Origin of the sequence: uncultured Draconibacterium sp. (assembly GCF_913060805.1) — a bacterium.
In the GTDB taxonomy this organism is placed as follows: domain Bacteria; phylum Bacteroidota; class Bacteroidia; order Bacteroidales; family Prolixibacteraceae; genus Draconibacterium.
Genome location: NZ_CAJXTC010000034.1, coordinates 1 through 57,621 on the forward strand (window position 1 = coordinate 1; position 57,621 = coordinate 57,621).

The 57,621-nt window shown below is 41.8% G+C and carries 50 protein-coding genes; 18 read left to right on the forward strand and 32 right to left on the reverse strand.

Features of this window, described 5'->3' with window-relative positions; translation table 11 throughout:
• The 5 genes from tig to QZ576_RS17620 all read left to right on the forward strand — a co-directional run.
• A partial coding sequence (gene tig, locus QZ576_RS17600; protein ID WP_297099439.1) for a trigger factor occupies positions 1 to 1,232 on the forward strand: 1,232 nt, incomplete at its 5' end.
• A gap of 119 nt (positions 1,233 to 1,351) precedes the next feature.
• Positions 1,352 to 2,026, forward strand: coding sequence for an ATP-dependent Clp endopeptidase proteolytic subunit ClpP (gene clpP / locus QZ576_RS17605; RefSeq protein WP_297099442.1), 675 nt, complete (start codon positions 1,352 to 1,354; stop codon positions 2,024 to 2,026).
• Positions 2,026 to 3,258: an ATP-dependent Clp protease ATP-binding subunit ClpX gene (gene clpX, locus QZ576_RS17610; protein WP_297099444.1), complete on the forward strand. Its 1,233-nt coding sequence runs from the start codon at positions 2,026 to 2,028 to the stop codon at positions 3,256 to 3,258. The genes clpP and clpX overlap by 1 nt, the downstream gene beginning before the upstream one ends.
• A 564-nt stretch (positions 3,259 to 3,822) precedes the next feature.
• Positions 3,823 to 4,500: a fasciclin domain-containing protein gene (locus QZ576_RS17615; RefSeq protein ID WP_297099445.1), complete on the forward strand. Its 678-nt coding sequence runs from the start codon at positions 3,823 to 3,825 to the stop codon at positions 4,498 to 4,500.
• A 169-nt stretch (positions 4,501 to 4,669) separates the two neighbouring features.
• Entirely contained in the window at positions 4,670 to 6,145 is a 1,476-nt protein-coding gene (locus QZ576_RS17620; protein ID WP_297099448.1) for a Gfo/Idh/MocA family oxidoreductase, read from the forward strand.
• A gap of 157 nt (positions 6,146 to 6,302) precedes the next feature.
• Here the strand turns inward: QZ576_RS17620 and pyrF are convergent, their stop codons facing one another.
• From pyrF to QZ576_RS17640, 4 genes are all read right to left on the reverse strand, one after another.
• Positions 6,303 to 7,136 (reverse strand): orotidine-5'-phosphate decarboxylase, encoded by an 834-nt coding sequence (gene pyrF / locus QZ576_RS17625; protein ID WP_297099450.1) that lies wholly within the window; start codon positions 7,134 to 7,136, stop codon positions 6,303 to 6,305.
• A 56-nt stretch (positions 7,137 to 7,192) separates the two neighbouring features.
• Positions 7,193 to 8,278, reverse strand: coding sequence for a peptide chain release factor 1 (gene prfA / locus QZ576_RS17630; protein ID WP_297099452.1), 1,086 nt, complete (start codon positions 8,276 to 8,278; stop codon positions 7,193 to 7,195).
• 8 nt (positions 8,279 to 8,286) lie between these two features.
• The gene (locus QZ576_RS17635; protein WP_297099453.1) at positions 8,287 to 9,456 is read right to left on the reverse strand and encodes an AIR synthase related protein; all 1,170 of its coding nucleotides are present in this window, start codon (positions 9,454 to 9,456) and stop codon (positions 8,287 to 8,289) included.
• Positions 9,457 to 9,584: 128 nt separating this feature from the next.
• The gene (locus tag QZ576_RS17640) at positions 9,585 to 11,249 is read right to left on the reverse strand and encodes an AMP-binding protein (RefSeq protein ID WP_297099456.1); all 1,665 of its coding nucleotides are present in this window, start codon (positions 11,247 to 11,249) and stop codon (positions 9,585 to 9,587) included.
• Positions 11,250 to 11,461: 212 nt separating this feature from the next.
• On the opposite strand from QZ576_RS17640, the gene QZ576_RS17645 reads away from it, so the two are divergent.
• On the forward strand, positions 11,462 to 12,118 hold the full coding sequence (locus tag QZ576_RS17645; RefSeq protein ID WP_297099458.1) for an HD domain-containing protein: 657 nt from the start codon (positions 11,462 to 11,464) through the stop codon (positions 12,116 to 12,118).
• 63 nt (positions 12,119 to 12,181) lie between these two features.
• Positions 12,182 to 12,571 carry a VOC family protein gene (locus QZ576_RS17650; protein ID WP_297099460.1) on the forward strand — a complete coding sequence of 130 codons (390 nt, stop codon included), beginning with the start codon at positions 12,182 to 12,184 and terminating at the stop codon, positions 12,569 to 12,571.
• 81 nt (positions 12,572 to 12,652) lie between these two features.
• On the opposite strand, the gene QZ576_RS17655 is transcribed toward QZ576_RS17650, so the two are convergent.
• The 9 genes from QZ576_RS17655 to gpmI all read right to left on the reverse strand — a co-directional run bounded on the left by QZ576_RS17655 (position 12,653) and on the right by gpmI (position 21,710).
• Positions 12,653 to 12,988 carry a hypothetical protein gene (locus QZ576_RS17655; RefSeq protein ID WP_297099462.1) on the reverse strand — a complete coding sequence of 112 codons (336 nt, stop codon included), beginning with the start codon at positions 12,986 to 12,988 and terminating at the stop codon, positions 12,653 to 12,655.
• Positions 12,989 to 13,045: 57 nt separating this feature from the next.
• Positions 13,046 to 13,540 (reverse strand): hypothetical protein, encoded by a 495-nt coding sequence (locus tag QZ576_RS17660; RefSeq protein ID WP_297099464.1) that lies wholly within the window; start codon positions 13,538 to 13,540, stop codon positions 13,046 to 13,048.
• A gap of 1 nt (position 13,541) precedes the next feature.
• On the reverse strand, positions 13,542 to 14,105 hold the full coding sequence (locus tag QZ576_RS17665; RefSeq protein WP_297099465.1) for a hypothetical protein: 564 nt from the start codon (positions 14,103 to 14,105) through the stop codon (positions 13,542 to 13,544).
• A gap of 10 nt (positions 14,106 to 14,115) precedes the next feature.
• Positions 14,116 to 17,124, reverse strand: a complete 3,009-nt coding sequence (locus QZ576_RS17670) for a carboxypeptidase-like regulatory domain-containing protein (protein ID WP_297099467.1) — start codon at positions 17,122 to 17,124, stop codon at positions 14,116 to 14,118.
• A gap of 2 nt (positions 17,125 to 17,126) precedes the next feature.
• Positions 17,127 to 17,930, reverse strand: a complete 804-nt coding sequence (locus QZ576_RS17675; RefSeq protein WP_297099469.1) for a hypothetical protein — start codon at positions 17,928 to 17,930, stop codon at positions 17,127 to 17,129.
• A gap of 42 nt (positions 17,931 to 17,972) precedes the next feature.
• Entirely contained in the window at positions 17,973 to 18,536 is a 564-nt protein-coding gene (locus tag QZ576_RS17680; RefSeq protein WP_297099470.1) for a hypothetical protein, read from the reverse strand.
• Positions 18,537 to 18,656: 120 nt separating this feature from the next.
• Positions 18,657 to 19,301: a hypothetical protein gene (locus tag QZ576_RS17685; protein WP_297099472.1), complete on the reverse strand. Its 645-nt coding sequence runs from the start codon at positions 19,299 to 19,301 to the stop codon at positions 18,657 to 18,659.
• 212 nt (positions 19,302 to 19,513) lie between these two features.
• Positions 19,514 to 20,089 carry a DUF3109 family protein gene (locus QZ576_RS17690; protein ID WP_297099474.1) on the reverse strand — a complete coding sequence of 192 codons (576 nt, stop codon included), beginning with the start codon at positions 20,087 to 20,089 and terminating at the stop codon, positions 19,514 to 19,516.
• 88 nt (positions 20,090 to 20,177) lie between these two features.
• Entirely contained in the window at positions 20,178 to 21,710 is a 1,533-nt protein-coding gene (gene gpmI, locus QZ576_RS17695) for a 2,3-bisphosphoglycerate-independent phosphoglycerate mutase (RefSeq protein WP_297099476.1), read from the reverse strand.
• A gap of 233 nt (positions 21,711 to 21,943) precedes the next feature.
• Here gpmI and QZ576_RS17700 point away from each other — a divergent pair, with 233 nt between their 5' ends.
• From QZ576_RS17700 to QZ576_RS17740, 9 genes are all read left to right on the forward strand, one after another.
• A complete protein-coding gene (locus QZ576_RS17700) occupies positions 21,944 to 24,346 on the forward strand; it encodes an ATP-binding protein (RefSeq protein WP_297099478.1) in 2,403 nt (800 codons plus the stop codon).
• Positions 24,347 to 24,420: 74 nt separating this feature from the next.
• Positions 24,421 to 25,698: an MFS transporter gene (locus QZ576_RS17705; RefSeq protein ID WP_297099480.1), complete on the forward strand. Its 1,278-nt coding sequence runs from the start codon at positions 24,421 to 24,423 to the stop codon at positions 25,696 to 25,698.
• A gap of 67 nt (positions 25,699 to 25,765) precedes the next feature.
• A complete protein-coding gene (locus QZ576_RS17710; protein WP_297099482.1) occupies positions 25,766 to 27,109 on the forward strand; it encodes a sigma-54 dependent transcriptional regulator in 1,344 nt (447 codons plus the stop codon).
• 306 nt (positions 27,110 to 27,415) lie between these two features.
• Positions 27,416 to 28,330: a hypothetical protein gene (locus tag QZ576_RS17715; protein WP_297099484.1), complete on the forward strand. Its 915-nt coding sequence runs from the start codon at positions 27,416 to 27,418 to the stop codon at positions 28,328 to 28,330.
• Between the two features lie 131 nt (positions 28,331 to 28,461).
• Positions 28,462 to 29,325 carry a DUF4382 domain-containing protein gene (locus QZ576_RS17720; RefSeq protein ID WP_297099486.1) on the forward strand — a complete coding sequence of 288 codons (864 nt, stop codon included), beginning with the start codon at positions 28,462 to 28,464 and terminating at the stop codon, positions 29,323 to 29,325.
• A 418-nt stretch (positions 29,326 to 29,743) separates the two neighbouring features.
• Positions 29,744 to 31,876: a TonB-dependent receptor gene (locus tag QZ576_RS17725; protein ID WP_297099488.1), complete on the forward strand. Its 2,133-nt coding sequence runs from the start codon at positions 29,744 to 29,746 to the stop codon at positions 31,874 to 31,876.
• A 228-nt stretch (positions 31,877 to 32,104) separates the two neighbouring features.
• Positions 32,105 to 32,743 (forward strand): hypothetical protein, encoded by a 639-nt coding sequence (locus QZ576_RS17730; protein WP_297099490.1) that lies wholly within the window; start codon positions 32,105 to 32,107, stop codon positions 32,741 to 32,743.
• 141 nt (positions 32,744 to 32,884) lie between these two features.
• On the forward strand, positions 32,885 to 33,922 hold the full coding sequence (locus QZ576_RS17735; protein WP_297099492.1) for a sensor histidine kinase: 1,038 nt from the start codon (positions 32,885 to 32,887) through the stop codon (positions 33,920 to 33,922).
• A gap of 417 nt (positions 33,923 to 34,339) precedes the next feature.
• Positions 34,340 to 35,107 (forward strand): LytTR family DNA-binding domain-containing protein, encoded by a 768-nt coding sequence (locus tag QZ576_RS17740; RefSeq protein WP_297099494.1) that lies wholly within the window; start codon positions 34,340 to 34,342, stop codon positions 35,105 to 35,107.
• Between the two features lie 98 nt (positions 35,108 to 35,205).
• Here the strand turns inward: QZ576_RS17740 and QZ576_RS17745 are convergent, their stop codons facing one another.
• From QZ576_RS17745 to QZ576_RS17755, 3 genes are all read right to left on the reverse strand, one after another.
• Complete coding sequence (locus tag QZ576_RS17745) at positions 35,206 to 36,417, reverse strand: outer membrane beta-barrel protein (protein ID WP_297099496.1); 1,212 nt, start codon at positions 36,415 to 36,417, stop codon at positions 35,206 to 35,208.
• 686 nt (positions 36,418 to 37,103) lie between these two features.
• Positions 37,104 to 37,988 carry a carbon-nitrogen hydrolase gene (locus QZ576_RS17750; protein ID WP_297099497.1) on the reverse strand — a complete coding sequence of 295 codons (885 nt, stop codon included), beginning with the start codon at positions 37,986 to 37,988 and terminating at the stop codon, positions 37,104 to 37,106.
• A gap of 5 nt (positions 37,989 to 37,993) precedes the next feature.
• On the reverse strand, positions 37,994 to 39,037 hold the full coding sequence (locus QZ576_RS17755) for an agmatine deiminase family protein (RefSeq protein WP_297099499.1): 1,044 nt from the start codon (positions 39,035 to 39,037) through the stop codon (positions 37,994 to 37,996).
• A gap of 273 nt (positions 39,038 to 39,310) precedes the next feature.
• On the opposite strand from QZ576_RS17755, the gene QZ576_RS17760 reads away from it, so the two are divergent.
• Positions 39,311 to 39,694, forward strand: coding sequence for a VOC family protein (locus tag QZ576_RS17760; protein ID WP_297099501.1), 384 nt, complete (start codon positions 39,311 to 39,313; stop codon positions 39,692 to 39,694).
• A 144-nt stretch (positions 39,695 to 39,838) separates the two neighbouring features.
• On the opposite strand, the gene QZ576_RS17765 is transcribed toward QZ576_RS17760, so the two are convergent.
• The 13 genes from QZ576_RS17765 to QZ576_RS17825 all read right to left on the reverse strand — a co-directional run bounded on the left by QZ576_RS17765 (position 39,839) and on the right by QZ576_RS17825 (position 51,471).
• Positions 39,839 to 40,297 (reverse strand): hypothetical protein, encoded by a 459-nt coding sequence (locus QZ576_RS17765; protein WP_297099503.1) that lies wholly within the window; start codon positions 40,295 to 40,297, stop codon positions 39,839 to 39,841.
• 185 nt (positions 40,298 to 40,482) lie between these two features.
• The gene (locus QZ576_RS17770) at positions 40,483 to 40,638 is read right to left on the reverse strand and encodes a hypothetical protein (protein WP_297099505.1); all 156 of its coding nucleotides are present in this window, start codon (positions 40,636 to 40,638) and stop codon (positions 40,483 to 40,485) included.
• A gap of 74 nt (positions 40,639 to 40,712) precedes the next feature.
• Positions 40,713 to 41,132, reverse strand: coding sequence for a signal peptidase II (lspA, locus tag QZ576_RS17775; RefSeq protein ID WP_297099507.1), 420 nt, complete (start codon positions 41,130 to 41,132; stop codon positions 40,713 to 40,715).
• Positions 41,133 to 41,334: 202 nt separating this feature from the next.
• Entirely contained in the window at positions 41,335 to 41,919 is a 585-nt protein-coding gene (locus tag QZ576_RS17780; RefSeq protein WP_297099509.1) for a hypothetical protein, read from the reverse strand.
• A 142-nt stretch (positions 41,920 to 42,061) separates the two neighbouring features.
• A complete protein-coding gene (locus QZ576_RS17785) occupies positions 42,062 to 43,330 on the reverse strand; it encodes a redoxin family protein (RefSeq protein ID WP_297099511.1) in 1,269 nt (422 codons plus the stop codon).
• A gap of 287 nt (positions 43,331 to 43,617) precedes the next feature.
• Entirely contained in the window at positions 43,618 to 44,001 is a 384-nt protein-coding gene (locus tag QZ576_RS17790; protein ID WP_297099513.1) for a response regulator, read from the reverse strand.
• Positions 43,994 to 45,532 carry an ATP-binding protein gene (locus QZ576_RS17795; RefSeq protein ID WP_297099515.1) on the reverse strand — a complete coding sequence of 513 codons (1,539 nt, stop codon included), beginning with the start codon at positions 45,530 to 45,532 and terminating at the stop codon, positions 43,994 to 43,996. Before QZ576_RS17795 ends, QZ576_RS17790 begins: the two co-directional genes overlap by 8 nt.
• 406 nt (positions 45,533 to 45,938) lie before the next feature.
• Positions 45,939 to 46,352, reverse strand: coding sequence for a GNAT family N-acetyltransferase (locus tag QZ576_RS17800; protein WP_297099517.1), 414 nt, complete (start codon positions 46,350 to 46,352; stop codon positions 45,939 to 45,941).
• Positions 46,353 to 46,374: 22 nt separating this feature from the next.
• The gene (locus tag QZ576_RS17805; RefSeq protein ID WP_297099519.1) at positions 46,375 to 46,950 is read right to left on the reverse strand and encodes a DJ-1/PfpI family protein; all 576 of its coding nucleotides are present in this window, start codon (positions 46,948 to 46,950) and stop codon (positions 46,375 to 46,377) included.
• Between the two features lie 153 nt (positions 46,951 to 47,103).
• Positions 47,104 to 48,339: an MFS transporter gene (locus QZ576_RS17810; RefSeq protein ID WP_297099521.1), complete on the reverse strand. Its 1,236-nt coding sequence runs from the start codon at positions 48,337 to 48,339 to the stop codon at positions 47,104 to 47,106.
• A gap of 53 nt (positions 48,340 to 48,392) precedes the next feature.
• Entirely contained in the window at positions 48,393 to 48,911 is a 519-nt protein-coding gene (locus QZ576_RS17815) for a Crp/Fnr family transcriptional regulator (protein WP_297099522.1), read from the reverse strand.
• Between the two features lie 210 nt (positions 48,912 to 49,121).
• Complete coding sequence (locus QZ576_RS17820; RefSeq protein ID WP_297099524.1) at positions 49,122 to 50,123, reverse strand: glycoside hydrolase family 43 protein; 1,002 nt, start codon at positions 50,121 to 50,123, stop codon at positions 49,122 to 49,124.
• A 1-nt stretch (position 50,124) separates the two neighbouring features.
• Entirely contained in the window at positions 50,125 to 51,471 is a 1,347-nt protein-coding gene (locus QZ576_RS17825) for an MFS transporter (protein WP_297099526.1), read from the reverse strand.
• A gap of 218 nt (positions 51,472 to 51,689) precedes the next feature.
• On the opposite strand from QZ576_RS17825, the gene QZ576_RS17830 reads away from it, so the two are divergent.
• Positions 51,690 to 52,637: a glycoside hydrolase family 43 protein gene (locus QZ576_RS17830; RefSeq protein WP_297099528.1), complete on the forward strand. Its 948-nt coding sequence runs from the start codon at positions 51,690 to 51,692 to the stop codon at positions 52,635 to 52,637.
• Positions 52,638 to 52,640: 3 nt separating this feature from the next.
• Here QZ576_RS17830 and QZ576_RS17835 read toward each other — a convergent pair whose 3' ends face one another.
• From QZ576_RS17835 to QZ576_RS17845, 3 genes are all read right to left on the reverse strand, one after another.
• Positions 52,641 to 54,971, reverse strand: a complete 2,331-nt coding sequence (locus tag QZ576_RS17835) for a GH92 family glycosyl hydrolase (RefSeq protein ID WP_297099532.1) — start codon at positions 54,969 to 54,971, stop codon at positions 52,641 to 52,643.
• 271 nt (positions 54,972 to 55,242) lie between these two features.
• Positions 55,243 to 56,613 carry a DUF4270 domain-containing protein gene (locus QZ576_RS17840; protein WP_297099530.1) on the reverse strand — a complete coding sequence of 457 codons (1,371 nt, stop codon included), beginning with the start codon at positions 56,611 to 56,613 and terminating at the stop codon, positions 55,243 to 55,245.
• A gap of 201 nt (positions 56,614 to 56,814) precedes the next feature.
• Positions 56,815 to 57,621, reverse strand: an 807-nt coding sequence (locus tag QZ576_RS17845) for a glycogen/starch synthase (protein ID WP_297099531.1), incomplete at its 5' end; no start/stop codon positions are given.

Here is a 57,621-nt window from a genome sequence, read left to right on the forward strand (position 1 = left end):
TCCGCCCCGGAAAAGTTCCGGCAGGCCTTATCAAGAAAAGATTTGGAACAGCTGTTTTGGTTGAAGAGGTAAATAAATTGATCTCTCAAAACCTGTCGAAATACATGATTGATGAAAAACTTCCTGTACTTGGCGAACCAATGCCAAACGAGGAAAAACAAAAACCAATCGACTGGGAAAAAGACGAGTCGTTTGAGTTTGCTTTCGACGTTGCTTTAGCTCCTGAAGTGAAAGTTTCGCTCGACAAACGCAACAAATACACTTACTACAACATTGCTGTTTCTGACGAAATGGTTCAGCAACAGGTTGACATGGCAGCTTCTCAACTGGGAGAAAACGTTCCTGCCGAAGAAGCAAAAGAAGACAGCACTGTTCGCGGTAACTTTGTTCAGCTCGATGCTGAAGGTAACGAAGTTGAAGGCGGAATTGCTCCGGAAGGAGTGCTTTTAGCTGTTGACAAAATCAAAGACGAAGAAGTTAAAAATGCATTTGTTGGTTGTAAAAAAGACGACATCATCGTTTTCAACCCGATAAAAGCTTTCGAAAATAACCACGAAGTTTCGCACATGCTGAACATCAAGCATGAAGAAGCCGATACCTTGGAAAGCGACTTCAGATACACAGTTACTGAAATTCTTAATTTCGAAAAAGCTGAATTGAACGAAGAGTTGTTCAAAAAAGTTTACGGCGAAGAAACTGAGGTGAAAACGCTTGAAGATTTCAAAGCAAAAATTAAAGAAGACCTGGGCAAAAACCTGGTATTCTCATCTGATCATAAATTTGCATTAGACACCCGCGACGCGTTGGTTGAAAAAACGGATCTGGAAATGCCGGAGGAGTTTTTGAAGCGTTGGTTGGTGGCTGTAAACAAAGAATTAACACAGGAGCAAATCGATAACGAATTCCCTGCATTTATTCTTGATTTGAAATGGCAATTGATTAAAGATACGATAGCAAAAGAAAACGAACTGACAGTTGAAGCTGAAGAAGCTGAAGCGTTTGCCAAGCAAATGGCGGCGGCACAGTTCCAACAGTACGGAATCAACAATGCACCTGAGGAGCAGCTGGAATCGTTTGCTAAAATGATGCTTGAAAAACCTGAAGAAAAAGAACGCATCTACAAAAAATTGTTGGAAGACAAAGTAGTGGAAGTAGTGAAAGAAAAAGTTACTATTCAGGAAGAAGAAGTATCGCAGGAAAAATTCAACGAAATGATGCAAGCCGCTCAATAAGCGCTGTAATCATCTGAAAATATTTTGCTGAGTGCATCAGCATGAATCTTTTTTATAACTTTGTGAATCGTGATAAACGTATTTGCAAAGTTATTTTTTTACACAAGCACTTATAAAAAATGGACAACAACGAATTTAGAAAATACGCAACTAAGCATGCTGGCATCAGCAGCTTAACAATGGACAGATACACATCGGCATACGGCAATTATATTTCGCCAACAATTATCGAAGAGCGCCAGTTAAACGTAGCATCAATGGATGTGTTTTCGCGTTTGATGATGGACCGTATTATTTTCCTTGGCGTACCAATCGACGATACTGTAGCTAACATTATTCAGGCACAATTGCTGTTCCTCGAGTCAACCGATCCGTCGAAAGACATTCAGATCTATTTTAACTCGCCCGGAGGTTCTGTTTATGCAGGTTTAGGTATTTACGATACCATGCAATACATTTCGGCCGATGTGGCTACAATCTGTACTGGTATGGCAGCCTCAATGGCCGCTGTGTTGATGACAGCCGGACAAAAAGGAAAACGTTCGGCGTTAACACATTCTCGTATAATGATTCACCAACCGATGGGTGGTGCTCAGGGACAGGCTTCTGATATTGAAATTACAGCTCGCGAGATCCTGAAGATCAAAAAAGAATTGTATACTATTATTGCTAACCACTCGGGACAAACATTAGAACAAATTGAAAAAGACTCAGACCGTGACTACTGGATGACCGCACAGGAAGCAGTTGATTATGGTATGATTGATGAAATTTTAGTTAGAAATAACAAATAATGTCAAATAAAGAAAAGATGGACAAGTGTTCGTTTTGCGGACGGGAAAAGAAAGAAGTGAATCTTCTGATTGCAGGGATTGACGGACACATTTGCGACCGTTGTGCCGAGCAGGCTCATTCAATTATCCAGGAAGAGGTGAAAACTTCAAGCTCTTTCGATTTGGATGACATCAAGCTGCTTAAGCCAAAAGAGATCAAGGACTTTCTTGATCAATACGTTATCGGGCAAGATCGCGCCAAACGTGTGCTTTCGGTTTCGGTTTACAATCATTACAAACGACTGACACAAAAAGTCGATGATGATGAGACCGAGATTGAAAAGTCGAACATCATCATGGTTGGCGAAACAGGTACCGGGAAAACGCTTTTGGCACGCACAATTGCAAAAATGTTGCATGTTCCGTTTACTATTGTTGATGCAACCGTGCTTACCGAAGCCGGTTATGTTGGCGAAGACATTGAAAGTTTGTTAACACGCTTATTACAAGCTGCCGACTACAATGTTGAAGCTGCCGAGCGCGGAATTGTATTTGTTGACGAAATTGATAAGATCGCACGTAAAAGTGATAATCCATCGATAACACGCGATGTTTCAGGCGAAGGTGTTCAGCAAGGTTTGTTAAAACTGCTGGAAGGTTCGATTGTAAACGTTCCGCCGCAGGGAGGACGTAAACACCCGGAACAAAAGCTGATTCCTGTTGATACCAGAAATATCTTGTTTGTTTGTGGTGGCGCATTTGATGGTATTGAACGCAAAATTGCCAACCGATTGAATACAAAAGTTATTGGTTACAGCGCTGCTAAAGATGCCGACCGCATCGAGCGCGAAAACCTGCTTCAATATGTTTCGCCACAGGATTTAAAATCATTCGGTTTGATTCCCGAGATCATCGGTCGTTTGCCGGTGCTTACTTACCTCAACCCGTTAGACAAAGAAACACTGCGTAACATTTTAACTGAACCTAAAAACTCGGTTATCAAGCAGTACAAAAAGTTGTTTAAACTGGATGAGATTGAGTTGGAATTTGATGAAGAAGCTTTGGAATACATCGTTGACAAGGCAATTGAGTTTAAACTCGGTGCTCGTGGTTTACGTTCGATTTGTGAAAACATTATGAACGACGCCATGTTTGATGCTCCTTCTGATGAAATTTCAGAATTGCGCATCACCAAAGAATACGCCGAAAGTCAGATTGACAAATCGGGTATCCGACGATTAAAAGCAAGCTAATAGCTTATAAGATATAGTATTAAAAGCCGGACTTTTCAGTTCGGCTTTTTTATGCCTACAACCCAAGTGATGGTCTCACTCTAAGTGAGGCTATCACTAACGAAGTTGATCGGAACGCTGATAACACCGATTCGGCTGATTTACACTGAAAAGAAATTGCTCGCAGATTACGTGGATTAACACAGAATGATTTTCGGGGTCAGCGGTTTGTAACCGCTGTCAATTTATGCCCCAAAAAGAGTCCAGGGCTGTATATACTTAATGTATACAGCCCCGGACTTTTGAGTTTACACCCCAAAAGAACAGCTTTACTTTTTCAGCCTTGTAGGCTGAGGCACGATTTACAAAATCGCGCCAGCTGGGTTGATTCGAACATTACATCAAAATTCTTTTTAACTTTTATTAACACATAGCCATAAACCCTTACAGAAAGCCACATCTAAGACATATATTGATTTAAATATCAAGTTTTTGTTTACCCTTTTAACTTTTTTATTAAACATTATTTAAAGAATTACTGTTTTTCAGATAAATACTTTTTAAAACTCATTAAAATCTACAACAATGAAAACAGTAAATTTGAAAAACATGTTGAACTTAAGAAGTTTGGCTATCGCCGCAGCAATAATTGTAAGTATGGCATTTGTTAGTTGCGAAAAAGAAAACGATGATTACATCTCTAACTCTTCAGAAGAGGTTGAGTTAAAATCATCGAAAGCAGTAAAAAAGAGTGGAAGTACAATAACCGAAACTGCAATAGCCTTGGCTACAGCAAATGAAGGTGCAGAGTTCACTCAACTAGTTGCTGCTCTATCTTACGTTTCGGAATACTACGAAGACGAAAATGGTATGGGCCTTGATTTGGTCGCCTTTTTTAATGGAACCGACCAATACACCGTATTTGCACCAACTGACGCAGCTTTTCAGGCATTGTATGACAACGCCGATTTGGAGAACTTGTTAGGATATCCAGTGACCGGAATTATGGATATTCCTGTAGGAATTGTAAAGGATGTACTTCTATATCATGTTACCGAAGGTCGTCGGGCAGCAAACAGTGTAGTGCCGAAAAATAGTCCTCGAATGATAGAAACTCTTCTTGGAGCAAGTTTTTCAGTAGACAATGAAGGGAAAATTTGGGCCGTTGGAAATGAGGCGATGATTACCGGAGGAAACGCAGTATCAGCATCAAATGGAATTGTGCATGTTATAAACGCGGTAATTCTGCCAATTGAGTTGTGATAGAAAATAATTTGAAACGCCATGAATACTGAAAAGAAGCGACCTGTACAGGTCGCTTCTTTTTTTTTGTTGACGCAAATTAGTGTTAATCTTTCTTCAAAAACCTTAAACAGTAGGTTAAGCCTTATATTTTTTCTATTTTTCCGAGTATTTTTTCGAAAACAAGAAAATGAGCAATTTATCACGCAGAAAATTTATAGGCACAACAGCAACGAGTATTGCTGCAGCCACTATTCTTCCCTCGAATGTTATCGCAGGTTTGGGGCATAAAGCTCCAAGCGACAAACTCAACATTGCCGGAATTGGCGTTGGCGGAAAAGGTTTCACCAACCTGAAATTTATGGAGACCGAAAATATCGTTGCCTTATGCGACGTGGATTGGGAATACGCCGGGCGGAATGCTTTTGAGCGCTGGTACCGGGCCAAGCAATACAAAGATTTCAGGGTGATGCTGGAAGAGCAAAAAGATATTGACGCCGTGATGATTGCGACTCCGGATCATACACACGCCCTGCCGGCATTGATGGCCATGCGCGAAGGCAAACACGTTTTTCTGCAAAAACCATTAACGCATTCGGTTTATGAGTCTCGGATTATGACCGAAACAGCAGCACGATACGGCGTTGCCACACAAATGGGTAACCAGGGAAACTCTGCTGACGGAATCCGCCAGATTTGCGAATGGATTTGGGCCGGAACAATTGGCGAAGTTACTCATGTGGATACCTGGACGAACCGTCCGATTTGGCCGCAAGGATTAACACGTCCCGAAAAAGGGAAACGAGTACCGAAAACTTTAGACTGGGATTTATTTATCGGGCCGGCAAAATTTACCGAATACAACCCGATTTACCACCCGTGGAACTGGCGTGGCTGGTGGGATTTTGGAACCGGAGCACTCGGCGATATGGGATGCCATATTCTTGATCCTGTTTTTAAAGCACTGAATTTACAATATCCGAAAACGGTTGAAGGCAGTTCTACGCCTTTTAACAACGACTCGGCACCTAATGCAGAGTTTGTTCGCTACGAATTCGATCGTCGCGACAACCTGCCAAAAGTTGCCATGCCCGAAGTTACCGTACACTGGTACGACGGTGGTTTTATGCCTCCCCGACCCGATGAATTAAAAGACGGAGAACAAATGGGCGATGATGGCGGCGGTTGTGTTTTCTACGGAACCCGTGGAAAAATCATGTGTGGCACTTACGCGGCAAATCCAACGTTGTTGCCAACTTCGGAGATGGCACATTTCCAGGAACCGGACAAAACCATTCGACGTATTTCGAATGCCATGGAAGGCGGGCACGAACAAGACTGGATACGTGCTTGTAAAGAAAGTAAAGACGCACGTGTTGAAGCCTCTTCGAACTTTTCATACGCCGGACCACTGAACGAAATGGTTGTTATGGGAGTACTGGCCGTTCGATTGCAAAGTCTTCAGCGCAAACTGGAATGGGACGGCCCGAATATGCGTTTTACAAATATCAGCCCGTCGGATACGATTCGCGTATTGAAAAAAGACAATTTTGAGGTGATAAACGGCGATCCTACATTTGACAAAGAATACGAAACTTTACCGGCACAAAAAATGGCCGAAGAATGGATCAGACACACTTACCGAAAAGGTTGGGAACAGATATAACGTCACCCTGAATCTACTTCAGGCTCTGCATAGAAAGATTCTGAAACAAGTTCAGAATGACGACAAAAACAAAAAGGGATGCCGATAAACGACATCCCTTCTTTATGCTTTTATGCGCTAAGCGGCTTTGAACCGCTAAGCGCTTAGCGAATTATCTTTAAATCAATCCTGCTTCTTGCAAAAGCACTTCCATTTCTTGCTGAACTTCTTCAGCTGCAGCACCGGCTTTTTCTGCAAAATCAGCTTCCGACGATGCATAAATGATTCCACGTGATGAATTTACCAACAAACCACATTTGCTGTTCATTCCGTTTTTAGCCACTTCCTGCAAGCTGCCACCCTGCGCACCAACGCCGGGTACCAACAAAAAGTGATCAGGAACGATCTCGCGAATTTCTTTCAGTTTCTCTGCTTTTGTAGCGCCAACCACGTACATCAGGTTTTCTGTAGTTCCCCAGTTTTGAGATGTTTTCAGAACAGTTTCAAACAACTTGTCGCCTGTTTCTTTGTCTTCAATAAACTGAAAATCGTAAGCTCCTTTATTCGATGTCAATGCCAAAAGAATCACCCATTTATCAAGGTACGTCATAAATGGCTTTACTGAATCTTCGCCCATGTATGGAGCAACTGTTACCGCATCAAAATCCTGGTGATCGAAAAATGCACGTGCATATAAATTCGATGTGTTACCTATATCGCCACGTTTGGCATCGGCAATCACAAAAATCTCAGGGTATTTCGATTTTACATACATTACCGTTTTTTCCAGGCTTTCCAGTCCTTTCGATCCCAAACTTTCGTAAAACGCCAGGTTGGGTTTGTACGCCACCGAAAATTCGGCAGTGGCATCAATAATTTCTTTATTGAATGAAAAGATCGGATCTGAAGTATCTTTCAGGTGTTGCGGGATTTTTTGAATATCGGTATCCAAACCAACACACAGGAAACTGCGCTTTTTTTGGATCTGCTCAAATAGTTGCTGTTGATTCATGATAAAAAAGTCGGAAGCCGGAAGACCAAAGTCCGAAGACTCCCATTTTATTGTTTTTAAATTTCTGCTTCTTTTAGTTTTGCGGCGTTCTCTTCAATCATCAGTTTTTCAATGATCTCATCGATTTCGCCATTGATAATTGCCTGCAGGTTATACAACGTAAGGTTGATACGGTGATCAGTTACACGTCCTTGCGGCCAGTTGTACGTACGGATTTTTGCCGAACGGTCGCCGGTAGAAACCATCGTTTTACGTTTCGACGAAATCTCGTCGATGTATTTCTGGTACTCCATATTGTACAAACGCGTACGCAATTCTGCCATCGCTTTATCGAGGTTTTTCAGCTTCGATTTCTGATCCTGACAAGTCACCACAATTCCGGTTGGAATGTGTGTTAATCGAATTGCCGAATAGGTAGTGTTCACCGACTGTCCACCAGGTCCCGACGAACAGTACTCATCACGACGGATATCTTCTGTTTTCAATTCCACGTCAAACTCATCAGCTTCCGGTAAAACCGCCACTGTTGCTGCCGAAGTATGCACACGCCCCTGCGTTTCAGTTTGTGGCACACGCTGCACACGGTGCACTCCCGATTCGTATTTCATAACACCGTAAACACCTTCGCCGGTAATGTTGGCCACGATTTCTTTAAAACCGCCAGCTGTTCCTTCGTTGGCATTGGTCACTTCCATGCGCCAGCCCTTTTGCTCGCAAAACTTGGTGTACATGCGGAAAAGGTCGCCGGCAAAAATACTTGCCTCGTCGCCACCGGTTCCGGCACGGATTTCAAGAATTGCATTTTTGGCATCTTCCGGATCAGCCGGAACAAGCAGCATTTTAATTTCCTGCTGAATCTCAGGAATGCGCTTTTCCGATTCTTCGATTTCCTCGCGCGCCATTTCGCGCATTTCCTCATCGCTTTCCTCAGCAAGCATTTCTTTCCCGGTCTCGATATTATCTACCAGGTTTTTATATTCCTGAAATTTAGCCACCAACTTCTGCAGGTTTTTATATTCCTGGTTCAGTTTTACGTAACGCTTCATATCAGCGATCACCTCAGGGTCGGTAATCTGCTGCTCTACTTCCGAGAAGCGGTGCTTTATCGATTCAAATTTTTCTAATAATGCGTATTCTGCCATGGTTTTCTTTAATAAATGAACTCGCCTTTCTCCGACTTAATTGTTAATTTCTTACCGTCGAAAGGTTCAACTTTTCCAATAATTTGTGCGTCGATGTTAAACGATTTCGAGATTTCGATGATCTCTTCGGCCACATCGGCACTGCAGTATATTTCGTATCGGTGCCCCATGTTGAACACCTTGTACATTTCTTTCCAGTCGGTTCCCGATTGCTCCTGAATTAATTTAAAGAGCGGTGGTACTGGGAACATATTATCTTTAATCACATGAACACTGTCGACAAAGTGCAGCACTTTTGTTTGCGCTCCACCCGAACAATGAATCATGCCCGAAATTTTTGAGCGGTATGTATCCAGCACTTTTTTGATTACCGGAGCATAAGTTCGTGTTGGCGAAAGTACCAGTTTCCCTGCGTCAATATCCAAACCTTCAACAGCCTCAGTTAATTTCTTTCCACCAGAATAAACCAAATCTGCAGGCACTGCAGGATCAAAACTTTCAGGATATTTCTCGGCCAGGTAATTGGCAAAAACATCGTGGCGTGCAGAAGTCAATCCGTTGCTTCCCATTCCGCCATTGTATTCTGTTTCGTACGTTGCGGTTCCCGATGATGACAAACCAACAATAACATCGCCGGCAGCAATTTTATCGGCCGAAACCACATCGGCTTTTTTCATTCGGCAGGTAACAGTTGAGTCAACAATAATGGTACGAACCAAATCGCCAACGTCGGCAGTTTCGCCACCGGTTGAATAAATGCTCACTCCCATTTCGCGGAGATTGGCCAGCAATTCTTCTGTTCCGTTAATAATGGCTGCGATAACCTCGCCAGGAATGTTGTTTTTGTTGCGGCCAATAGTCGACGACACCAAAATATTATCGGTGGCTCCCACACAAAGCAGGTCGTCAACATTCATGATAAGTGCATCCTGTGCAATTCCTTTCCACACCGAAACGTCGCCGGTTTCTTTCCAGTACATGTACGCCAATGCCGACTTTGTTCCTGCCCCATCGGCGTGCATAATATTGCACCATTCGTCGTCGCCCCCTAAAATATCGGGAACGATCTTACAGAATGCCTTTGGAAAAAGACCTTTATCCACATTCTTAATCGCTTCATGCACATCTTCTTTCGAGGCCGAAACACCCCTCGCACTGTATCTTGATTCCGTTACCATTTACTACGTGATTTTTGTGGCTACAAAAGTAACAAATTCTAATAGATTGTCCCGAATTATTCTATTTGCACCTACAAAAAAAGGAAAGACTTTACAAGACTTTCCCTTTTTATTAAATATCGTGATTGCTAAGCGTATAAAAAGCGCTTAATCTTTCGTGTTGGCGTACGTTCAAACGGATTTGGCTGCAACACCACCTGGTTGATCCGTGAAAATTTATTTACTTCCTGGTTCACTTTCTTCATGATCTCCTGAAGAATTTCATCCGACCGCTCAGCAATAAACTGTTGAGCTTCCTCTTTTAAGTGTTTGAAATGCTCATCAATTTCCTCGGTGTTCAAGTGGATCATCGCAACCAGTTTACCTTTTTTCTCCACTACCAGTGACTCCAATACAAAACGCATTTTGTTGATCACTGATTCAATTTCTTCCGGGTAGATATTTTCGCCGCTAGCTCCAACGATCATTGTTTTTATGCGGCCTTTAATGTGCAACAAATTGTTTTTGTCAAACATTCCACGGTCGCCGGTACGGAACCAGCCATCTTCGGTAAACACGTCTTTTGTAATGTCCGGAGCTTTGTAATAACCTTTCATTACATTTTCGCCTAAGGCCTGAATTTCGCCCTCGCCGGTTGCAGGATCGGGATTTGCAATACGCAGCGAAACGCCTTTCATAGCAATTCCGGTTGAACCTACTTTGCGGTTTTTCCCAACTGCTCCGGCCAATAGCGGTGCGGTTTCTGTTAAACCGTAACCAATGGCGTATGGAAATCCTCCTTCAAAAAGGAAGCGTTCAACAGTTGGGTCGAGTTTTGCTCCTCCGATACCGAAAAAGCGCAATTCGCCACCAAATGTTTTATGCAATTTTTTCGCTGCAACTTTGTGCAACAATTTGCGTGTTGGTGCAAACGACGTTAAAAAGCGCATCGTTCCGCTTTTCTCGAAAGTCGGCTGAATTTTTCCTTTGTATACTTTTTCTATAATCAGCGGCACCGACAACATTATAGTTGGTTTCACCTGTTGCAATGCGGGCATTAATACCGACGCTACCGGCGGTTTACGCAGGTAATGCACCGATGCACCGTACATCATTGGCAACAAAAATCCGACTGTATTTTCGAGCGTATGCGACAATGGCAGAATCGAGATAAAACGGTCGTCAGGAGTAATTTCCTGCAGCGTGCGGCTTTGTTGTGCTGTCCACGCAAGGTTTTTGTGCGTTAACATCACTCCTTTCGAACTTCCTGTAGTTCCCGATGTATAAATTATCGATGCCAGTTCTTCTTCCTCCACATTTACCGGCAAAAATTTCCGGGTTGTTTGTGGCACCGAAGAAGTTAGCTTCTTTAAATGATCGGCCGGAGTTTCTTTTGGAATAACCGCAAAATTATCCACCAAAATCATGTGTTCAACAATTGCTGCAACTCCCGGACTCACCGATTTATACAAACCTTCGGAAACAAAAAGTAATTTTGATTCTGAATGTTCTATAATCGTTTCAATTTCGTTCGAATGAAAATCGGGTAAAATCGGAACAGCAACGGCACCAATCACCGAAACTGCGAAAAAGGCTTTTCCCCAATTGGGCATGTTGGCGCTTAAAATGGCCACCTTATCGCCTTTTCCAATGCCTAACTCTACTAAAAGTTCGGCCAAAAGTTCCACATCCTCTCCCATTTGCCTGTAGGTGAAATCCTCCTCACCGACAAATTTTATCGAAGTATTATTCGCAAATTTCTCCACCGAATTGTAAAACAATGCCGGCAAAGTCAATCTTGTTTTGTCAATCATATTTTTTCTGTCCCTCTTAAAGCAAGTCTGTCTGCTCAAATAAACGCGGCAAAAATAGCAAAAAAACAATTGTTCTATGTGACTTCGATAACTAAGCACCAAAACACACCCTTTTGCAACATGCTGATTTAACGAATGTTGCGAAATTCAAAATGAATTATTAACGTTTTTTATGGTTTAAAACATTAGTTTTAACAGCTAAAATTCGAATTATGGGGTCTAATATTCCACAAAAAGAGCTGATTTCAGCCACGGAAAACTTTATAAAACAGCACTTTGCAGATGATAGCTCGGGGCACGACTGGTGGCATATTCACCGGGTACGAAATATGGCAGTTCACCTGGCAAAAAAGGAAGGTGGCGATCTTTTTCTGATTGAAATGGCAGCTTTGCTTCACGATCTCGACGACTGGAAACTGAGCGACGGAGAAAACACTTCGAAAACAAAAAGCTGGCTAAATCAGATTGGCCTTGCGAAAAATGACATCGAAAAGATTGAAGAAATCATTGAGCAGGTATCGTTTAAAGGAGCCGGCGTAGAAACAAAAGCGGTTAGTCTTGAGGCTCAAATCGTTCAGGATGCCGACCGGCTGGATGCCATTGGCGCCATCGGAATTGCACGAACATTCGCTTACGGAGGCAACAAAGGGCGTTTGCTCCATCATCCGGACATCGAACCACAACTTCACAACAGTTTTGAAGAGTATAAAAAAACCACAGCGCCAACCATCAATCATTTCTACGAAAAATTGCTGTTGCTGAAAGACCGTATGAATACGAAAGTCGCGCAGGAAATTGCTGAAGAACGCCATCGTTTTATGGAGGATTTTCTGGCGCAGTTTTTTTTCGAATGGGACTGTAAAAAATAACCGTAGCTATTGTTTTTTAACCGTTTGCTTTCGTAAATTTATGAAGCCTAAAAACAATTATGTATGAAAGTAGAACATCTTGCCATCTGGACTTATAACCTCGAAGGAATGCGCAGTTTTTACATGCATTATTTCGATGCTTCGTCGGGCGACGTTTACCACAACCACAGCCGCGAATACCGTTCTTATTTTCTGTCGTTTAATGGCGATTGCCGCATTGAATTGATGGAAATGCCGGGTATTCCGAAATCGAAAGATAATCCGCTAAAACAGTTTACCGGCCTTATTCATTTTGCCATAAAAGTGGGTTCAAGAAACAGCGTAAATGAGCTGACCGAAACCCTTCGGAAGGATGGATATAAAATAATCAGTGAGCCGCGTTCGACCGGTGACGGGTATTACGAAAGTATAATTTTGGATCCGGACGGTAACCGCGTGGAAATTATGGCGTAAAAAAGTTGCTCGCAGATATCGCAGAGTTGCGCAAATGATTTTACTGTATTTCGATTAAAAAACAAAACTCGATAAATATTATCAATCCAGTTCATCACCACACTGCCAAATCAGAATCGGGCGGTGTTTGTTGGCATCAAAATCAGCAGGATCGACTGTAACGCCCCACTCAACAAGTGTTCCATCGTAGTGGTACACTTCGCAATTGGAGCACGACCAGTAATCGCAGTACAGGTGATAGAAATATTCTTCGTTGTAAGTCCAGCGCTGCACCCGGCAACCGTAACAACTGTCTGAGTTTTCCAACTCAACCAGACGTGGTTTTATCCAGTTGGGTACAATTATTGGCTCCGGCTCACGGTCTTCGCAGGCCAGCAAGGCAACAACAAAAAGTGCTATGTAGAAAAGTTTTCGCATGTGATCGGTACTTTTTTCACGTCCGTTTTAAGGAAGAACGTTTTTCATCCAATAAAGTTAATCATCGTAAATGGTAAAAACCACATCGGCTTCAAATTCGTTGGCTCCCAACGACAACGACAGTTCATTGATTCGAAAGTCCAGCGGGATGTTTGAGATCAATCCCATTCCCCGGAAAAAATAAGTAGGATTGTCTTTTATTTCCGCAAAAGTTGATCCGTCGTGAACGTTGCCGCCGCCCTTTTTATTTAGCTTATCGCCATCGCCCTGGCGCCTAACTTCCAGCTTAATATCATCGGCCCACTCTACATTTGTTTTATGCACATAAATGCGCCATTTTTCATTTTTTTGCTCCCAATAATTCAGCGATTCAACGGAAAGCTGAACACCCGAATTGGCAGTAATTACGGCTTCAATATCTTCGCCGGGATCGCTGACATTTATCTGCACCTCGTTAAAAGTTACCATGCCTGTTAACGACAACTGCAATCCCTGGGCACGACTGCCGAGAGCGAAAAAACATAGCAATATAAAAAAGGTATATCGTTTCATATTAGTTGTCGGTTAAGGTATACATAATGGTAAAATCGTGTGCTCCGCTTGCCGACACCTTCTCCATCTGGCTGATATCGATCTCGAAATTTAGTTGGTGCCCATTACCAATTCCATTGCCCGTGTAAGCACTTCCAATACCGGTTATTATTGGCCGGGGATCGCTCCCAACCTTCACTTTTCCAACCGACGCTCCGGTTTTTCCTTCTCCGTTTCCCGAATAATCGGTGGCTTGAATGTACAATTCCAAACCTTCGGGCAGTGTTCCTCCCGAAATTTGAGCAACAATTGAACGATCGGGACTGAATTTACCCAATGCTGATGAATAATTGATCCAGAATTCCTGCGATGTTAACTGACGAACTACCGGCGATCCTCCTGATTCGGCTGACGGAGAAAGTTCGAATTCGATCGTTCCGTTTCCAATGTATTCAACATCCATTAAAGCCACTTCGGGAAGCGAAAATCCAATATGAACAGTTTCCTCATCAAGCTGGGCACTGGCCTGTTGACACAGCACCAGACTCATTAACAAAGTCGCCAATATGGTAGTTATAATCTTCATTTCTCCTGTCCTACTTTTGGTACTGGTACAAGTTAAAAACCTGCCCCTTATCAAATACAACAATAAACAAATTATTGAATTTAAGCTTTAAGCGTTCATACTCTTTTTTCGCTGTTTCTTCATCCGGATAGCGCCCGATATAATATTTGTGTAAGTTATCAATTTGTTTCTCGAAATAAAACTGCTCATCCTGAAAAAACGGATCTCCCTCAGGAATCTTCCGGCTAAATGCCCCAACCTGAACACTATAGAACGTTTCCGCCGTTGAAACTTCAGTTTCTTTCTTTTTCGTAGTGGACTTTAGCTTTAATCCCAAACCACTTTTAAGCGTTGTATTTCCTGCCGGTTTAAAAATAATATTGTTCTTTTTGGTTGGCAGTACAATATCCAATTCTTTAATTTCCCCTTCGGTAAGCGAAAACTTGTATTCCGACTGGTCGATTTTATACCCGCCCGGAATTGAATTGGCGTAAATCTTAAAAGTAAACTCACCTGGTTTTAACAACGGAAATGCAAACGATCCATCTTTTTCGGTTGTTATCCGGTATTCATCCAACGCCGATTTTGCCTCGATAATGATATTCGCCGGAGTGGCATTCTCATCTGCTGCAGCCTTTAACTTTGCTTCCTCCAACACAATTTTCCCCTTCAGCACGGCACCTTTTAAAATTCGCACATCGATCGTTGACACCTGATCTTCAAAAACATTTACCTCAACCGGATTGGGAATATTCGTTAATTCATCGAGCTGAAAATTACTTTCATCAAACGAAACCAGATGCGTTCCGGGGCGCACCAAATCGAATGAATAATCGCCGTTTTTTTCGGTAACCGTTGTTTGATTTAACAGCCTCACCCAAACACCCTCAACCGGCTCGCCCTGCTCGTTGCTTACCTTTCCACTGATAACACCGGCTTTTATTACCTGCTTTAACGGCACACCGAATTTATAGGCATACGTGGCCGAAAGGGTAAACTCGGCCTCTTCCAGCTCGGTTTTAAAAATGGTGTAAAAACTGCGCAGCGAAATACTGTGACTTTTCAGGAAATTATAATTCAGGCTCAGCTGCATCAGGTTACGGTTTTTATAATAATCGTCGATATCATAGGCATTTTGCACGTAAAAATTGGCATTGAAATTATCTGATATCTGACTTGATGCAGACAAACCCGCTGTGAGATTTTGCTGCTTCCCCGACACAAATTCGTTGATATTCGACCAGGTTCCAAAAGCGCTGATGTAATGCCGCGAATTGATTTTGATAGTAAAATCACCTGTTCCACGGAAACTGTTTTGTTCATTCTCGCCGGGATCGAGTAAAAAGTTGGTTGTTTTTCCGGCCTCCCCGGTTAAACTGTACCTGAACCAACGGTATTTCTGGCTGAAACGAATATTTGCTGAGCGAGTTTTATAATGAAATTTGTTAAAACTCAGGCGGTCTTTTCGCTCGTACTGCCGCACAAAAAGTTTCAAATTGCTCTGCAAGCCTACTTTGTAATCAACACTTCCCTGGTACGATTCAGTAATCGGTGCCGTTGCAAAGAAAGTGTCGAGCTGCGCATTCATAAAATCGCGCCGGGCGTAAACACTTAAATTCAATTTCTTGCTCACCCGGGCCGAAACATTGGCCGAATAAAACTTTGAGTTATTGTAATAACCCGGATAATTCTTCCCGGCATTGTAGTAGTTTCCGGAAACATTAAACACCGAAAACTGCGAGTTGATATTCAGCCGGTAAGCATTGTCGGCATCATTATTAAAATAACCGCGCGAAAGTTCCAGTTCAACATCAGTACCTTTAAACGGCGAAAACTCCGACATCAAACTCACCAACTGCGCCCGATCGTCGCTAACCGCAAATTGTTTCGAGATATAATACGCCTCAACTTTATTATCCTCATTAAAATGATAACCCAGCACACCAGCCATTTCATCCTTTATCTCTTCAAAAAATCGCGGATCGACATAGGTAAATCCTAACTCCAAACCACTATTTAGCCGCACCCTGCTTTCAACTCCCATTCCGTATCGGGAAGACTCAGTTAACGGCGTGAACATATAATTCTTCTGCCCCCCGAAAAGCATAAAATTCGGATTTTGGTACATCACATAATACTGGTCGTACAACCCGAGGTAGCTCAAATCGTTACTGCTTGGGCCGCGCGCCAGAAACTCCAGCTGATGTTTCCCTGATTCATCCAAAGCTCCCTGGCCCTGAACCTGCAGCTGGTAAGTCGACTCATATTTTTCGTCCCTGTTAACTGCCAAATAAGTTCCCGATACCGAAACCGGAAACCGAAGAAACAGGTCCTTTTTCATGTTCTTCGACGGGAACACCTGCGACCAATTATTAACGCTTTGCAACACGCGATTTCCGGCATTTACCCGAATGGTATAATATTCCCGCTCGCTATTGATCAATTCTTCAGAAGTGGATTTTACAACCGTTATGGTTTTCGACTCGCCAACTTTAAGGCGAACTTCTGCCCCGCCTTCCACCTCGCAATTCTGGGTTTCTATAAAAAAGCTTTTATCGGTATTCCCCAGGTTTTGCAACAAATAGCTGGCGCGAATTTCTTCGCCGGCATAAACATAGTCGGGTTTGTCCAGTTTTTGGACATCTATTTTTTCGACCTCCAAAACCTGCACTTTTACGGAATCTCGTTGCAGAACATCTCCGTTTTCTGCCGAGATAAATTCTGCCCGAACCGTATAATTTCCCACGGCATAAGTTTCGGGAATTTGCAACGAAAGAATAAGAAATTTTTTTTCAGATGGTTTTAGCTGAATAGTACTGGTTTGGGTCACCAGTTTCCACCCGTCAGGCAAAGTATAATCAGGTGTCGTTTGCAGCTCACTTTCCGAATTGTTCTGAATAAAAAAGGCCAGATTACAAACTTTCCCCGGCTCGGATTGGGCTTGTTTTTTTACGAAAGTTGTTTGTACAATTTGCTGCGCCAGCAACTCAAGAGGCAAAGTCAGAAATAATAAAAAGATCAGCTTTGTCCCCAAGCGCATAATTATAGCTCTAGTGTTAAGTTTGTTCCAAAGATGTTATCCTCATCACAATCAGCGATCAGTACTGCAGCATATTCGCCGGGTTTTACTCCTTCCAGCGGCAACGACAACAAAACAGAAGTAGTTGGATAAGTTTTTCGGCGTTCTGCTTTAAAAACGCCTATCGATTCTCCTTCAGCGTTAAATAACTCAAGATTTAGTTCCGGTTTTAAAATTCGTTCGCCGGTATTTTCGATGGCCACATTTAACACCTGTGTTTCATTCTCATTGGAGGTAAGTTCCATCCCCAAAAACTGGAGATCGCGCTTCCCTGTATTTCCAATATTGGTAATTACCTGCACAGCATAACGAATGGCGGTATGAATTTTTACACCCGATGATGCAGCTGTATCTTCCGGTTGTATTCCTTCCACCATAATCACGCTCCAGTAAGTTCCTTTCAGTGTGTCATCGGCCGGAACGCTCACTTCGAAATCGATCATTGCAGTTTCGTTGGGTTGCAGCGTAAGCAAAGTCGGACTGTATTTTATCCAGGCTGCATTCGATCGTGCCAGCGTGCCGGCTTCATCGTGGCGGCTTTCGCCCGAAAATGCATACCAGTAATCGCGTTGATACACTTTTACACTTTGCGGCTCGGTTCCAGCATTCTGCACCTGAATAGCTCCCCGGTATCCTTCTCCGGCCTCCGCTATGTTTTCGTGTGTTAAGCCGTTAAGCACAACGATATTCGCATAACTTCGATTCGAAAAAATGCTTGTAATAAATAATAATGGTATAAAAAAGAGGAAAAACCTTTTCACTGACATATTAGCTGCTTATAAGTTTCGGCTAAAAATACTAATGAAAAACTAATTGTCGTCGGTTAATGTGTACAATATTTGCAGGGAAGTTTCCGACTGCTTCAATTTGGCGTACTGATCAGCTTCATCATCCAGCTCAATTTTATAGCTCAGCAAGTGGCCATTTTGAGCTCCGCGCCCGGTATAGCAACTCCCGATATTCGAGATTACATCAACCGAACCATTCCTGAGCGACACCCACGATAACGACTCGCCTAATTTTCCTTTTCCGTCTCCTCTACTTTCCGAAGCTTTAACTTTCAGAGTCATTCCTTGCGGTATCTCGCCGACAACCGTTGCTGTAACTTTTCGTTTATGGTTTTCTCTTACAATCGAAGAATAGTTAACCCAGATTCCCGACTGCTCTTCTTTGTTTGTTTTGATTTGCTGACCGGCAGTATTTGGCGGTGTAGCATGAAGATTTAAATCGGAACTATTTTCCGCTTGCAAAGCCAACAGTGCCACCTCCGGAACGTCAATCCCAAGATTATGGCTGGTACTTTCCTGCGCACCCGCAGCCAATGAAAACAGCGCCAGAAAAAGAAAACATGATATTGCGTCCAACAACTTCATGCATTAAATCTACGGCGAAATCTGCGAAAAAGAAATAGCTGAGCAAAAAATCAGCAAAAAAGAACGGGCCAATCAGTAGATTGACCCGTTCGCCCCTTATTGTTTATCTCTGTCCCTTTATTAATTCTCGTCTGTAATTGTGTAAGTCACGATTAAACTTGGACTGCTCGCTGCAATATCACCATAATTGTCCTCGTTCGCAGACACACTGTAAGTCAATTCGTGTCCCAGTTCTTCTCCTGCTCCTGTATAACAGCTACCAATTCCTGTTACTACATCACTTTCAGTTGAAGTTAGAATTATTTCACCAGCACCTGTTCCTGTTTCACCTGCTCCTCCAGTTGATGCTGAACTTACATTAACTTTAACATCCAGACCGTCATGGGCGTCACCAGTTACCTTTGCCGTTACTTTATAAGTATTTTCACCTTCTGCAATTGCAGAATAATTTAACCACAAAGAAGTTGAACCACTTGACTGTGTGAAAACCACCTTATCTCCGGCAACTTCCGCTGCACTTGCTTCAAACGCAAGAGCTTGATTTGATCCGGCCAAACCGATCATAGAGTATGATGAAATACTAATGTTCAAAGCATGAGCTGCTGTTGGATCTTCTTGCGCAGGAGAATTACCATTACCGTTGCCATTACCATTATTTTGCGCTTTGGCAATACTTGAAACCCCCAGAACTAAAATCGCTGCTAATAAAAATGTTACTTTTTTCATGATGTTGTGTTGTTTATTTGTTTGTAATTTTTTCTTCAAAAAGCTGTTGTATCCTTTAGGGTCAGATACGCCTTTTAATAAACAACACTGATGCCCAAATATGCCAATCACTGATTGTCAACAACTTAGCATTCGTGCCAAAATAAAATCACATCCCACGCTGGGACAACAATTAACCAATTGGGACACTTCGGTATTTTGGGACAATTAAGGCTGAATAAAATTAATTGGGAATCCTCCTACGAAAAAGGCTATTTCCCGGACAGAATATAGTCGGCTGCAATTTCGAGCTCTTTGTACCACTCGGCACCATATTTTGCAGTCAACGGCTCTTTTAAGAATCTGTATAGCGGAAGTTTTTCTGATGCACCACATTTACGCCCGGGCTTACAAATATCAAGCTCCTGGTAGTTCACAGCATCAAAACGTTTGTATTCGGTAATACGAATGGGGAATAAATGACACGACAAAGGTTTGCGGAATTTGGTCTTTCCTTCGAAATGAGCCTTTTCGATGGCACATTTTAAAATACCCTGTTTATTATAGTAAGAGTACACACATTGACGATCGTCAACAAGTGGCGTTACCAAATCGCCGTCACTGTCAATTACAGAGAAACCTTGTTTCTCCACCTCGCGTTTGTGTTTTTTGGGAAGCAGATCTTCAAAAGTGTGATAATCTTTCTCTATAAGAATAGCCTCTTCATCAGTAAGCGGAGCACCCGAATCTCCCTCAATACAACAAGCCCCTTTGCATTTTAGAATATCACAAAGGAAATGCTTCTCAAAAACATCACGACTTACTATGGCACGACCAATCTCAATCACGTCTTTTAAATTTATGTGGTACAAATATTAAAAAACAAACCTTACTTGCAACACAAGTAAGGTTTGAAATTCTATATAAAGTATATTCTTATTTCTTAATAAGATTTTTACCGGTCATTTCAGCAGGAACTTCAAGTCCCATGTCGGCCAACAAGGTTGGAGCAACATCAGCCAAAATACCGTTATCCAATGTTACGCCTTCTTTTTCGGTTACGAAAATACAAGGAACAGGATTCAGCGAGTGAGCAGTGTTTTCTGATCCGTCAGCATTTACTGCATTGTCGGCATTACCGTGGTCAGCAATGATCATTACATCGTAACCACCTTTTTGAGCGGCAGTAACAACATCTTTTGCACAATCATCGACAGCCTGAACTGCTTTGTAAACCGCTTCGTAAACACCGGTGTGACCAACCATATCGCCGTTGGCAAAGTTCAGACAAACAAAGTCTGCCTCGCCATTTTCCAATTTAGGGACAATAGCATCTCTCACTTCAGGAGCCGACATTTCCGGCTGATGATCGTAAGTAGGAACTTTTGGCGAAGGAATCAAGATACGGCTCTCACCATCGAATTCTGCCTCGCGGCCACCGCTAAAGAAGAAAGTTACGTGAGCGTATTTTTCAGTCTCAGCAATACGAATTTGTTTTTTACCAGCCTTTTCAATGATCTCGCCCATTGTATTGGTTACGTTCTCTTTTTCGAAGATTACGTTAATACCTTTAAAATCGGCTTTATAAGTTGTCATGGTATACCATTGCAAATTCATGGTGTGCATGTCGTATTCATGCTTGTCCTCTTGAGTAAATGCAATAGTTGTCTGACGCAAACGGTCGGTACGGAAGTTAAAGCAGATCACTACATCATCTTCCTCGATTTTTGCCAGTGGCTCACCGGCTTCGTCAACCATTACAACCGGTTTCAGGAATTCGTCTGTAACACCAGCTTCGTACGATGCTTTCATTGAAGCCAGTATATCAGTCGATTTTTCACCTTTACCTTGTGTATACAAATCGTAAGCTAATTTCAAACGATCGTAGTTATTGTCGCGGTCCATTCCGTAGTAACGACCAATCAACGATGCAAATTTACCAACTGTTCCTTCCAGCGCTTTCAAGTCGTTTTCAATAAAACCGTAACCTGAACGCGGGTCAGTATCACGACCGTCAGTTAAACCATGAATGAAAACATCTTCCAGTCCCATATCGGTAGCAATCTGACAAAGCGCTACCATGTGCGAACTTAAAGCATGAACTCCACCAGGGCCAATTAAACCAATCAGGTGAACTTTCTTTTTATTGTCTTTTGCGTAGTTGTACGCTTTTAAAATTTGCGGATGCTGCCACAACGACTTGTCTTTTATGGCACGTGTAATTTTTACCATATCCTGGTACAAAACACGTCCTGCACCAATGTTAAGGTGACCCACTTCCGAGTTACCCATCTGCCCGTCAGGCAAACCAACATTTTCGCCACTTGCCAACAATTGCGAGTGTGGGTATTTTTCCATTAACGAATCAATAAAAGGAGTTGGAGCAGTTGCTACAATGTCACTTTTCGATCCATCACCGATTCCCCATCCATCGAGAATCATCAATAAAGTCTTCTGATTATCAGCCATTATATTCTGTTTTTATTAAATAACAATTTTAGAACGGACAAAAATATCCTTTTTTAAATCATTAAGGAAATTACAGCCGATATGTTCAGGTTGATTTAACAATCTTTTGGAATTAATTGTCACTATTAATTTAATTTTGCAAAGTGCGCTTTGCGAAACTTTGTTCACTACTATTTGTTTTGCGCATGCAACTTCTAAAGCCTGAATCCGTTTTAGTTGTGAAGTAGCCTTTTATGAAACGAATTAAAATTGAAATACCGGTTATTCTGCTTACCATCGTAATCATCTCGTTGCTTGGATTTTCGGGGAATTTTGTGTACAAAAGTTTATCCGAAATTGTCAATTCAATGCTTTCGGAATCAAAACCCGACAACACGCTCATTTTGGTAAAAGATGTGGCGATGGATTTGAACGAGACCGAGAACATGGTGAGACTTTATTCGTTGAGTAACGACAACGATTACCTCGAAAATTACAGAAGCGTAAATGAATCGCTCGAAACAAAATTTGAAGAATTACAAAGCATTTACAATCCAGATAGCAGCCGGCAAATATTGGTTGATTCGGTACTGATTCTGGCCCAGCAAAAGGTCGTGGTTTGGGAAAAGATTTTAAACCTTCACTTTTCGCGCGGGAATGAGCACGAAGCTTTTAACCAATACGTTGAAACGCTCGACACTGTATTAACGGTGCAGGATACCATACATTTTGAAGAGCCTGAAAAACGAGGCTTTTTCAAACGCCTTCTTGGGAAAAAGCAGGAACCGCCCGAGCCAATAATTGTTGACCGCACCGTGGAAAAACAGCGTCTGCAACAAGAAATTGCAACTCTTGAAAAGGAGCTGAAGCAACGTAATCAACGAATGAGTTCGGCCGAAGCGGTTTACATGCGCAAAAACTTTGAGATCAGCGAAAATCTATCACAAATTATTACCGAACTGGAACGGCAGGAAGAGGAAAGTTTTCTGCAGCAATCGCAGGAAGCCGAGCTGTTGGCAAACGAAACTTACGAACGCTTATCGTACTTCGCCTTATCGGTATTCTTGTTGATGCTTTTGGTTTTGATATTGTTTTTCCGCGACCTGCGAAAATCGCGCTCGCATCAAAAAGTGCTGAAAAAAGCTAAAACACACGCCGAAAATCTGGCACGCACCAAAGAACTATTCGTGGCCACAGTTAGTCACGAAATGCGCACGCCTGTTAATGCCATTTACGGATTGAGCGAACAGTTGCTGCAAAAACAACACGACGAAAAAACACAGGAAGATCTGCGAGTGATCTTCGACTCCACCAAACATTTGGCGGAACTGGTAAATGACACTTTCGATTTTTCACGACTTGAAAAACAAAACATTCAATTGATTCCGGTGCATTTTTCGCTGGAAGATCTGCTTCACAAAATTGAGCTGTACAACAAACCAAGTGCAGAGGCTAAAAACATCAGTTTTAAAATTGAGAATAATGTAGAAAACGAGCTGGTGCTGTTTGGCGACGAAGGCCGGCTAAAACAGATATTAAACAATTTACTTACCAACGCACTGAAATTCACTGACTCGGGAGAAGTTAAATTAGCCGTTACCGCCAAAGAACAGAAAAAACAGATCCTCCTCGACTTTGAAATCTCGGACACGGGAATTGGCATACCAAAAGAAAGTCAGGACAAGATATTTGATGATTTTGTACAACTGGATACCGACATCAATAAAAAAGCAGGTGGAACCGGTCTCGGACTTTACATTGTAAAAAAACTGGTTGATTTGCTTGGTGGCAAAATATCAGTTGAGAGTGAAGTCGATAAGGGAACACACTTTTTTGTTTCAGTTCCACTAGAAAAAGGTGACAGCGAGAAACTTCAGCAAATCTTTAAAAGTTTCGACACACCTGAAGTATTAAAAGACAAAGCGGTACTAATTGTAGACGACGAAGCTTTCAACCGCCACTTGCTTAAAAGCATTTTCACCAAGTGGGAAGTTGATTTTGACGAAGCAGAAAACGGACAGGAAGCAGTTACTTTGGCGGCACAAAATAACTACGCACTAATTCTTATGGACATCCGAATGCCTGTGATGAACGGAATAGAAGCTATTCATAAGATTAAACAAACAGGACACAAAGCGCGAATCATTTCTTTGTCTGCAAATTCTGATTCTACAAATCCCGACGAAAAAAGTGCTTTTGACAGCGCGCTGAAAAAACCTTTTGACGAAGCTGCATTGTACAATATTATCTGCAACACCGTGGAAGAAAAACCTGCACAAGAAAACACGAAACAGGAAACAACTTTGATTTATCGCCCTGACCTCAGCGAACTAAAACGAATGGGAAATGGCGATCCCGAATTCCTGAAAGAAATGATCGACTTGTTTTTAAAAACCAGCGCTGCCAGCATGCAGTCGATCGACGAAAACCTTGAAAGTAAAAATTACGACGCTATCGGCGAGCTGGCACATAAACTGGCATCTCCGGTAAAATACATGAATGTAACGGGAGTTTACAACACAATTAAAGAGTTGGAGAGGCTTGCAAAAGAAGGAAACGATTCAACGAAAATCGAAGAAAAAGCGGCTCAGTTGCATACAGAAATTGCAGCGCTGAACGAAGAACTTGAAGCACTTCTCAACGAAAAGTTCGAATAACTGATATATATTACTTCCGAATCCGGGCAGATTCAATACATTTGTTTTTTACTGAAAACCAAATCAGAATTTATATGCACGAAAAACAAGTTACAATACCAGGATGGCTGCGTTGGGTAGCTCTGGTAGCCGTTAGCCTTACCATGTTCGGGAGCTACTATATGTACGACAGCGTTGCCTATGTAGCCAAAGATTTTATTGAATTACTGGGTTTTAGCCAAACGAACATCGGCCAGTTATATACCATGTATAGTATTGCTGCGGTGATCGTTCTTTTTTTCAGCGGCGTTTTTATCGACAAATACGGCACACGTGTTTCCATGGTGTTGTTTGGTGCTATTTGCAGTTTGGCCGGTTTTGTTACGGCTTTTAGCGACAATTTAACCATTATATTAATCGGCAGATTTATTTTAGGATTTGGAAGCGAACCCTTAATTGTGGCGCTAACGGTGGCACTGGCAAAATGGTTTAAAGGAAAAGAGCTTGGTTTTGCACTAGGCATCAACCTGCTTATTGGCCGGGGCGGATCTTATTTTGTTGACCGCTCGAATACCTGGGCCAGCTCGATTTACGACATGGGATGGCAACCGGTATTATACCTTGCCGCCGGAATCGGATTACTCTGCTTCGTTGGTGGTGTTATCTATTATTTTATCGAACGCTGGACACAAAAACGATATGTACTTGGCAAAGCTGACGAAACTGAAAAGCTCGATTTCAAAGGTTTATTTAAATACAGCCCTTCGTTTTGGTATGTGGTAATTCTTTGTTTAACATTCTATTCGGCTATATTCCCGTTCCGCGGATTTGCTCCTACTTTTTATCAGGATGCCCACGGTGTTTCAGAGCAAATGGCTGGGAAACTTAATAGCGTTCTCATTATGGCAACTATGTTTGCCACTCCGGTCATCGGATTGCTTATCGACAAAATCGGACGCCGCGCATTGATGATGCTAATCGGTTCAATAATCATACTCCCGGTATATTTGATGTTCTCCTATGGAAACATGTCGTTATACATTCCCGTAACGTTAATGGGAATTTCGTTTTCGCTGATACCGGCGGTTATGTGGCCTTCGGTGGCATACATTGTTGAAGAGAGCAAACTGGGAACTGCTTATGCATTAATGACCTTATTGCAGCAACTTGGAGTAGCAGCAATGGCATGGTTAATTGGTGTTACCAACGACATTTCGGGAGCATCGGCAACTAATCCGGAAGGTTATATTCCCGGCATGTGGATATTCAGCATACTTGGTTTTGTTGGTTTGTTATTCAGTTTTCTGTTGCGCCGGGCCGAAACAGGACCAAAAGGCCACGGACTGGAAGAACCAAGCGGCAGCAAAGAATAATTATAAGCGAACAATACAAAATTCGATATTGAGTTTAGAACTACAGAAAAGTAGTAAGTAGCCAAAGATGGAAGTTAAGAACATTAAAATATTTGTTGTTGAGGATGATGAATGGTACCGTCGTTTGCTGGTACACAATCTTTCGCTGAACCCGGATTACGAAATACAAGCTTTCGGAACCGGGAAAGAATGCCTGAGCAATTTACACGAACTTCCTGATGTTGTTACGCTTGATTACCGCCTGCCCGATATGAAAGGACTCGAAGTGCTTAAGCAGATTAAAGCAATTAACGAGGACATTCAGGTTATTCTCATTTCGGAACAGGACGATATTGAGGTGGTGGTTGACCTGCTAAAACATGGCGCCTACGATTACATTGTAAAATCGAAAGATATTCGCGAGCGCCTGCTGAACACCGTAAATAATATTAGCAAGGAATTTAAACTCAAAGATGAAATCCGTTCGCTGCGCCAGGAAGTAAAACAAAAATACAGTTACGACAATACCATTGTGGGCAACAGTCCGGCTACGCAAAAGATTTATAACCTGATTGAAAAAGCTACCCGTACCAATGTTACCGTATCAATAAGTGGCGAAACCGGAACCGGAAAAGAACTGGTTGCCAAAGCCATTCATTACAATTCGTCGCGAGCCAAACAACCGTTTGTACCGGTAAACATGGCAGCCATTCCGAATGAACTGATCGAGAGTGAACTTTTTGGACACGAGAAAGGTGCTTTTACAGGAGCCGCTGCACGGCGCATCGGAAAATTCGAAGAAGCACACTCGGGCACCTTGTTCCTCGACGAAATTGCTGAAATGGATATTTCGCTACAGGCTAAGCTTTTACGGGCTCTACAGGAAAAAGAAATTATACGAATTGGAAGCAACAAAGCGGTAAAAATTGATTGCCGCATAATTATTGCCACCAACAAAAACCTGTTGGAAGAAGTAAAAAAAGGCAACTTCCGACAAGACCTTTATTATCGTTTTTACGGCTTGCCGATCGATCTTCCACCGTTGCGCGACAGAGGAAATGATGTTATCGTACTGGCAAAAAGTTTCATTCAGCAGTTTTGCAAAGAGAATAAACTGGAGCAAAAACTACTGTCTCCGTCTGCCAGTAAAAAGCTGCTGGCCTACCCTTTCCCGGGTAACGTGCGCGAGTTAAAATCGGTTATTGAACTGGCAGCAACGCTTGCCGATGATAAGGAAATTACTGCTGACCATTTACTCCTCGAAGACGCAGAAAACATTGAAGGTCTGCTAACGGAAGAACTAACCTTGCGCGAATATAACCTCCGACTGGTAAAACGCATGCTCGAAAAATACGATAACAAACCCAAAGTGGTTGCTGATAAATTAGATATTGGCGTTGCTACTATTTATCGTATGCTTAAAGAAGACTAGAGTAGAGTCAATTATAATTAGTCTTTCCGTCATGCTGAATTTATTTCAGCATCTCTCCTTTTGAAAAGATTCCGAAATAAATTCGGAATGACGAAGCTATATTTTAGGCGCAGCAGGAAACGAATACTACATTCCCGAAATTATCATTTTGATAATCCCCCTATCATATTGATAGACTTCTGAATTCCTCCCATTTCATTTACCCCTCACAATCAGCTAATTATGAATTTCAAATTTTAATGGCACAGCAATTGGCTATTAAGAGGCAGATTATTCATAAAAAAACTAATTACGGAGGAGATAATCATGAAAACGAATAGAAAAATACAAAATGCAATAAGCATTGTTTTAGTGGCGATAATAGTTGTTGCTGCTTTGGTTGGTATTTCAACTTACACCCAGAAGAAAACTGAGATAACTGACCTGCAAAGCCAAAACGCGAACATTAACCAGGAGCTACAAGAACGCGACTCTATGGTAAATGAGCTGGTTGGTGCTTTCGATGAAATTGAGCAGAACCTGAAATTTATTAAAGAGAAACGTCAGGTTTTATCAGTAGAGTCACAGAAAGAAGGCAACTACGACAGAAAACAAGCGATTGTTGAAGACATCACCCTGATGAATGAAATGCTGGAAAAAAGCAGCGATCACATTGCAGAGTTGGAACGTAAACTGAAAAACTCAGGTTTCCAGATCAGCTCTTTCAAAAAGAAAATTGCTGCGCTTAATGCAAGCATCGATGAGCAGAATACACAAATTGTGGCACTTCAGCAGCAAATTGAAGAGCGCGATGTAATGCTGGCCGATATGTCGCAAACAATCGACACAATGCAAATCGTTCTTCAGTCGAAACAAGATACTTTACTTCAGCAACAACAGCTGATCGACGAAAAAATTTACCAGTTAAACAAAGGTTTTGTTGCCTACGGAACTTACAAGGAGCTGGAAGAACATAATGTCTTGACAAAAGGCGGTGGTTTCCTGGGATTGGGAAAACAAGTGAAGCTTAAACGTAATCTTGACCAAGACTATTTTACCGAGCTTGACATTCAAGACACTAAAAGTATTCCATTGTTCTCGAACGAAGCTACAATCATCTCGGAACACCCGGATAGTTCATACTCATTTGTTGAGCAAGACGGTGTAATCGCCTACCTGAACATTGATAATCCGGACGAATTCTGGAAGATCTCGAAATACGCGGTAATAGAAATTAAATAATATAGGTTTGCTGAAAGCAGAAGCGCGTGCAACAGAGGTTGTTCCCTTCTGCTTTCGTTTTAACGCACAAACTCCCACACCAACGACAGGAAAACAAACAACTTTTACAGGAAAACACAAACAGAAAAGTAATGAAGAAAATTGGATTAGCACTTACGACGATTGTATTTGGAATTTTAATGATGGTGGCTTGTACCGACGACAACGGAACCACAAATTTTGCGGAGGGAAACGGCAAAGTTAACGTCTATCTTACCGACGCACCCTTCCCTATAGGGCTGGTGTCTCAAACCATTGTAACAATCGACAAAGTTGAAATTAGAAAACAGGAAAACGATACAACCGGGGCTTCGTTCATTACCATTATGGAGGAACCTTTTGAAATTGATTTGCTGAGCCTTTCGAACGGAATTACCGAGCAACTGGCATCTATTGAACTGGAAGCCGGAAGTTACGATATGATGCGAATGCATGTTACCGATTCGAAGGTTATTTTGACCGACGGAACAGAATTCGACCTGAAAATACCAAGTGGATCAAGCAGTGGTTTAAAAATTAAAATAGAGCCGGCATTAACTATTGAAAGTGGCCAAACTTCTGATGTATTGCTCGACTTCGATGTAAGCAAATCGTTTGTAGCAAAAGGAAACTGGAAAGGCGGCGACATTAAAGGCTTTAACTTTAAACCGGTTGTGCGCTGCGTGTTGCTCGACCGTGCCGGAAGAATTGTGGGATCTGTTAGCGACACAGCTAGTGTTCTTTTACCTAATTCGGCTGTAAATCTTTGGACAGAAGTTAACGACATTGAAGAAGACAGTTTAATTACCACTGCCTTTACCAATGAGATGGGCGAGTATCTGCTAATTGGAATACCAGAAGGAACTTATTATATGATTGCGGAACAGGATAGTTTCCTGACCGATACGATTTGGAATGTGGATGTATTAAAAGGAGAGTCAACCCAGATTGACTTTATGTTGACTCCTGAACCTTAAATGGTTGCAAGAGTGAGGATCATACTGTAATCAATCAGTTTGGTTAAGCTTAGTGGTTTTCAAGTATGGGCTGTCCGTTAATTCGGGCAGCCTTTTTTCATGTTTAAAAGTTAGACTTCATTAAATGGTGCTGAGATTGCTTCGCACTGCTCGCAATTACAGGCATCATTATTAATTAGGGGTTGGCTGGCGGCAAAGCCGCTAGCCAACCCCTCTCCCTAAATGTTCATGAGCCAGAGTCATTGCGAACGAAGTGAAGCAATCTTTATTTGCAATTTCTATTTTATAAGACCTACTAAATAATAACACCCTGTCAGCCTACAATTCATCCCACAAATTCCACAGTTCGGTAAAGCAAATTTCATGACTTGGTGTTTTCGCCGGAATTTTGAAGCAGAAAACAAAACAAAAACAAGTCATGAAAACAATTATTACAATCTGCTTCATTTTTATATCTGCGCTTGCCTTTGCGCAGGTAACCATTTCCGGAAAAGTAGTTACCAAAAACGGCGAGCCCATTCCGGGAGTGAACATTTACATTGAAAACACTTACGACGGAGCCAGCTCGGATAGCGAAGGAAATTTTAGCTTCGAAACAACGGAAAACGGACAACAAACACTTGTCGCTTCTTTTATTGGCTATAAAACCTGGAGCGAAACTATCGATTTGCAAAATGATGTGACTCTGCAAATTGAATTACAGGAAAGCGTAAACAGCATTGATGCTGTTACCATTACTGCAGGAAGTTTTGCCGCCGATGATGAATCGCGGGCATCGGTTATGAAATCGCTGGATGTGTACACTACGCCAAGTGCCAACGGCGATGTAATGGCAGCCATTCGCACGATGCCGGGCACACAGGCTTCTGCCGACGACGGGCGTTTACTGGTGCGCGGTGGCGATGCCTATGAGACTTCAACCTACATCGACGGGCTGGTTGCTTCAAAACCTTATTATTCCAAAACTCCTGATGTAGCTACCCGCGGACGATTCGCACCATCATTATTCAACGGTGTACAATTTAACACAGGAGGTTACTCAGCTGAATATGGACAGGCACTATCTTCGGTTTTGGTGTTAAAATCTACCGATCTTGCTGAAGCTGATAACACCGGTATTTCGTTAATGACCATTGGCGCCGAGGCAAACCGCACCGAACGCTGGGAAAATACCTCGCTAAATGTGTCGGGTGGTTATACCAACCTGAGTTTATACGATAAGGTATTTAAAAGTAATGTTGACTGGGAGAAACCTGTTGAATCGGTAAACGGAACTGCAGTTTTTCGTCACAAAACAAGCTCAAGTGGTATGTTTAAAGCCTACGCTACTGCCGATTATGGCGACCTCGCTTACCTCGTTCCGGCCGGTAACGACGGAGAAAACATGAAGATCAGCAGCAAAGGAGGAACCGTTTATTCCAATCTCTCGTACCGCGACTGCTTTTCAGAAAAATCGTGCTATCGTATCGGAGTTTCTTCCACTTATCAGGATAACCGTTTGGGATTGGGATCCGACGATGTGAACACCAAAGAGCTCAATGTTGAATCTCGCTTTGCCATTGTACACGATATTTCAGAAGGCATAAAATTAACCTGGGGAGCGAACGAAACTTATAACAAATACGATCAGGATTATATAGAAAATGAAGGTGCAACATACAATGGTTCTTTCGACGACCATTTGTTGGGTGCTTTTATCGAGCCGGAGATCAAATTCACAAAAAACTTTGGTATCCGCCCGGGATTTCGCACCGAATACTCGTCGGTGATTAATAAATGGAATGTAGCTCCACGTTTTGCACTGGCGTTGAAAACAGGAGAAAAAGCACAACTGGCCGGAGCATGGGGCTTGTATCATCAAACGCCACAGGCCGACTACCTGAAAATAAACACCGATCTCGATTTTGAACAGGCCACGCATTATATCCTCAGCTACCAGTTTGGCGACAACTCAGAACGTTTGTTCCGTACCGAAGCTTACTACAAAAAATACAGCGACCTCATAACATATTCGGTGGGTGAAAACGGATTACCGGAGAATCTGCAAAACGATGGAAGCGGTTATGCCGCCGGTTTCGATATCTTTTGGCGCGATCAAAAAAGTATAAAAGGATTCGACTACTGGATTACCTACTCGTACATCGATACCAAACGAAAATACCAGTACTACCCTGAAAAGGCCACGCCTTACTTTATCTCCGACCATAATTTTTCGGTGGTAGGAAAATATTGGGTGAATAAAATAAACACACAGTTTGGCGCTTCGTTTACTGCCGCCAGCGGTCGTCCGTTCAATGATCCTAACTCTCCAAAGTTCAACAGCGAGCGCACAGAAATGTATTCCGACCTGAGTCTGAACATGAGCCATGTCTTTTACATTGGAAATCAATATTCAGTGCTGTACTGCTCGGTAAACAATGTGTTGGGAAATGACAATGTGCTGAGCTACCGCCCTACAAACGTTGCCGATGCCCAGGGAAATTACTCACTCGTTCCGGTAAAACGCGACATGAAACGATTTGTTTTTATCGGTTTGTTCCTTAATTTTTAAACAGTCTCAAAAAAGCTGTCATTCCGACGAAGAATGAGGAGGAATCTCATGATTGAAACAGATTTCTCACACCTCGTGCCTCGGTATTCGAAATGACAAAAAAAGAAACCTACAATTCATCCTAAAGAATCAACAGTTCGGTAAGGAAGAATTTCAAAAATGCCCGTTTCAGCGGAACTTTGAATCAGCAAATAAATCAAACAGTAATAATCATTAATACTCAAAGTCATGAAAACAATTATCACCATCTTACTCGTAGCAATTTCAACTACCGTTTTTTCTTCGAAGTACGAAGAAACCATGAAAACAAACATCGACAAATTGTACCAGTTGCACACTTCTGCCGAACTAAAGTCTCTAGCCAACCAGTTTGAACGTATTGGCAATGCCGAACAAGACAAATGGCTGCCCAACTATTATGCAGCGTATTGTTTTATCCGCTCTACCTTTTTTGATGAAATGGATGCCGATGCCAAACATGCCCAATTAGACAAAGCGCAGGCTTTGGTGGATCAACTGATGAAAACCAACGATGACGAATCAGAGATCTATGCATTGCAGGCTTTGTTGTTCCAAATCAGGATTACCGACATGAGCAAAGGTGCCCAATATTCGATGAAAGCTGCCGACGCCATTAAACAGGCAGAACGATTAAATCCGGAGAATCCTCGGGTATATTACCTGCGCGGAAGCAATACTTTTCATACACCTAAATTCTTTGGTGGTGGTTCCGAAAAAGCCAAACCCGACCTGGAAAAAGCTGCCGAAATGTTTGAATCAGCGCAACAAAGCAATCCGTTACTACCAACCTGGGGAAACGTTCATAATGCGCAGTTGCTTAGCCAGTGTGAGGAGCAGGCTGAATAGATTGAAAAAAGATTGAAGAGATTGATGGAGATTGAGGTAATTTACTTCGCTCCATCTTTCTTTTCCGTTTAACAATATTATCTTCAACTCATTCGTAATTTTACTATCTTGAAAACTCAAAAATCAAATAAAACAAGCTACATGCGTAAGCGCGTAATCATTAACTGGCTGGTAGCCATCGTCGTTTCCATTCTCATTGGTATGGTTACAACTGTTTTAATGGGCGGCTCGTTAAAAGTTCCTTTTATGCAGTTTGTGTGGAATGCCGGTTATTCTTTAAGTCTCGGACTTCCGTTGTTTGCCAACGGGTACCTGTTTAACTGGTACGAAAAACGTTTTATCGACTGGGTAAACCGACCGATTACAAGTGTTGTTCGTGCCTTGCTGATGCATATTTTTTATTCCAGTTTTGTCATCTGGACCGTCAACTGGTTCTGGTTTATAAAAGTTATGGATCGTGAATGGGAGTCATTTCTGGAATATAACCGCGGCACCATCATTTCCGAGTATATCATTTTTATCATTATTGCATCGATCATTTATGCCATTTCGTTTTTTAAAGCCTGGCGCACGGAAGTTCGCCAAAAGGAAGAGGTGAAACGCGAATCGCTGGCCCTGCAATACAAAGTACTGCAGGATCAGATCAATCCGCATTTTCTTTTTAACAGTCTGAATGTGCTGGGCAGCCTCATTGATATAGATGTGGAAAAAGCCAAACAGTTTACGCGCGAACTCTCGAAATTTTACCGCGATGTGCTGCAGTTTAAAGACCTCGACATTATATCGCTGAAAGAAGAGATCGATTTTGTGATGAAATACATTTACCTGCAACAAATTCGTTTTGGCGAGGCGCTTCAGGTGGATATTATTGCCAACGAAAAGGTGGAAGGGAAAGTTATTCCGTTGTCGGTGCAGGCACTGGTGGAAAATGCGATTAAACACAACGAAATATCGAAGGCTAATCCGCTAAAGATTTTGGTGGCTATTTCCGACGATTATGAATTGGTGGTAGAGAATAACCTTCAGCCAATAAAGCAGACAGAAGACAGCAGCAAAACAGGCCTAAAAAACCTGGCAGGACGCTATGAATACCTTACCGGAAAACAAATGGTCGTGTCGAAAAACGGCGGTTACTTTCGGGTTAGCGTTCCGCTGATAAGAGTTGAGGGAGGAAATTAGTGAATGAGGGATTGAAGAAGTGAGGAAATGGAATTTCGATTGAAGAATGATGATTAACGATTTTAGATTTTGAAAGTTTTCAGTCGCAGTTTACAGAACGTCATCATGAGCGGAGTCGAAGAATAGACGAAGAATAAACTTAGCGAGACTTTGTGAGTACTTAGTGGTCTTTGTGGTTAAGAATTAAACCTCAAAGTTTCTCAAAGAAGGCACAAAGGAACACAAAGAAAGACTGAATTTTGAATGAGGAATGTTGGTTAACGATTGTAGATTGAAGGTTTACAGTCGCAGTTTACTGAAAGTCATCCTGAGCGGAGTCGAAGGATGGGAGGAATGAGTGATTGAGGAATTGAGGTGGTGAGTTATTGAGTTATTGAGGAAAAGCTCGAAGCTCGTGACTCGTAACTTGAAGAAAAAATGAAAATACTGATAGTAGAAGACGAACCATTGGCAGCGGCACAACTGGCTGCACATATTTCTGCTTTGCAACCGGAGGCGCAGATCCTGGCGGTGTGCGATACGGTAAAAGCTACGGTTGATTGGTTGCAAAACAACGAAGCGCCTGAACTGGCGTTTTTTGACATTCAGCTGGGCGACGGACTGAGTTTTGAGATATTTGAGCAGACGAACTTTAACCAGCCCGTAATTTTTACCACCGCTTACGACGATTATGCCATTCGTGCTTTTAAAGTGAACAGCGTGGATTATTTATTAAAACCCATTGAACGCACTGAACTAAAAAAAGCACTCGATAAGTTTGAGCAAATGGCCAAACCGGCAACCTCTTCTTTTACTCCCGATATTCTGCACGAGGTAGTAGCCTCGCTGAAAAAGAAAAATTACAAAGAACGTTTTTTGGTGAAAGTGGGTATACACCTTCGCGTAATTGAAACCTCCGAAGTGTTGTATTTCTACAGTTTTGAAAAAGGCACTTACGCCAAACTTTTGGATGGGAAAGATTACCTGCTCGACCAAAGTCTGGAACTGGTGGAAGCGATGATCGATCCGAATGTGTTTTTCCGTATTAACCGCAAATATCTGGTTGCCTTAAAAAGCATCAGCGATGTTATTGCCTACAGTAACTCTCGTTTAAAACTAAAAGTACAACATGCCAACGAAGATGATTTCCTGGTGGCCCGCGAAAAAGTAAAAAGCTTTAAGAGTTGGCTGGAAGGTGATGATTAGTTGGCAGTTTTCAGTCGCAGTAGACAGTTTTGCTGCCGCACCCCAAAGCTTCGGGGCGCGATTGCAGATTTCCATTTTTTGTTCGGGAAACTTTGCTCTCAAAACAAGGTGTATCCGAGCGAAACTGAGAACGCTTCATACTTCCCGTACCAAATTGTATAGCCGTTTAAAATATCGCGCGTTGTATAATACCGAAATGTCAGATCAATCTTATCTTTAAATTTATAACCTAATCCAAATGCAATATTCGAACTCGATTCTATATCAAGGTTATTCTGATAGTTCGAAAAATCAACATAAGAGTCCAAAGCAAAATCCATAACCAAGGCCATATCTACGAAAATCTTTGAAACATCATTCAGGTACATATGGTACCTTAAACCTATTGGCATTTCTATCGATTCATATTTAACTTCTCCTTCGATAACTCCTGCAGGCCAGCGGGCCGGATTAACCTTTACAGATGATTCGGAATTATATTTTTGGTAGGTCGGTTCAACAAAAAAGCTCCATTTATACTTTTTTATCGGAAGTAAAAATTCTGCCTCAACTCCTAACCTAAAATTTGTCTTATTGTCGAATTCCGCCCTTTCAACCAAACTATTGGGATTCGTTACCGTAAAGCTGTTTGCATTAATTCCGGGTTTTATCGACATATGAACCTTCAGTTTCTTTTTCATTTCAAGTTCATTATAATCGGCGTTTGTGCTCTTATGATAGGTTATAAATAGCTTTTTCAAATCACTTCTGAAATAATCGGTCCCGGCTACGTTTTGCTGAGTTATTTCATCACACTTAAGAATTGATGACAGCTGGTTTCTGAAATAATTGTTTTCAGCTACCTTATCGTTGGTCATATACCGTTTATAAACCAACTGAACGACATCATCATTTAAGCCATAAAAATACCGGGTTAAAGTCCGGTCTTTATACTCGAATAAAGATGGCTGCCCTTCAAGAATTACTTTAAGAAATAATTGCTTTTCCTGATATTCGGGATTTCGTACCAGGCTAAGTTCATTTTGTTTATCGGGCGAGGTATCAATTTCAACGTCCAACCTTTTGTATTTTACACTCCCGGGAATGCCAAACTCCTTTACATTTTGAATCGTTGCAGTCTCTACAGGGGCATTGTCATTTTTTTTGTATTTAAAACTTGATGGTGTAATTACCCATCCCTCATTTTTAATGAGACATTGAATTTTTTGATTGGAATTGTCGATAAAATAACCTGTTTCGAATTTAATTTGTGCGAATGTCGTTACACAAACAGACATAATTAGGGCAACAAAGAAGATCTTTTTAAGCATAATAATCTTGTATTGAAAATTGATTTAATGATTTTTGGTTTATCCTAAAATTTATATTCGGGATTTAAAAAGATACCTAGCCTATTTAACCCGGTTTTCGGCCAAATGTATTTATTTTTTTGTTTCCCTGAATCAATCTTTCGCCCTTTTTGTTGGCAAAAAATAAGTAGTAAAAAAGGGATTAAATGGGTGCATTTTTAAACTACTGTATTTGTGTATGGTGTGGCTTTTCCCTTTTCTTTTCCCATACGAAACTATTTTCGCAAAAGCTGCTGCTGAGGCTTTAAGCAACATTGCTTCATCAATATTTTCTATGGAATTATCTTGCTGCTATTTGGAATATCTATGATTCCATAAGGAATTATGTCTCGGAGACCGTGCTAAGGCTTTCGGCAACATTGCATTATCGATATTCTCTATGGAATTACTCTTCTGACGTTTGGAATCTCTATCATTCTCGTTGGAATTGTCCTTCGGAGTTGGAGCTTTATGGCTATTCCTTTTGGTTTTACACGTGGAATCCGTGTTGTACCGGTTTTCCGTGATGCCGAAGGCATCAAATGTTTATAGAACTTGTTTGAATATGAATATGCGACTCCGGCCGGAGTCGTATTTGTTTCCAATCTGTCTTTCTATAACTATTCGAATCCTCCGGATTCTTTGCAAACCAAGAATGGAGCTCTTTCTTAATCGCGGTAACGTTTCAAAAGATCGTTGTAGGCATCAATGCGGCGGTCGCGGAGGAAAGGCCAGATACGGCGTACATCTTCGGTGCGTTTCCGGTCGATTTCCACCACTTCTATTTGCTCGTCGTGGGCAGACAGTTGTTTGATAAATTCACCTTGCGGACCTGCAACAAAAGAATTCCCCCAAAACTCGATGCCATTTCCCATTCCGGTAACATCGGGTTCAAAACCGGTACGGTTAACACTGATTACGGGCAGGCCGTTTGCAACAGCATGTCCGCGTTGCGAAATGATCCACGCATCCAGCTGGCGGGCTTTTTCATCGTCGGTATCGGCCGGATCCCAACCAATTGCGGTAGGATAAATAAGCATTTCTGCTCCGCCCAATGCCATTAAGCGCGCTCCTTCCGGATACCACTGATCCCAGCACACCAACAATCCCAATCGACCAACAGAAGTATTGATGGGTTCAAAACCCATATCGCCGGGAGTGAAATAGAACTTTTCGTAAAAGCCGGGATCGTCGGGAATGTGCATTTTTCGGTATTTACCTGCCATCGATCCGTCTTTCTCAAAAACCACGGCAGTATTGTGGTACAGTCCGGCAGCACGTTTTTCGAAAAGCGAAGTAACCAAAACAACGTTATTCTCTTTCGCGGCTGCGGCAAATATTTCAGTATCCTTTCCCGGAATCGGTTCAGCCAAATCAAATAGATCTACATCCTCAATCTGACAAAAATAGAGACTGGCATGCAGCTCCTGCAACACCACCAATTCAGCTCCCATTTCGGCACATTTTTTAATGGCCGCCAAACTGTTTTGCGTGTTCTCGTCTTTGTTGCCCGAACGTTTTTGCTGTATGATACCTACTTTCAATTTGCTCATGATCTTTAATTTTCAATGTTTAACCCAACCGCTTCCGGATACTGCATGGTTACGCAGTGCAACGATCCGTGTTGTTCGATCAATACCCTGCAATTTATTGGAATTATTTCTTTTTCGGGAAAAATCCGCTGCAAAATATCGACGGCCTCAGCATCTTGTTTTAATCCGTAAACCGGAAGCAGCACCGCACCGTTGATAATGGTAAAATTTGCATAGGTTGCCGGCAAACGGTTTCCTTCGTCATCGAAACAAGGATCGGCAAACGGAAGTTCAACCAGATTGTAAGGTGTTCCGTCTTCGGTAGTAAACTGTTGCAGTTCGGCTTTCATTTTTTGCAGCGCCTCGAAATGCTCATCTTCCGGATTGTTACAGCCAACGTAAGCAATCGTATTCTCGTTACACAAACGAGCAATTGTATCGATATGCGAATCGGTGTCGTCGCCGGCCAAATAACCGCTGTTGAGCCACAAAATACGTTTCGCTCCAAAGTTCTGTTTCAGAATATCCTCAATTTCCTCTTGAGTATATTGCGGGTTGCGGTTTTCTTCCAGCAAACATTCTGTAGTGGTAAGAATCGTACCTAAACCATCGCTTTCAATGGAGCCGCCTTCCAATACAAAGTCGAAACTTTTTAGTTTGGCATGCTGAAGAAAACCCTGATCGAACAAACTTTTTGTGATCTGATTATCCAATCCTGCTTCGAATTTTTTCCCCCAACCGTTAAAAATATAATCCTGAACAACGGCTTCCCCATTCTCTATAACGGTGATTCCACTGTGGTCTCGCGCCCAGGTGTCGTTCGACGGAGCTTCGGCAAAATAAACATTCGTCGTATTTCTGAAATAAGCACGAACACGTTTTACATCGTCGCAAACCACCAATACTTTCTGAAAGCGGGCGGCGGCCTCAATGATATCGACAAAACATGCACTGGCTTCCTCTAAAAGATAAGCCCAATCGCTGTCGGGATGTGGAAACGTAAGTTGTAAAAACGACTGCGGCTCCCACTCAGCGGGCAAACGCAAACTTTTATCGGACGAATTATTCATGCTTCTTTCTAAGTTCTTTCGGCTTCAAAAATAAAACGAAATTACATTGTTTCAGCTATTGGGTAAAAGTTTCTCCAATCTTGCACGGGCAACATTCATATTCGTAATGATCAGCTATTTGAAATGCTGCTCCCGATCATAATCAAAACGATGATTTATAACAGGTTGAAGAGGAGTAGGTTTTTTGAGAAAATGAATTAACTTTTAAACCGTAAAATTAAAGAGCCAGGAACAGAAGACCAATAAAATTGATACTAACCTTAATACTAAATTATGCGAATAAACATCGTTAGCTGGGTTGAAATTCCGGTAAAACAAATGGCACGCGCCATTAATTTTTACGAAACAGTTTTTAGTGTTGGATTGGAAAAAAATCATGGCAGAGAGTTCGACATGGCGTGGTTCCCCTACTCCGAAGGTAAATACGGATCGGGGGCGGCACTGGTTCTCCACAAAGAGTTCTACCAACCTTCGCCGAACGGAGTGGTTGTTTACCTGGCTTCGCCTGCAGGAGATGTAAATGTGGAATTGGAGCGGGTTGAAGATGCCGGAGGAAAGATACTTCAACGCAAAAACAAAATTTCCGACGAATATGGATTTTTGGCTGTTATCCTCGATACCGAAGGAAACAGGGTTGCGTTGCATTCGAAAGAATAAGGGATTTCTTTCCAGATGCTGGATACCCCGAATCGATGGCCTGGATTGCGTTTCGCTTAACTGGTTGCTGGTTGCTGCATACTCGTTACTGGTTACTGGATACTGGATATTTGTGACTTGTAGCTTGAAACTTGCAGCTAGTGGCTAGTGGCTAGTGGCTAAAATTCCATCAATTTTTGATTTTACTATTGAACACCCAATAAAATACATAATTGCCGAAAACAGTAATCCAATAATCGTTGAGATTAGTATCATCGAACTGGCCAATAGAGCAATCAATCCGAATAGAAGTCCAATTGAGATGGATAAAAACACTAATGCATCCAACTTAACTTCCCAAAATATTCTGATTTTCTTTGTACCTACTCTTTCAATTCGAATTAAGCCTTCCCGTACTAATTTCATCGCTTCGATTTTATTCCGACCGGAATGCGTTGTAATTCTCACAATTCTTTTGAATGTAATCGTATCGTTTTCAATTTCTGATTGGGCGTCAAAGTTTCTTAATGCTTCCTGAATTATTTTCTTGAAAGAATCAATATATACATCCGGATTTACCTGAATTGACCTTTCTTCTGTGCTCGAATATTTTAGTAAGCTCATATACTTTCACTATTTAGATTGACTTGAAATTTTTCCCCTTGTTGCCATGTCCCAAAGTTTCGGGAGGTGTTAGCGGAGAATTGATATTGGAACGCTGATGACGCTGATTTTGCTGATTATCGCTGAATTTGTTTACCACGCGAAAGCCCAAAACTTCGGGGGCGCGGTGGCGGAGAGCGGTGAAACTATTTCGAATCCATTCTTTTAATTATTTCTTTTAGCAGCTCGTTATGTTCCTGTTTTAGTTGAATAAAAGTATTTACCCATTTAAAAATGAAATACAAAATGGTAACTACAAGTGCTACATAAATAAGAATTGGAAGAAAAATTAGTGGTGCCATTTTTTTGTTTTATTGTTTTTGAATTGTATTTGTTGTGTTTTGTTGTTACAAACGATAGCTTGTTTTACCCTTCGTTACAAACGAGGGGAAGTTAAGGTGGATTCTTTACTAAATAAGTTGTCTAAAATTGGTTTAAAATCTTTCCATTGAATGATAATAAGCCAGACTCCAATGTTTACTATAACATCTGCTACATTAAAAACCGGAAAATTATATTCATAGAAATAGTGAACATGAAAGAAGTCGGTTACAAAGCCATTTAACATCCGATCCAGAATATTTCCATAGGCACCGCCAATCAAAATAAAAAAGGGAAGCAATAATCTGAATTTCTTATTCCTGATCTTCCAAACCATTACGAAAGCAAATAGTGTTGCAGAAATAGTCAGAAGGTAGATTAACGGAAGTCGGATACTTTTTTCAATTGACCCCAGAAATCCAAAAGCAACTGAGTGATTCTCCACATATCGAAGATCAAAAGCATTTTCAATCAAAACTATTGATTTCTTTGGTTTTTAAATCAGCGGAACATCCAGAAATCATAAATGCTATTAAAATCAAGTATTTTAGTATTGCTTTTCTCATGTTATATTATTTGTGTTTTTCCTGCGTTGCCGCACGATTCTATCGTGTAGCTTTTAGCTTTATCTTTTACCACGCTAAAGAATTCGCGCGGTAGCGGGGAAGAGTATGTTTCTAATATCTCTTTAGTTCATAACTGATTAAAACCATGTGTTCTATATTCTCTAAAGATTTGTTTTTCATATCTCTTCCAACGGATTCGCCCCAACAAAACCGACGAATCTTCCTTCCCTGTAGTTCAGCTTCCCATGCCTGCCCGTAAAAAAACAGCGGTGTTTTCTTTTCATACTCTATTTTTCCCTGCTCTATTTCCATCCAGTAATGTGCATTTCTGAATTCAGGCGCAACATCAACGCGGGTTACTATTTGCATTTTCGGATGAATCAGGTTTAACCAATAGGTTTGGGCAGTGTCAGCACTTACCTTCGATATCAATTCAAATTCCTTATTCTCGAGTTCTTGGTTCCACGAGCCAAAATTATACGGCTTAGAACTCACAAGCGAATCCTTGTTGTATTCATCGACAAAAATGGTAAGACCGCAATCCGGTTCTACATCAGAAAAGTCGTACTTAAAAACTTCAATTCCCAGAAGTTTTAATGATGACCGGAGATCTTTACTGTTTAATTCGGTTATTGATTTCTGACCAAAACCAAGTAGCGGACTAAGAATAGTTAGAATGAAGAGGATTTTTTTCATAACTGATTTTTTAATGTTTTGATATACGGTGATTGTTTTATAATCATTTGCTTTGCCTCTGCTGGTGCGGATTTGTAATCCGGCCCCCGGCCATAGGCCAACAAGTTTTTTTCAATTCTTTAGAATTGCCCTAATATCCTAGTTACAACTTCGCTTCCAGAATGTCCCTTACATCATCGGCCGAAGGATCGAGCGCCAGCACTTTCCCTGTATTATCCACCAGTATCGTTTTGCCGCCTTCCAGTTCAGTTCCGTAATGTTCGTTTATGCGCGAATCTATTTCCGGTTTATCCAGCAGGCTTAGCCAAGGATACTTATCAGTATCGAGGCGTTCACTTACACTGGCCGTATCGACGTATTTAGTTACAATTCCCACAACCGTAAAGCCTTTGTCGCTGTATTCGTCGTAAACAGGCATCATGGCGCGGCTCTTGGTTATACACGGTCCGCACCAAGGCGCCCAGATATCGATCAGTGCATATTTCCCGGCTATTTCTTCCGAAAGCGTATGTTCCTCGCCGTTCAGGTCGGGCAAGGTACAGTCGAAATATACACCACCGGGTTTCAGATTCTCGAAGCGCCAGGCAATCTCGTTACTGTATGTTGTGTACGAATGCTTTTTAAATTTCTGAGCGTAGATTTTTTGAACGGCCATCAATTCGTCCTGATCATATGATTCGTGGGAATACTCCGAGTTTTTCATATCACGGATATGCGAATAGTAATTCGGGATCGAAAGATGCTCTTTCCTGTACTGAAATTCTTTTGCCTTCTGGATCTTCACAACAGAACTACGTTCAGAATTCAGTTTCTTCGCTGCTTCACTAAGTCCTTCCCCTGAATTATTCAATCTGGCCATCTCCACATATAATTTTGCTTTCTCTTCCTGCGTTTCTGCCTTCTCAATAGCGTCAAATACCGCCTTCATTTTTTCGCTTTCGTACTCATTGTTATCCATTAAAGTCTGAATCCTTTCGGTATTTGATTTTAACTTTTCCTCCAATGCATCAGACTCTTTCTTTTCGTGTGCTAAAAATTCATCATTCATTTCTCCGCCCGAAACGGTGTTCTTTTTGTACTCCTCCATCGGGTACAACTCAAACTCTATAGTATCGGAGTCTAAGAAAAAAGTAACGGGTCGCCAACGGGCATGGTTATATTCATCTTCAAAGATCAACTGATAGGCCTCATTCTCGGTGTACGCCAGTTCGTAATAAAACGCGCTGTTCTCTATTTGAATCATTACCGGCTCTCCCGCACGATCGTCTTCAAATGGTTTCGAAAGCATCAGTTGTGTGCTTTGTGGCCGATTGACCACTTTCCCTTTAATGACACAGATTTTTTCTTTTTGTGTGCATGCTGAAAAAACAATGCCGAGGCAAATCGATAGGAGAAGGATTTTACTTTTCATAACTGTTTTCGTTTTATGGTATCTAGTTCTGAATTAGGAATAGCAATACGAAAGTGAATTCTGTTGTAATAAAATAGCAATCAACAGCCATTCAGGTTTCATTAAATATCCAGGGTGAAAATCTCTCGCTGCTAATCGTTCTGGGTGTCACCGGATTATGGGCATCTAATTTAACAAAAATAATGTTAAGATGAAATTCTAGTGTAGGGGCGTCGAATTTTTCCCGAAGTTACAAAGCTTCGGTAGGTGGGTTTGCCGGATTATAGTCTTGGAATTAGCGGGAATTTTTAATTACCGGCAACACCGTTAACATGCTTTAGAATTAATTCCTCGATTGCGCCTTTGTTAAAGGGTTTCATTAAATATTCAACGATTTCGCCATTATCCAATGCCGATAAAATTTCGGGACTTTGCTGGTAGCCCGACAATATGCTGCAGGGAATATGCTCGCATACATTTTTAATTTTCCGGATAAACTCCAGCCCGTTCATGGCGGGCATTCTCATATCCGAGATTACAAATTTTATGTCGGGATCGCTGTTAAATATCTCCACGCCTTTCGCGCCGCTGTCGGCAGTTAATACCTCAAAAACTTTTGAGAAGGTCAATTGAAAAACGGTGATATTAATTTCCTCATCGTCCACATAAAGTATTTTGGGTTTGTTACTCATGTTTTATTCCTTTTTGTGGTAGTATAACTGTTACAGTTGTTCCTTTGTTTACTTCCGACTCAAATTCGAGGCTGCCTCCGTGATCCTTAATTATGCCGAAAGCAATCGACAGGCCTAAACCTGTTCCTTTCCCCGGGTCTTTGGTCGTATAAAACGGGTCGGTAATCTTCGTTAGTTCGTCCTTTTCAATTCCTTTGCCGGTATCGGAAATAGCAATGATTAAATGGTTGTCCTTTTTCGATGTTTTTATGGCTATCTCCCCTGCCCCTTCGATGGCCTGCTCGGCATTGGAAAGAATATTCAGAAATACCTGATGAATATTTCCAACATTACCAAAAGTAATAAATGTTTCGTTTGAATAGTTCTTATGAACCTGAATTCTATTTTTTAATTGACTTTGTAACATTACAAGGCTGTCGTTGAGTATTTCATGGATGTTACATTCTTCGTTATCCGACGGTGTATTGCGGCTAAACTGGTTGAGGCTTTTTACAATACCTGTTACACGATCGGCCCCGGTTTTAATGGCATTTAACAGCGTTTCAACATCTTCGTCGCCGGCATGTATTCCCTGCAATTTTAATCCTTCGTAAGCGCCAATAATGTAGTTTAACGGATTGTTAATTTCGTGGGCAACTCCGGCAGTAAGCACACCCAGCGAAGCCATTTTTTCGGCCTGAAACAGCTGTGCCTGTGTTTCTTTTAAGTCGTTAAGAGCGCTTATTAACTTCGAGTTCTGCTCGTTAATTATGGTGTTTTTTTCTTGTAAGGCATCGTTTATTATCTGCAACTCGGCATTGGCCGTTTTTAGCTCCGTTGTACGTTTGTCTACAATGTCTTCCAGGTTCTTTTTGTGTTTCTCCAGCTCCAGCCTCGTCGATTTTACCTCGGTAATATCGCGCCCCTCGCCAATTAAATAAATCAGATTATCGTGCGAATCGTGAATCGGTTTTAACGAAAGGTCGATGTAACGAATATTTCCATCTTTGTCGATATTGGTGGTTTCGAATCGGACGGTTTTTCCCAGCCGGGCCTTTTCAATCGCCACGGTCAGTTTCTCTCTTTCTTCGGCCGAATGTTTCCACCATCGGGTTTCGGGGAATAATAAGCCCTTGTATTCATCTTTTCGATACCCGATAAATTCGCAGGCGGTTGAGTTGGCTTCCAGCAGTCGTCCTTCACCATCAAGCAAACCAACAAACGAAAATGTCTGGTCAAAAATACCTTTAAACTTCTGCTCACTTTTTATACGGTTGCGCAGCTGTTCGCCAATGATACTTTCGTAAATGGCAAATATTAAAATGGGCAGAAAAAGGATGCTTAGAATCTGTTCAAATTCTTCGGCATTTTCCTGAACTGTTGTGTGCTGATAAATATTGATGATAGAGCCGGCCAGCAAAATGAGCAAGGCAACGCCAAATAATATTTTGTATTGAACCCGGTTGCGATAGAGCCGCACAAAAACAATTACTGCCGAAAGCGAAAGAATAAGTGCTGATAATATGTTTACGGTTACAATATAATTTTCCATTACAGCTCCCTTTTTACGATACTTATAAATAAAAAGACACAGGCAATGAAAAAGAAGGTGTGCTCGACGATATTAATTTCGGTGGAAAAAATAAGCCCTTCCAGCACACTGTTTACTTTCGAGAATAAAACAAAAACGACGCCCCAAAACCAGTAAGACCGCTGGTAGTTGGTGCTTTTGCCAATTAGTGTTAACAGGTAAAGAAAAAGTAAGGTGCTAATCGAAAAGTCGAGTATTTCGCTAACATTTTGCATAAAAATCGGAAAAATAAAAGCAAAGATATTAAATCTCGTATTACAGGTTTGAATTATGCTACTTTATTACTTGCTAACTGACATTAGTTAGCCTTTTTAGCTGAATGAGTTTTGTTGTTGCACTCAATTTTGCCGCTTACAATTTCGAATTATTAGTGTGAGGATTTATTCAAAATCTCCATCATATTACCGGGCTTTTGCAAGGGTGCAAATCCAAATTGTTTGTACAGCCCGTGTGCATCGTCGGTTCCCAATCCCCAGCGGCGCAGTCCCTGCAAATCGGGATGTGTCATTATGGCTTCCACTAACTTTTTACCGTAACCTTTTCCCTGGTATTCGGGAAGGATAAAAACATCGAGCAGCCAGGCAAAAACGGCATAATCGGTAATTACCCGCGCAAATCCAACCTGCTTGTTCTCGCTGTAAATCCCAAAACACAGTGAATTTTCGATGGAACGCCTTACGGTTTCCAACGAACGACCTTTTGCCCAATACGATTCGTTCGACAAATAATTGTGAATAACCTGAATGTTGAGCTTTGCCTTATCCGTTGAAATTTCAATCATCGTTTTCTGCTTTTGCGGGGTTTTAAAATCCCATTAACTGCCGCACTTTTTCAACATTCTCTTTGTTGGTTAACAACTCCAGCAGCAAAAAAGCCACACCAGCAGCAGTGGATGGATTCCACGAAGTAATTATATTATCGTCGATAACAATGGGCTGATCGAGTACATTTACGCCAAAATTTTTCAATGCCTCGCGCCGCACTTCACTTCGGTAGGTCGTTCCGTTTTTACCTTTTAAAATACCACTTTTACCCAGTGGCAGAGCGCCCGCACAAATGGATGCAATAAATTTACCGTTTGCCTTGAAATCCTGTATCAACTTGGTAAATTTATTGCTGTAGGCATCGTTGTAAAAATCGTACACCTCAAAACCTCCGGGAATTGCCAGCGCATCAAAATCGTTTACATCAACCTCATCAATAAGGTAGTCGGCAATTAATTTATGACCGAAAGCGCTCTTAATTTCTTTCGTTACGCCGCAGGTGTACAGTTTTGTTGAACAATCGCCTTCCTCCATGTTCCAGCCGATAACATCGATAAATACACTTGCTTCGAAAAATTCGAATCCGTTGGCCAATAACAGTAATACTTTTTTCATGGGTTTAACTTTTGGTATGAGTTGACTTATAATCCGTGGAGACTTTCGCCCGCTACTTATCCACATGAGGCTCACCGGGATATGGTGCGAATTTAACAAAATTATCAGGATAAAGGTGCTGATAGAATCAATGTTAAATCAGCTCACAAAGTATTATGCTCGTGCCGGAGCCAGTCTTCTTCGAGTTCCCAAATTCAGCATATAAATAGTAATTATCAGCAACATCCCGCTGATTACGGAAAGCAGTACAAAGTCGAACTGATCGAGCAGAAAACCGTAAAGCGCAAAAGCAATGGGCAGCGTAATATCGCCCACCAAAGCAGAAATAGCTGCAACACGGCCCAGTTTTTCGGGTGGGGTATCAAGCTGTATAAAGGTTTTCCAATTGATGGAAGCATAAACGATACAGTAACCGATAACAAAAACAGGAAGGGCAAATAAGAAAAGCGGCAAACTTTTGAAAAAAGCGATAACGCCAATAGTTATTATACTAAATCCCACAACGATAAAAATCTTTGGTAACGCATCAATTCTGAACGTCTCCTCGCTCCTGCGGCTCAACAGTAAAGCTCCTAAAACAAATCCTGCTCCTAAAACGGTTTCTAAAATTCCGAGCAAGTTGAGGTTATCATCCGACACAAATTTGGCCATAACCGGAAGCATTACCGATAAAGCACCAATAAATAAATGTGCTGCAAAAATGTAGAACAAGAGGTTCAGCAAGCGGGTATTTGATAACACATATTGTAGTCCGTTTTGTATGTCGTTGATTAGAGCCTTACTTCTGTTCCATTTGTTTTCGTTTCTTTTTCGCCAGATCGAATGGGTATGGGAATAAGAAATAAATCCTTCGAAAAAAGCAGAGAGCAAAAAAGATATCCCGTTTATAAAAAACGCGCCTACATAACCTGTTGCTGCAACAATTGCCACACCTGCAAAAGGTCCGGCAACCTTAGCTAATCCATCAACCAGTTGAATAAGGGAATTGGCTTTCCCGTACTTGCCTTTTGGTACAATGTGCGGAACAATACTGGTAACTGCCGGATTAAAAAATGCCGACGCCAGCGATACCACCACCGTAATACCAAAAACCCAAACGGGCGTTAGCAATTCCTCCAGGTAGAGTAAACCCAATACTGTTATTCCAATGCCACGCACCACATCGGCAACCACCAATACGCGTTTTAAATTCGAGTTATCGATTACCGCTCCGGCTACAATTCCCATCAGCACCGTCGGCAAAGTGGCTGCCAGCAGATACAATCCCATCATGGTGGGCGAATTCGTTACTTCAAGTATCCACCAAGCAATAGCGATAGCATACATTTTATCTCCTAAAGCCGATACCAGTTTGCCGGTCCACAGCAGCATCAAATTTTTGTTTTGCATTCTTCTTGTTGATTAATTTACAGATGCAAAGAAACCAACCAGCGCAAAGCTTTTCATTTACATTTGTTGATAAAATCCTTCCGTGCCCGGCTTAATTGTGTGGGTGTAATTCCTAAAAAATTGGCAATATGATAGTGAGGTATTCGGTTGATCAGCCCCGGAAATTCGCTCAGGAAAAGTTCGTATTTCTCCAACGAATTGAGGTTTAACAGAGCTACGAGCCTCGATTGTAACTGTTTGTTCAGTTGCTCAAAAGCTTCAGTGATCACCTTGGTTATTTCCCGGTCTTTGTTTACGTGTGCCATTATGGTGGCGTAATCGGCTACCGATAGTTCGCAATCATCAAGGGCCTGAATACTCATTTGTGTTTGCACATTTGGAATATAGCTGCCAATAACCATGTCGCCTTCGCAATAAAAGTGGGTGGTTATTTCGTTTCCATCAACATCGAGCACAAAGCCTCTCATCACGCCTTTTACAAGACGTCCTATTTTACGGCAATGACTTTCCTCTTTTAAGAAGAAATCGCCACTTTTTAACCGTTCTGTATCGTGTAAGGAATCAATCAGCATATTCTGAAACGTTGATATTCATGAACTCTATCTCTACGAAACTAATCAAAAAATATGGTTGTAACGCATAAAATATCGCCGGCTTCATAAGCAGAAAAAAGTGATATCGAAACTCCTGATCAATTCTAATGGCATAAAAAAAGGGCTGAATTCATTTTACAAATTCAGCCCCGGACTCTGGTTTTACCTTTCGGTATATCATCATTTCAACTAAAACTCAAATACAGGTCTCCCGTCAGCATCAAATTTAACTTCCATAACGCGTGCATGACGGTTTGGATCATACAACGGGTCTTCAACAATTTCTTCCAGCGGTCGTTTATCGCTTGCGGGAACAACTGCAGGATCGCCAACAGCCTTCTCATAATCGCGGGCATGGTAAATGCACAGTGGCGTTTTATCATCTTCAGCCACGGTAAAACAGTTGTGCCCCGGGCCGTATATTTTCTTTTCGTAATCGGTTTCCAAAACCGGGTACCTTGATTTCTTCCATGAATTACGATCCAGCAGATCGGCATTCTCATCGGCTTCCATCAATCCCATACAATAGCAGGCGCCGGTGGCACTTGCCGAAAATGTAATATAAATTTTGCCATTGTTTTTAATGGCTGCCGGTCCTTCATTTACCCAGAAACCGATTCTTTCCCAATCGTAATCGGGAGTGGTAAGCATAAACTGTACAGTTTTTAACTTAACCGGAGTTTCCATTTCTGCCAGGTAAAGATTTGATGCAGCAAACTGTCCGCCGGTTTTTTCGGCCCAGCAAAAATAACGCTTACCGTTATTTTCGAATACTGTTCCATCCAGCGAGAAGTCGATGAATGTTTTTTCATCGCCATCGGCAGGCTGCATTTGTCCCAGCTCAATCCACTCGTCGTTTAACGGATCCTGACCGGTACATTCCAAAACATAAGGTCGTAACGCCCAAATGTCTTCTTCTTCGCTGGCAGCAAAGTAAACATACCATTTGCCATCGAGGTAATGAATTTCAGGAGCCCAGATATGACGGCTCATTGGGCCGGTTTCGTGTTTAAACCACACATCAAAAGTTTCAGCCTCTTTTAAGCCCGCAATCGTTTTACTTTTTCGTAATTCAATACGATCGTAAGTTGGCACCGAGCCGGTGAAATAGTAGTAACCATCAGTATGTTTGTACACAAACGGATCGGCGCGCTGCTCAACCAATGGCGCATTTTTATCTGTAGTGTCCATCTTAAATATGAATTTTTGCTTTTATCGTTTCGTAAAATTTGTCGGTGATTTTGTAGCGGTAGATCAACATACCATTGAGCACATGAAAAACACCCGGAATTAGAGTTAGCATCAGTGCAAGCCCGATAAGTGCTGTTTTTGATTGAACAGCATCAGGAATGTATCCGAATGCATCAAGCAACAAACCAACCACGGCTCCGGCAACTCCCATTCCTGCTTTTTGTGCAAAAGAAATACCTCCGAATGCCAATCCTGAAACACGTTTTCCGGTTTCAGCATGACCATGATCCACGGCTTCAGCAATAGCCGACCAAAATACCGGGGCATGTACATCAACCACTAACGATAGAATAAAATAAAGTACGTAAGCCAACAACACACTATCGGGTTGTGGTTTCACCAAAACAAACATCAGCACGCTAAGCACTCCCACACCAAACTGCGACATCCAGAACAGTTTTACTTTGCAAAAACGTTTGGTGATAAGCGTTGACAAAGGCATGGCCAAAATAGCCGCTGCAACACCGGTTCCCATAAAAGTGGATTGCATTCCGGCATCTCCGCCCAGGTAATATTTTGCATAGAAGATAGCCACCGAACTGCGGATTACATAACCAACAGTACCCGACAGGCAAGATCCCCATAAAATAAGCCACTGGTCGTTTTTTACCAGGTACCTTAACTGCTGAAAAAATGGTGTTTTATCTACTACGTGTTCGATTCGCTCGCGGGTAGTAAAATAGCTGAACAAGAACAACAAAGTTCCCATCAACGCCATTAGTCCCATAGCCAGTTGATATCCTCTTCCCATGTCATCGCGACCTAGTTTTTCGGCAAGAATCGGAACAACGATCGACACCATAAAAGCAGCCACCTTTGCAAAGAAAAGGCGGTAACCGTTTGCCGACAGACGTTCCTGCGGATCGTTAGTCAACACCCCGATTAGCGAAATGTATGGAATGGTGACCGATGTGAACATCAGCGTTACAAAAATATAGGTAATGTATGCGTAAATCAGTTTTCCGGCATAATCGAAACCAGGTGTGGTAAACGTTAAGAATACCGAGATTCCGAAAGGAACCGAGAGAAATAAAAAGTAAGGACGGAACCGGCCTCCTTTAAATTTATATTTGTCTGTTATCAACCCCATCAAGGGATCGCTGACAGCGTCGATCAGTCGAACCAGTAAAAACATAAGGGCAACATCTTTGGGCTTTAGTCCAAAAATATCAGTATAAAAATAAGTGATGATAAGGAACATGGAAGATATAACCACGTTTACGGCAGCATCTCCCGATCCATAGCCGATCTTTTCAAGTACGGTTAGCTTTTGAGCTTTAGAGTTCATTGATTTAAATTAAAGTTTGATCTTCTATTGTTTGAGCCAATTCATTCGATCCATGTTGCACGAAGCTTTATGTGGATATTCTGCTCGATGCAAATATAGGTGCTATTGCGGAAATCAGGTGGAGTTTTGAATATATGAGGTGGACATATTGTATTATCGCCCGGAGATCAATACTGCTGAATCGAAAAGCTTCTTTATTTTTGTGGCAAACAACCATTATGAAACAACTGCTTCTTTTTATCGCCGTACTCACCCTGTTTGCAGGATGTGCTCCAAAAACAAACCCGCCAAAAGTATATCTGTTTTCGTATTTTAAAGACAACGGACAAGATGGTTTGCACCTTGCTTATAGTAAAGACGGGTATCATTTTCATGCGCTGAACAACGATTCTTCCCTACTCGCACCACAAGTTGCCGACGATAAATTAATGCGCGATCCGTGTATTATTGAGGGGCCGGATAATCGTTTTCATATGGTTTGGACGGTTAGCTGGAACGACAGAGGAATTGGATATGCTTCGTCGGAAGATCTGATCAACTGGTCGGAGCAACAATTTGTGCCGGTGATGCAACACGAACCTACTGCCAGAAACTGCTGGGCGCCTGAGATTATTTATGATGATGAAAAGGAGCAATACATGATTTACTGGGCCACCACAATTCCCGGACGTTTTGAAGCCGGCGAAACACAGGGCGACAGCGAATACAACCACCGCATGTATTACACCACCACAAAAGATTTTGAGGAATTTACGACCACAAAACTATTGTACGACGAAGGCTTTAATGTAATTGATGCGGTTATAAAAAAGATAAACGACGAGTACCTGATGTTTTTAAAAGACGAAACCCGTTATCCACCAAAAAAACACATTCGTATTGCCAAAAGCAATTCGCTTTACGGCGGATATAAACTTGCTTCTGAAGCCATTTCTCCCGATTGGGTGGAAGGCCCAACAGTTGCACAGGTAAACGATGCGTGGGTGCTTTATTACGACGAATATACCCGACACCACATGGGCGCCATGCGATCGACCGACCTAATCAACTGGGAAGTTATAAACGACAGCATCAGCTTTCCCGAAGGAACGCGCCACGGTACTATTTTCAAAGTTGACGAATCGGTTTTAAACAATTTACTGAATGAGTTTGAAGCAACGAATTAGTTATTATTTCGTTGCCTGATCGCTCATTTCAAATACCAAATCTCCTCCTTTTATTAAATCGAAATGTGAGATTTTTGTGCCGTCAATTTCATGACCGTTCAACGTAACTTTACTAACGTACACATTTTCTTCGCTTTGATTTTTGGCTGTTATTGTAAGCTGGTTTCCATTTTCAAACGAAACGACTGCTTTTTTCACCGAAGGACTCCCCAATTCGTAGTATTCCGATCCCGGCGCCAGCGGATAAAAACCAAGGCTATTAAAAATGTACCACGCACTCATTTGGCCGGCATCGTCGTTACCACACAAACTGTTTACCTCGGCACCATACATGGTTTTCATGATCATGCGCACGCGGCTTTGGGTTTTGTGTAGCTCGTCGGTGTAGTTGTACAAAAACGGAATATGATGTCCCGGTTCGTTACCATGCACATAATTACCGATCATTCCGTCGCGGGTAATATCCTCGTTCTTCTCAATGTATTTATCGGCCAACTCCATGGTAAACAACGAATCCAACATCCCCGACAGACGTTTTTTACCGCCCATCAGCTGAACCATATCTTCCACCTGATGCGGCACATACAAACCGTAATTCCAGGCATTGCCTTCAATAAATCCCTGTCCGTGTGTATCCAGCGGATCGAATTCTTTTCTGAACTCGCCATTTGATAGTTTCGGACGCATAAAACCAATCGAAGGATCGTAAACTTTTTTATAGGCGTTCGAACGTTCCAGGAACTCTTTTTCGGTAGCTGCATCGCCGGTGTTTTTGGCAATCTGCGCAATACACCAGTCGTCGAAAGCATATTCCAGCGTTTTCGACACCGAGTACGAACTTTTGTCTTCGGGCACAAAACCGTATTTCATATAATCGCCAACGCCATGAAAATAGGGAACTTTTGCCGTTGTAACTGCAGCTTCCAAAGCCCGTTTTCGATCGAAATCGCCAACTCCTTTTACTACAGCATCGGCCAAAACTGTTGTTGAGTGATAGCCGATCATACACCAGTTTTCGTTGGCATAGTGGCTCCAAACCGGTAACATGTGGTGCACACTCTGGTCGTAATGCGCCAACATCGACTTAATCATGTCGTTATTACGCGACGGCTGAATAAGGTTAAAGAAAGGATGCAAAGCGCGGTAGGTATCCCACAACGAAAAAATTGTGTAGTTGGTAAAACCTTCCGACTGGTGAATATTCTGATCGAGTCCACGGTAACTGCCATCTACATCTTCGTACACAATCGGACTCAGGAAAGTGTGATACAGCGCTGTGTAAAATGTTTTTTTGTCGTCATCAGAAATACTTTCTACCTCTATTTTTGCCAGTTCGTTGTTCCATTTCTGTTGTGTTTCGGCTTTTACACGTTCAAAATCCCAATCCGGAATTTCGGCCTCCAGGTTTTTTTGTGCACCCTCCATACTTACCGGCGACAGGGCAAATTTTACTTTTAGCTTTTCGTTATCGGCAGTATCGAAATTAAAATACGCCCTGATATTTCGTCCGGCCATTTCCGGGAAATTATTCTCCTGGTCAAAATACCGGTAATGCCCATCATAGTTATCCGCGTCGTATTTTTTATGCCCGTAACTTTTAAACGGTTTTGAAAACTGCATGGCAAAAAATACTTTTCGCGTACGCCCCCACCCTTTCGTTTGGCGGTAACCGGTAATCAGCGAATCGTTCTCAACGCGCAAAAATGTCCACACGTTTTTCTCATCGTAATGGTAAATGTTATAAACCAGATCAAGAATTATGTGCGCGTCATCTGATTTCGGGAATGTATATTGATGAAATCCGACCCTTTCCGATGCGGTTAATTCAGCATTTATATTGTAATCGTCGAGTTTTACGCTGTAAAACCCGGGTGCTGCCTTTTCGCTTTCGTGCGAGAAAACCGAATAAAAACCTTTGTTTCCATCATCGTTTTTTATGGGGTCGAGCACCAAATCGCCGGTGGTTGGCATCACCAGAAAATCTCCCAGATCGGAGTGACCGGTACCACTAAAATTGGTGTGTGCAAAGCCAATTATCGTGGTGTCGCGATACTGGTAACCGGCACAATATTCGTACGTTTTTTTATTGTAGCTGCCATCTGGATTAAAATACGGCTGCATATCGGTTTGCGGCCCCAGCTGCACCATTCCAAAAGGAGCAGTAGCTCCGGGAAATGTATGGCCCATAGTGCTTGTTCCAACCATCGGGTTTACATACTGGCAATAATTTTCGGAAGAACTGCTAACTGCAGGATTCTTTTCACTCTGATTTTGACAAGAAATGAACAGCACCAAAAGTACGGCGCAATGAAGTAGTGGTTTCATGAATACAATTTTTGTGGTTTGCCGAAAACAAAAACGCTTTCATTCCCGGCTTTGCAAAACCGGTTAAGCTTTGCAATAAATTTAGTTGCTGGTTAAAGGCTGCTAAAATAAAAGATTTCGGGGGATAAACGTGCCACTACGTCCAATTTATGCGATGTTTAATTAATGGAGCTCAATATCCGGCAATAATCGCACCGCATTCCGGAAAATTAAACAAAGCGCTGCAATTCACTGTAAAAGCGATTAAAATTGGGGGAAGAACAAACAAATGAGTAGCTGATTAATCCAAAAATTTTGAATACGTGATCCTCATATCAACGCCATCTTGTTTTGCCCCTTTAAGAATTACGCGGTTGGCAATATCGGCACGACGACCTGTTGTCAGGTAAAAGCCCTGGTTTCCAACAAAATCATCGTCATCAGGATCGGTTACATCGATAATACGCTGAACATGCTGCGTAATATTAAAGGTATACGTGTAATCGCTGGTATCTAGAACACCGCCGTAAAACAACGGATTAAAGAAATAATCAATCGGGCGGTATTCCTCTTCGTCGGGCGCCACAAACGTAAACAACAGCTCGCTTGGCGGCGGATAATTATGAATATCGCTTGCAATGGTATCAACATGGAAAATGATCTCCGCTTTATTGATACCCATATTTGTTGAATCTTTCCAGCTTTCAAGACCGGAAACTGTAATACGTGATTTTAATCCTCCGGTTGGCTGTACATAAATCAGGTCGCTTTCCTCTTCTTCCTGATCAAGATCAGCTAAAAACGGCGCTCCGGTGTAATCGTGTTTAAATTCGCTAACACGAGCACTGAATTCAGTAATCAGATAGGCTTGCGATAAAGTATCCGGATCTTCGTCCTCTTCAAGCAATATGGTATTTTCGTCGTTGTTATAATACACCAACAAGGCCGATCCCTGGAACGAACTGCTTGCTGCCGTATGTAAAGTTACCAATGAACCTTCGCCGGAAACATCAGCACTTTCGAGTAAAAGTCCTTTAAAATACTGAAGAAAAACATCGTTGTTCACCATATCGAGCGAATCGGCACTGATCAGCTTTTCGCCCAAAGCAATATCCAACGGAATCGTCAACATCTGGTAGTTGGTATCCTGTGATGCAGAATCCAACACCACTTTTGGCGTGTAATCAAACTCGGCAAGCGGAATATCAGATGCCATCGATTTCAAATCAATATCCTGGGTGTATTCAGCATCCGGATCAAGCAACGTTTCCATTTCGTACACTTTAATGTGCTGAGTTGTAATTGTGTCGCCGTAAATGTTTCGGTAAAACAGGTACAAACGAACCGAGTCAACAACGGTATTGGTTCCAAAATCAGGAAACGAAGTTAAACGGAACTGCGTTGCATAATTTGCAGTTGTTTTCCCAAAAACCGGATCGTTCAGTGTTCCCAACAGGTTCGTTGTCGACTTGTTGGAAATAATTCCATTTTCAGTAAAAGTGTAAGATGCAATTTTATCCGAAACAGAAATATTCCGAACATTAATCAAGTCTTCGTCCGGAAGAATGCCTAATCCCAAATCGTTTTGCTCGCTATTGCAGGCAACCAAAATGTTCAACAGAACAAACAAACCTCCAAATATCTTTAACAACTGCGCTGTATTGTATTTCATGTCAACTATTCCAATTTATTTTAGGAAGCTTACCTACTGTAACCTAAGCAAATTAGCCTATTTAAACAGTCTGGATTACTTCTTCAATTTTCTGATTTCCGAAAAATTACACAAACATAGAAAATTACAACGAGAGCTATTCTGAAATCGGAGTAAAATTGAACTTTTTAAATTTAATTTTGATTCTTTAACACCGAAGCCTTACACTTTATCGTAAAACTCGTTGTAGGCATCAATGTATGTTTCTTTTGGTTGGAAATCGAGGAATAACTTTTCGCTATCCTTAATATAATTTTTAACGTCAGCGTTAATATTTTCAGCTCCCTGAATAACCGCATCCGAATAATCGACAGCCATTTTGCTAACATTGGCAAAAGTTGGTTCTTCTATCGTTTTCACATCGTCGGTTGTAATACCTTCGAGCAACAGTTTTTCGTTAAACTTGCTATCGAGTGGTTGTTTAAAATCATCGTCGTAAACCGAATAAACCAGTTTCGAGTTCTGAAATAACGGATCGTTATAATAGTACTTTTTAATGTATAAAGGCACTAACGAAGTTAACCAGCCATGGCAGTGAATAATATCGGGTGCCCAGCGTAACTTAATTACAGTTTCGAGCACACCGCGGGCAAAAAATACCGCACGTTCGTCGTTATCTTCAAACTCTTTGCCGTCATCATCGTGCAAAACGGCTTTGCGTTGAAAATAATCTTCATTATCGATAAAATAAACCTGCATACGAGCAGCTTGTATCGAAGCTACTTTTATGATAAGTGGGTGATCCGCATCGTTAATCACCAGGTTCATACCCGACAAGCGGATTACCTCGTGTAACTGATTTCTACGCTCGTTTACGCAGCCATACCGCGGCATAAATGTTCTAATCTCTCTCCCTTTCTCCTGAACGCCCTGTGGCAGGTAACGTCCGATTTCCGACATTTCGCTTTCTGGTAAATAAGGGGTAATCTCCTGTGAAATATAAAGGATTCTTTTCTTTTCCATGAACCT

Bases quoted from the DNA above. Each gene is read 5' to 3' on its own strand.
- QZ576_RS17765 (WP_297099503.1), bottom strand. From the start codon at position 40,297: ATGAGCTTACTAAAATATTCGAGCACAGAAGAAAGGTCAATTCAGGTA.
- gpmI (WP_297099476.1), bottom strand. From the start codon at position 21,710: ATGGCTGATAATCAGAAGACTTTATTGATGATTCTCGATGGATGGGGA.
- clpP (WP_297099442.1), top strand. From the start codon at position 1,352: ATGGACAACAACGAATTTAGAAAATACGCAACTAAGCATGCTGGCATC.
- QZ576_RS17745 (WP_297099496.1), bottom strand. From the start codon at position 36,417: ATGCTTAAAAAGATCTTCTTTGTTGCCCTAATTATGTCTGTTTGTGTA.
- pyrF (WP_297099450.1), bottom strand. From the start codon at position 7,136: ATGAATCAACAGCAACTATTTGAGCAGATCCAAAAAAAGCGCAGTTTC.
- QZ576_RS17800 (WP_297099517.1), bottom strand. From the start codon at position 46,352: ATGATTGAAATTTCAACGGATAAGGCAAAGCTCAACATTCAGGTTATT.
- QZ576_RS17770 (WP_297099505.1), bottom strand. From the start codon at position 40,638: ATGGCACCACTAATTTTTCTTCCAATTCTTATTTATGTAGCACTTGTA.
- prfA (WP_297099452.1), bottom strand. From the start codon at position 8,278: ATGGCAGAATACGCATTATTAGAAAAATTTGAATCGATAAAGCACCGC.
- QZ576_RS17805 (WP_297099519.1), bottom strand. From the start codon at position 46,950: ATGAAAAAAGTATTACTGTTATTGGCCAACGGATTCGAATTTTTCGAA.
- QZ576_RS17720 (WP_297099486.1), top strand. From the start codon at position 28,462: ATGAAGAAAATTGGATTAGCACTTACGACGATTGTATTTGGAATTTTA.
- QZ576_RS17710 (WP_297099482.1), top strand. From the start codon at position 25,766: ATGGAAGTTAAGAACATTAAAATATTTGTTGTTGAGGATGATGAATGG.
- QZ576_RS17750 (WP_297099497.1), bottom strand. From the start codon at position 37,988: ATGAGCAAATTGAAAGTAGGTATCATACAGCAAAAACGTTCGGGCAAC.
- QZ576_RS17755 (WP_297099499.1), bottom strand. From the start codon at position 39,037: ATGAATAATTCGTCCGATAAAAGTTTGCGTTTGCCCGCTGAGTGGGAG.
- QZ576_RS17670 (WP_297099467.1), bottom strand. From the start codon at position 17,124: ATGCGCTTGGGGACAAAGCTGATCTTTTTATTATTTCTGACTTTGCCT.
- QZ576_RS17650 (WP_297099460.1), top strand. From the start codon at position 12,182: ATGAAAGTAGAACATCTTGCCATCTGGACTTATAACCTCGAAGGAATG.
- QZ576_RS17715 (WP_297099484.1), top strand. From the start codon at position 27,416: ATGAAAACGAATAGAAAAATACAAAATGCAATAAGCATTGTTTTAGTG.
- QZ576_RS17640 (WP_297099456.1), bottom strand. From the start codon at position 11,249: ATGATTGACAAAACAAGATTGACTTTGCCGGCATTGTTTTACAATTCG.
- QZ576_RS17740 (WP_297099494.1), top strand. From the start codon at position 34,340: ATGAAAATACTGATAGTAGAAGACGAACCATTGGCAGCGGCACAACTG.
- QZ576_RS17615 (WP_297099445.1), top strand. From the start codon at position 3,823: ATGAAAACAGTAAATTTGAAAAACATGTTGAACTTAAGAAGTTTGGCT.
- QZ576_RS17675 (WP_297099469.1), bottom strand. From the start codon at position 17,930: ATGTCAGTGAAAAGGTTTTTCCTCTTTTTTATACCATTATTATTTATT.
- QZ576_RS17815 (WP_297099522.1), bottom strand. From the start codon at position 48,911: ATGCTGATTGATTCCTTACACGATACAGAACGGTTAAAAAGTGGCGAT.
- QZ576_RS17810 (WP_297099521.1), bottom strand. From the start codon at position 48,339: ATGCAAAACAAAAATTTGATGCTGCTGTGGACCGGCAAACTGGTATCG.
- QZ576_RS17635 (WP_297099453.1), bottom strand. From the start codon at position 9,456: ATGGTAACGGAATCAAGATACAGTGCGAGGGGTGTTTCGGCCTCGAAA.
- QZ576_RS17760 (WP_297099501.1), top strand. From the start codon at position 39,311: ATGCGAATAAACATCGTTAGCTGGGTTGAAATTCCGGTAAAACAAATG.
- QZ576_RS17730 (WP_297099490.1), top strand. From the start codon at position 32,105: ATGAAAACAATTATCACCATCTTACTCGTAGCAATTTCAACTACCGTT.
- QZ576_RS17655 (WP_297099462.1), bottom strand. From the start codon at position 12,988: ATGCGAAAACTTTTCTACATAGCACTTTTTGTTGTTGCCTTGCTGGCC.
- QZ576_RS17645 (WP_297099458.1), top strand. From the start codon at position 11,462: ATGGGGTCTAATATTCCACAAAAAGAGCTGATTTCAGCCACGGAAAAC.
- QZ576_RS17780 (WP_297099509.1), bottom strand. From the start codon at position 41,919: ATGAAAAAAATCCTCTTCATTCTAACTATTCTTAGTCCGCTACTTGGT.
- QZ576_RS17725 (WP_297099488.1), top strand. From the start codon at position 29,744: ATGAAAACAATTATTACAATCTGCTTCATTTTTATATCTGCGCTTGCC.
- QZ576_RS17735 (WP_297099492.1), top strand. From the start codon at position 32,885: ATGCGTAAGCGCGTAATCATTAACTGGCTGGTAGCCATCGTCGTTTCC.
- clpX (WP_297099444.1), top strand. From the start codon at position 2,026: ATGTCAAATAAAGAAAAGATGGACAAGTGTTCGTTTTGCGGACGGGAA.
- QZ576_RS17660 (WP_297099464.1), bottom strand. From the start codon at position 13,540: ATGAAACGATATACCTTTTTTATATTGCTATGTTTTTTCGCTCTCGGC.
- QZ576_RS17700 (WP_297099478.1), top strand. From the start codon at position 21,944: ATGAAACGAATTAAAATTGAAATACCGGTTATTCTGCTTACCATCGTA.
- QZ576_RS17830 (WP_297099528.1), top strand. From the start codon at position 51,690: ATGAAACAACTGCTTCTTTTTATCGCCGTACTCACCCTGTTTGCAGGA.
- QZ576_RS17795 (WP_297099515.1), bottom strand. From the start codon at position 45,532: ATGGAAAATTATATTGTAACCGTAAACATATTATCAGCACTTATTCTT.
- QZ576_RS17680 (WP_297099470.1), bottom strand. From the start codon at position 18,536: ATGAAGTTGTTGGACGCAATATCATGTTTTCTTTTTCTGGCGCTGTTT.
- QZ576_RS17825 (WP_297099526.1), bottom strand. From the start codon at position 51,471: ATGAACTCTAAAGCTCAAAAGCTAACCGTACTTGAAAAGATCGGCTAT.
- QZ576_RS17820 (WP_297099524.1), bottom strand. From the start codon at position 50,123: ATGGACACTACAGATAAAAATGCGCCATTGGTTGAGCAGCGCGCCGAT.
- QZ576_RS17790 (WP_297099513.1), bottom strand. From the start codon at position 44,001: ATGAGTAACAAACCCAAAATACTTTATGTGGACGATGAGGAAATTAAT.
- QZ576_RS17785 (WP_297099511.1), bottom strand. From the start codon at position 43,330: ATGAAAAGTAAAATCCTTCTCCTATCGATTTGCCTCGGCATTGTTTTT.
- QZ576_RS17705 (WP_297099480.1), top strand. From the start codon at position 24,421: ATGCACGAAAAACAAGTTACAATACCAGGATGGCTGCGTTGGGTAGCT.
- QZ576_RS17840 (WP_297099530.1), bottom strand. From the start codon at position 56,613: ATGAAATACAATACAGCGCAGTTGTTAAAGATATTTGGAGGTTTGTTT.
- QZ576_RS17620 (WP_297099448.1), top strand. From the start codon at position 4,670: ATGAGCAATTTATCACGCAGAAAATTTATAGGCACAACAGCAACGAGT.
- QZ576_RS17665 (WP_297099465.1), bottom strand. From the start codon at position 14,105: ATGAAGATTATAACTACCATATTGGCGACTTTGTTAATGAGTCTGGTG.